We start from the raw sequence: 57,671 nt of genomic DNA on the forward strand, positions 1-57,671 counted from the left end.
ACCCCCGGGCTGAGGCGTTCGGACGTTCGCACCGCCATGGCGGATGCGTATTTGATCGCGTGTTTGACGGAAAGGGGGGGCGACGAGGGAACGTCCAGGCCCTCGGAGATGCGAACAAGAAGACGAAACCTCAACGAGGCGTTCGGTAGTTTAGAATTGAAAAGACAGGTCCGCGCCTCTTGCAGGCTCGTCGCGGTCTCCTCTCGACCAAGACCGATGCGGTCGCGAACGGCATCGACGGCGCCGACCGCCAGGGACAACCCGTCGACGGATTCGATCATCGCGATCATTCCGCAGAGTTGCTCTCGGGTTAGGGTACCGATCCCCGAGAGGATGTCTGTGGCGCGTATGTCGGGAGCGGCAGGTTGAATTGCTGCGAACACGTCTTCGTTCAGTCCGGGGGCGGAAGCCGGATGGTTCACGATCATGGAAACTACTTCTACCCTCTTAGCTGTCACACCACATAGTCGTGACACGTCACTCAGTGAACAATGTCCACCGGACGATCTCAATTATCAAAATTCACTAAATGAATGCCTATACTCGGCTGTAGACTGAAACTGATCGTACTCCATCTCAGATCCATGTATCACCCTCCGTGTATAATGCACAGACTTCTACAACCTTAGAACCTTTGGTAACTCGGTTCAGTCGGATTACATGTCATCTGATCGCTTGCCGGGGCGTCTCGATTCCTAAGGTGGCTGACTGGTCCTGGAGCAACCCGCCAGGCAGCTTCGCGTTCCCATTTTAGTCATTCGGGCTACCGAATGCCCTTCCTGGAAGCGGACACCAATGATTGGGAAGGCTTCACCTGTTCCAATTAGGTGTACCCAAATGGAAGTGCCGGCGGAGAAAGCATTTTAACCAATAGGTAAGGCAAAAAGGCGGTTGACTGCTACTTTCGGGTTAAGTCTAGACAACAAATTTACGGTCGAATGATGATGGTCGGAATTGCCGATTTTATATCAAACAGACTAGCGGGAAGCCTCTGGCACACCACGTCTGTGGCCCGCTTTGGATCCATTCTAGCGACCGGCTTCATCATGGTGGAGCCTGGGTTGCCTGAAAAGGAGCGGTACGGAGGTGACCCCTTTGTGCGCTCTTTGGGTGGAGTCAGTCTTTTCGATTTTCCGGCTGGGTTTGACTTCGAAAAGTACAACGCAGAAATCCCCACCAACTCCCTCGGGGAGTTTGTCCCCTTCAAACGGTCGTGGGGGCATTCTGTGTGGCTGCGGCTTGATACGGATGCCTTGGCACTAGGTATTCGGTCGGGAAAGGCCATAAGGGCGCTTTGGAAAGACCTGGGGTCAGTAAAAAGATTTATTGCAGAGGTTGAAGGGGCTCACCTGGGCGACATACCGATAGGCGAAATTGCAGATGCCTATCAAATTGGTGAAGGTGATGAAGATTGGACATGCCTAAATCACACACTCCGGCTCGCGTGACGATAGAATACTCAACGGTCGCAACGCATCCCCATCTAGAACATCCCGCCAAACGTTTTCCTCACCTGAAAGCTGACTTCCAAGAACCTGGCTTCGTTTGACCTTTTTTGTTGGTGCCACGGGATTGCTGCCAATCATAAATATGTGTGATTGGCAGACTGTTGCCGTGATTATGAGGTCGACCATACAATCGAAGCTGATCGGCATTTAATCTTCGATCGTGGGTGATCCTGTCGTTTCGCCGACGATGCGTTCGGGCTAGAAAGACGACATGTTTACGGTCCATCCAGACGAGATCAAAGACTTCACTGGCGACGAACTTGTCGAGTTGTTGCGCCGTCTCCTCTACGCTGAAGCCCACAAGGCCGGTGTTCCGCTGCGAGGAGTCCATGTTCCGCTCCAGATCACCGTCGCTGATGGCGGTCAGGACGCCAGCATCATTTGGACTGGTGGCGAGGCCTCGACCGATTATTTCCCCGGACGCGACATCGTCTTTCAATGCAAGGCGAAGGACAAGGGCAACGGTCACTGGGAACGGGAGGTCTGGACCAAACCGACCCAAAAGAAGTCCGTCCGGGTCAAAGTTCTCAACGGTGCTGTGCGTGATGTCCTTGCGCGCGGTGGTAGCTATATTGGCATCACGACTACAGCGCTCGTCGGAAACAAGCCGGCCGACCGCATCAAGGCGATCAAGAAGGGCATCACGACAGCCAGCGGTAATCCCGCAAATCTCGCCGCGGTTGATGTCTATGAGGGAAATAAGCTCGCCGCTTGGGCCAGCGCGCACCCCGGCGTCGCAGTCTGGATCAAGCAACGGCACGCTTCGATCGACCTCGCCGGCTTCTCAACCCTCGATCAATGGGGAAAGCGCGCCGACATCGCTGCGCCCCCGTTCATCGACAGCCCCGACCGCAAATTTTCGCTCGGCCCCTATGAAGCCGACGCGATCGAGTTTTCCCAGCTCGCTGCGCGCCTCGTCTCCGAATTGGACGAGCCTGGGGCTTCCGCTCGTATTTGGGGGGCCTCGGGAATCGGCAAGACCCGCATACTCTATCATGCGCTTAGCACCAGCACTGGCCTACTCAGGGGCCTTGCTGCCGCCAACTTCATCTTCTGTGATTTCGGCCAGGTTAGAGATCGACTCTGGGATGTCGCGAACCAGATCGTGAAGGAAGGCTCGGCCGCAGTTCTTGTCGTGGACGGATGCCCCCTTGATAAAGCTCGCGAACTGAACGCACTTGCCGCTACCGAGGATAGCCAACTTCGCGTCATCACAGTAGGCACCGAAGGGCTCGACCATGACAATCATTGCGTCATGGTCCGGCCCTCCAAGGCTGATCGTTCGACGATCAGGGGCATCCTCAAGTCCAAATTGACCAAGGCTAAGGGCGACGAACTCGACTATATCGCCGATCTTTGCGATGGCTTTCCTCGCATCGCTGTGCTCGCCACTGAGAGTTACGAGAAGAACGCGATCCTGAAGTCGGTGGACGATGTAGCGCAGCAGATTCTGGATGCGGCCGGTGCTAAACACGAGACAATACGCGCTCTCGAATGTCTCGCGCTCTTCACCAGCCTTTCGCCAGATGATAATCCAGCAGCCTTCGATGGACTCGCCGAGATTCTCGTCCATATGAAGGGTGAATTGATGTACGAGAATCTCGTCATCGCCTCCCGGCAGCATCTGGTCGAACTCGATCACGGATCGATGACCGTGCAGCCACGTCCGATCGCCGACTTCCTCGCGCTGCGCCGCCTCGATTATCTCCGCCCTTCGACGCTGATCGGATTCCTCAACAACGCACTGCCGCAGCACCGCAACGCCATGCTCGCGCGCTGGCGCTTCCTCGCGCGGTCCCGTACGCTCAGCGAAGTGATCCATATATTGCTGCGTAGCTCGTTTGCCGATACGAACATCGTTCATCCTGACGTCGCACCCTATCTTCCGGCCTTCGTCCATGTCGAACCCGACCGCACGGGAACAGCCCTCTATTGGGCGATTGTCCGTGTACCTCTTGCCGATGTCGAGGACATCACCGTCACCAATGAACTTGTCGACGCGCTTCGTCTCCTCGCCTCGCGCAAGAAAAGCTTTAGCCCCGCCGCACAGATCGTGTTGCGCCTCGCTGCTGTTGCCCCCTCAGAGAGCTCTCACCCGATCATGCTGCTATTGCGCCAGCTCTTCCAGGTTGCGCTCGCCGGTACACAGGCCGACGATTACCGCCGGCGTGATACCTTGGAACAGGCGCTCGAGGAAGACGATCCGCGTATACGTCGCGTTGGTGTCGAAGCGCTCGGAGCGATGATCCAGACCCATATCTCACGTTCAGAAGAGTTCGTGCAGATCGGCGCTGAAGCCTATCTTCCGGAATGGGCACCCGACGATCACGGCACGATCAACGCCTATTTCGACTGGGCACTTCAGCGCCTGCTAGACCTTTGGCGCAAGGACATCGAACTACGCCAGGTGATCGAAGAGCATGTCGCGGGCGACATCCGTAATCTCCTTTCGCCCGAGCTTCTTCCTACTCTCGAAATCTTCGTCAAAGAGGTAGTAGCATCCTCGGGGCATTGGTTTGTCGCCACCCGCGGGATCGGCGACTGGCTCTATTTCGATAGGCCCGAAGAACCGACAGACTTCTCGCTCGCTGTGCGAACGCTGTTCGACGCAACCCTCCCGACCGACCCGGTCGATATGATCCGGCTCCATAGCCGCTTCTGGATGTCAGACCTGCACGATCCGGAGAAACGCTATGCCCAAGATCAGGAGAACCCCGACTTCGAGTATTCGGCGCGCCGCGTGCAGGCGCTTGTGCCCGAGATCGCAAAAAATCCGGATCAACTCGCTCGCGTTATCCGTGTCATGGCGAGCGAAAAGATGAATGCGCCGCAGGTCTGTGCGCAAGCTTTAGCGCCTGAACTGTCCGACCCGCTAGGCACTTTCGGGGAGGCCGTTGCCGCGTTGGATGCGGGTGGCACGCGCGACGGAGTGACTTTTGTCGCTTCCCTCCTGTCGGCTCTCGATCGCCTGCTCCAGGATCGGCCCGACGATATTGGCACGCTCGAATCGCTCGCCAAGACATCCGACATGCTCTCCGCCGATCCGATGCGTGTCGTGACCTCGCTCCGCGTCACTGACGAGCGTCTCGATGCCTTCACAAACGACGTCCGCGAGGGCCGCGTTACCCCGACACAAAGCGTCTCGATCTCCTATGGACGTGGACTCGAGGAAGTCGGCCACACCGCGCTTGAGCGGTTTATCTCAGCGCTCCTCGATCGAGGTGATGACGGCGGGGCATGGGCTGCACTTGAGGTCCTTTCTATGGTCACCCACGGCCAGAACGCGATCGTGCCTGAGATGGTCGATCTGGTGAAGCTCGTGATCCTTTCGCCATCGATCGCCGGTGATACCGTAGGCAACGCTTCCAGGGCCGATTATACGTACGATCGAATGCTCCGCCTACTCGACGCCGCTAAAGGAATTGACGCCGATTTCGCACGCCGTTTCGCCCACCAACTCGTATATGCCTGCCGCACGACCGGCCCGGGACGCGGCAGTCCATCGGACATCCTGCGCGGTACGCTCGTCATCGTCATGCAGCGCGCGCCTGCTGAAGTCTGGCCCGTCCTCGCCGCCTTCTACGAAATCGCGACACGGGTCGAACGTGAGCGGCTGAACGCCATCACCTCCGCGATCAAGCCCTTCGCGTATGATGTCTCCCGTATCGGCGCGGGACCTCTATTCGGAACGCCGCTCAAACTCATGCTTGACTGGGTCGCAGAGGATCCGGACGGCCGCATCTCGTTCCTCCTCACCTTCTTCCCGATCCTCAAACAGGAGAACGGCGAGTGGACATGGCACCCAGCGCTCCAGAAGCTCGCCAAGCTATATGGTAACAGAAAGCGGTTCCGTGATGCGCTGCGCCTGCGCATCTATCCCAACTCCTGGGGCGGCTCGCTGAATGCACATCTTATAAGCTTCAAAGCACCGCTCGCCTCCTGGAGCAATGATACCGTCCTCAGCGATTGGGCAAGTATGATGCTCGAGAATGTGAACCGCTCGTTGGAGAGCGATTTCTAAGGGCGCTGACCACGTCCCGTGCCATCATAGCCGGCGATCCTTGGGTGACCCATGCTAAACGGTAAGCGAAGTGCCCCTCGCTGGGAGCTCGGCGACGAGTGGGACATGCTGGAAACTTAAGCGTCGCGGAAGGGGCGCTGTCAGCGGCCCCCTTCGGTGGGCACTTGGAAAGGCAGCTCTCTCACCATCGGCAACCGAAACCCGCCAGTCCCCTCCCGGCCCCAGTCCAGTCATTCTCAGTTTGAGCACAGATTGAATATCCGCAACGAAGTCCGAGTTCAAAATTCCGCAACGCACGTTATGCGAATCCTGGGGAGGGGACCCCTTATTCCGTCCTGTTTTAGATTACGACTTTTCGATACCAGATAAGAGGAGTTCGGAGATGTCATATCACGACAACTACACTCCCGCAAAAGACAGAACCGCGCCCCAACTTGTTTCGTTCCGCCGGCCGTCCTTTAATTAATAAAAAGGAGGTCGTAACCAATGCATGCCGTATTACCACCCAAGATTTCAACTCCCCTTACGCCGATAACAGAAATCCCGTATTTGGAAGCAATGCAGTTTTCTGCAAGCATTGGATCCCTGAGTTCTCTTCGGGAAATGATCCAGGAACTTGAAGATCAAGGTGCAATGTCAGACGAGTTCTCCAAATTCGCATCCTATTGTAAGCGGGCTTCAGAATTCGAAGAGCACTTCGGTCATGATAGCCTGCTTGACCTCTCCCACCCTAGCGTGTCGATACTTATCGAGAATGTTATCAGCCCAAAAGAGTTGCAGGCAATTCGCAATCGACAGGAAACAATAGCGAATGATCCTTCTGCCTCCGAACGAGCTCATGCGTTACGGTCGGAAGGGCGTCTCCTCGTCTGAGTCATTTTCTGGTTGATGGTCCTGTTGTTTTTTCCGAGTCCGGCGGATCAGCTCACCTGCCTCATGCAAGCTATGACACAGGCCGCTTTCTGAAATGCCAGGTCCGCGCACTCGAAAGCAGAAGCCACCAGAACATGGTTTCTGCTCTTCGATGACATATGCCCCGTCGGATTTCACGGTTTCCCACTTGCCCGCCATACTGTTATTCCTTCTGTTGTTTTCATCGTAAGGCGATTTACAAAGTGCTGCTTAAAGAATCCCTTCCGATCCGGTGGAAAGAACTCAATGAGTTTCCTATAGTCGATAACCTTGAGTTGTGGTCGAGCAATAGCATAAGATTATTGTGACCGGGCTACAGAATCGCCAGGGAAGCGGTCCTGATCTGGGGGGGCTATGATCACTATTGGCATTCGCGCCGCGCCGAAGGTCGTCACCTTCGCGATATACGATACCGACGCAGGCTCCATACTAAACGTCGAGAAGATAAAGATTCCGGCAGCGTTCGAAACTCCTGCCGCCTTGAAATATGTCCGCTCGAATCTTCTGGACGTCCTTCGCGAATACAAAGTTGAGCGAGCAGGGGTGAGGGTGACCGAGTCTGTGGCCAACTACCCCAATATCGAACGGATCCAGATCGAAGGCATCATTCAGGAAGCATTCGCAAGCAGCGAGCTGCAATCCTATTACGTGGGCCAGATCGCATCGATCTCCAAGCGTCTCGGCGTAGATCGGAAAAATTTCAAGCCACTTGTCGATGGCGATGATGATCCAGGAGTTGAGAATTGGAAGAAGATGGGAAAGGAAGAGCGGGAAGCGATCCTTTGCGCCATGGGAGCCAAGGATGCTTAAGCCATACCAGAAGGCTGAACTTGCCTTCGACATCATCAAGGAAATCGGACAAGACGGCCGCAATTCGCGAACCTACGTTGCGCGCGACCATCAACTCAATGCCGAGATCGTCATCAAGCAGATCCGGAAGAGCACCCTGAACTCGCCTGACGAATTTTTCGCCGAGTCCCAAGCCCTGTATGCGAGCGCACATCCGAACGTGGTCCAGGTCCATTACGCTTGCTATGACGCTGACCATGTCTACGTGGCGATGCCGTATTATCGCAACGGCTCGGCAAAAGACTTGATCACAGGATGCCATATGACCGTCCGGGAGATCATCACTCTCGGCTCGCAGATCCTTGCGGGTCTGCACAACATCCATTCCAAGGGACTTGTGCATTTCGACGTGAAACCAGACAACATCCTTTTGTCATCGCGGCAGGAAGCACTCGTATCCGACTTCGGGCAAGCGAAGCAGATGAACTACTCAGGGATTGCTGCGCAGGACAGGCATTATACGCCGATGATCGCTCCGGAGGCGTTAGATACAGATCACTTCGAGCGGACATTTGACATCTATCAAGTTGGGTTGACGCTGTATCGTATGTGCAACGGCAACGAGCATTTCTACGCACAGATGGTTAAGTACGGTCCGCCCGCTGCGTTTGACCGTGCGGCGTTCCGCTTCGATGTCCGCAACGGGAAGTTTCCCGATCGGAAGTCCTTTGCCCCACATGTGCCATCAACGTTGCGTAATGTGATCAAGAAATGCTTGGAAACTAATCCGGTGAATCGCTATCAGTCGGCGCTAGACGTGGCAAACGCCATAGCTGGGATAGACGGCGCCTGCCTCGACTGGCGGCTCGTAGAACATGCGGACCGAAAGGTCTGGACAAAAGCGAGCGATGAAACCCAGTATGAGCTGACCGTTAACGCGGATGGAACTACTACCTGCTACAAAAGCGTTAACGGAGGAAAGGCACGCCGTGTGGGCGATGCTTGCAAGGACAAGATTACCGACAAGGATCTCAGGAAGATCTTCACGGACTACTGATGCGCAAGGTGAAGAACAGTCCCAGAAACTACATGAAACGCTCGCAGATGAGACCTGCATGCGTAGTGGTTGAACGCGTGGCAGAAGAACCAAGGAAGCGCACGGCGGAAAACTTCACCAGCGCACTGATCGACAACAACTTCTATGTGAGCTTCCGACTCGAACCGAAGGTAGATAAGCGCAAGTAGCTCCTCTGGACCGCTTGGTGGCGGCCTCGGCCTCAAGCCTCTGCATTCATGTGCTTCACAAATCTGCGAAGGCGCGCGCGTTCCTGAAGATCGGCTGTCATGGCCCGGATACCAAGAGGTTGACCGAGGGGGCGGCTCTTGCGCCCGTCAGCAATCATCTCGCCAACGATAGCCAGTGCCGGATTGATCCGGCGCACCCTCCATCCGTGTTTGTCGGCGAGAGCGGAACATGAGACCATACTGTCAGTGTCCAGAACTGCCAGAGCAACGGTTGCTGCATCCCGGCGAGGGCTGACGTCTTCGAAGACGATCGGATCGAATGTTTCATAAAGCTTGGAGGCGGTAACGACGTTGCCAAACGGTCTGCCGATAACCTTGTTGATCCGCAGCATTTCCTCAAGTTCCAACTCACCTAAAGCCTCGAGAATTTCCATTTTCGATGCTTCGGGAAACTGGGAAATGATCTGATCGTAGTCGAAGATGTCAGCCCATCCTCGCTCGGCGTGTTCACTCATCCAGCGCCCAAGGTAGGCAGCGTCCTCTGACAGCGTCACGCGTTTTAAGATGAAGTTCACAGCTGCCTCGGTATCGACGGCAAGCCTGGTGATCTCCTGTCGCCACTTCTCCTCGTCGATCTCGGACTGCGGCGGATGAGTGAGGCTGTAGATGGCAGCCAGATGACCACCCGCTATTGGTACCATGGATATGCTGGCATCAACGAGCTTCCGGAACAGAGCTCGTTTAGGAGAAGCGGTTGGTAGTGTAATGGGCATGCAATGCTCTTGAATGCGGGCGCCATCCGGCCCCCGAGATTTCGGAGTTGAAGCAAGACGACCTTGAAAGCATGAACAACTATACCATTCGTTCAGAGGGAGCAGATCACTACGCTCGAGCGATCGAAGGTGTCGTCTCGCCGCGAACGGGCATTCGAACTCCCCAAGGATACTTCTTTTCGTTGCTCGCTTCGTATTGGTAGACGATGAGACTTGGGAGATTTCGTTTGTCGTAGCGACGACCCAGGTTGAATACGACGCTGTTTTGAGCGGCCAGAAGGAGATGGATGGTCGTCACTCCCTTCGCCTCAAGGAACTTCGCGGCTTCGAGGAACTGCCCGGCCAAAGCGTTTTGCTTGCCCTGTGACCAATGCGATGAATTTAAGTCAGGCAGAGAAAGCCCAACAACAGGGAGATCGAAGGTCGTCGCGATGTTCTCTGGCCTGACCTGATAGGACGCTGAGACCGCTAACACGACCTCCGCGGCGCTACTGAAGTCTTGGAACCCTTCCATCTTGAAGCGTTGACCGTCGTCCCCGCTGTCCAGGCTGCGCCAGGCCTCACGATTCCTGTCCCAATCCATGACGACGATCTTGCCCTCGTCGTCGAAGATTACCCCGGTAAGGAAGGTCATTGGTACGGGTGTCAGCCCACCGTATACGAGGGTCACGTCCTGAGCGTCCCCGTGCTTCGAATGCTGCTGGATCGTCCGTCGCCCAGCATCTACCTCGTTCAGGAGATCGCCCGGATCAACGATCACGCCGTCTTTCCGCTGCCGTAAGTCCAGCATAATCCCGATCCGGTGACCTATGATCTCTGACGGCACGGCTGCGGTTAGGGGAGAGCCATCGTCGTCCCGCAACCCGCGGCCTTCTATGACAATGACCTTCTTTCTGTCCCGCAGCTCGTTCTCGCGGGAGAACCGCTTCCAACCGATCCAGACACAGAAGACGAAGATCGCGACGAACAGCGCCACGAGGGGCCATTGCACCCACTCCGGGAGAACGTTAGTTGAACCGACCTCGACGGAGTACTCATCTCGGATGGTGGCTTTGACGACCCAGTTCCAACCCAGCAGGGTGACAAGAACAGGAACGCAAGCGACAGCAATCTTTCCTTCGAATCCTCGCGGTCTGAAAAGGAATTTGACGAATTCGCGGATGCTCCAGTCGATCGTATCTCGATACATGGCTGTCTCTACGGCTCGTATTTAATGCGCACGGGTTGCGGGGACATCCCGCACTGATGGAACGTTGCGACCGCGAGGAATTCGCGGAAAGAGTCTGACCTGACGACGAGCAGGACTGCGAATGGAATCTGGCGCTCTCCATTCACGAGATCCTCCATGGATTCCAGATCGGTGAGACTTGGAAAGATTGGAAGCCGGGGATGAGAATGCCATTCGCCAATGTAGTTGTATTTCTCGTAGTCGTAACCGGTCCTTTCGAAGAACGCGTCTAGGAACGTGTTGTGAAAGACGTGATCCCTGACGAAATGTGCCCGTTCGCCCGTCAGCTCATCGACGGAGAAGTCAACGATCTCGAATTGTCCGGGGGTGATTTGCCGTGCCATCAGGATGCCCCCAATCTCCCTGTCGGCGGCACGAGCCAGCATTCTCTTCATCCTATCCACGATCGTCCGAGGAAGGACCAATTGCACTGTCAAGAAGATTCCTCGTCGATGAGATCTGACATCAGTGTTCTGATATCTTCTTCGCTTTGCGCCGCAACCGGCTCCTCCCAAGGCCCAGTTGGTTGCAGGTCGATTGGCCAAGTGTCGAAGGGAGCTGTGAAGATCCAAGCTTTCTTTAAGCCGATGGCATAGGCGGAATGGGGAAATGAGGTTTCTCCGCCTTCAAGGATGTCGAGGGAAAGCCGCGTTGCATGGGCGGCAATAACAGAGATATCGGCGTCGTCAGCGATGAATGGCGGCTCGTCGTCTCCGTTGGTCTCGTAGGGGTTTGCGGTCTCCGTCTGCCAAGGAATTCCATGGTCGTCGCACCACCTCGTGATCTGGTTCCTTGCCGCCAACGGATGGGGATCCGTGTTAGGACGCGCTCTTGCGATGATCCCGCCGATCCCACCGCCGAAAACCTCTGCCCAGATCATCGGCTTGCTGTGCCGTTTTGCAGCGCCGGCGCACAAATTGAACGATGTCGGGTTCGCGGTGGCGTCGACGATGAGGTCGCATTCGCCAATCGATTCAAGCGTAGATTCCATTGCAAGGGCAGAGGTCTGGCTACCAAGAGCGACGCGCCGCGTTTCGATTTCAGTGTCGGTGGCGATCTGGCCGACTCTGTCGGCTAAAGCGTCCACTTTGTGCCAACCGATCGCCCAAGCGTCGAGCTCGTTCCGCACCAAGTTGCCAGCCAGGAAGATATCTTCATCGACGAGGAGGAATTTCCTGACACCAGCACGGGCGAGTGAGGCGGCGACCTTCGAGCCGACCGAGCCGCAGCCTACGATCGCGACGCGGTTCATGGACACTGATTCACGATTCGAAGCGGATCGTTGGGCCAGAACCTCCTCCTCAACGATCCGGTAAGGAACTAGAAATGGATAGCCGTTCTTGCTGCGTACTATGTCAAAAGCGGTCTTACGTCCGCTTTTTTCGAGAACGATAAGGAACGGCCAATCCGACATTGCAAGAAGGGAGGAGAGTTCTGGAACGCATTCGGCGAGGTCTTTGAATTCACCGCCTCCATGAAGCGCTAGCACGCTCATGTCTTGTGCCGTCCGCAATATGTAGCCGGTCCGTATTCCCGGTGCATTCGGTGCGGGTTGCGGGGATATCCAAACCTCGTTGCCGTGTGCGCCTATTGATCTCAGGTGGGCTACTCGGTGGGTCCTGCGTGCAGTAATCGTCAGGGATATCTCCAACACCGCCTCGGGGAGCTGCCTTTCGAGCGGCTCCCATGTACCCTCTGGGACCATCAAGCGCCAGCTCTCGAAGCGCAGTTCCGCTCCAAGCGATGAACGATGCTCCGAGTGAACTGCGGCGGCCTCGCCATCGGAACTGCGCTCAGCAGCAATCAGGCTGTAAGCGCTTTCCACCATCATTGCCCCGGTGACAGCCGGGTCCCAATTGTCCGGACGCCACTGAAGACAAAGCTCCCCACCCGGACCATACTGATGGTCGGAAAGATGAATTTCGCCATGGGGCATAACGATCGGCGGGGTATCAGGGAATGTGGTGGGGTAGATCACCGCCAACGTTAAGTTTTCCCCGCCATGCAAGATCTCCACATCCATGCAGAGCTGAAAGTTGGCGAGGTGCCTGACGCGCACGCTCGTCAACCAATCATTTTCCTCATGAAGGGCGGTAAATGCGGCCCGCTCGGCTCTTGCCCTGTTCTGATCTTCCCACCACCAGATCATGCATAGCCCTGAGGCTTCGTCGGTCGTCTATCGGCATTGGCGAAGCTAGGTGCACCAACAGTGCCTGCGCCTGCCGCTGATACACCAGTCGCAGCACGCAGTAGGCGTGACCCTCCGGTGAGCCGGTCAACCGCGTTGGTTGCAGCTCGGTATCCCATCCTTTGATAGACGGCATCGGCCATGCCCTTATAGTTCGTTGCCTGCGCCGCCGCTCCGAAGTCTGCGCGAGCCTGACGCAGCCATTGGAAAAACGCGTCGGCCTTCTGCGGTTCACGTTCCCACTTGTCAGCGAAATTTTCGAAGGGGTCGGTGGGGTTTGCGATGATGTACTTCTCGCCATCATGAACGATGAACTGATCCATTCGGTCAAGGATAGTAAACAGCGCGCCAGAGATTGTGTCCTGATTCTCATACGAATGAGCCGAGAGCGTGGTAATGATGATGGAGATCGGCCGTAGATCCAGATTACGGGCAAACATGTTGTCTCGGTGTCGTTTGAGAATCATGATCGCCGATTGAAGCGGTGTCTTCACCTTGAAGTCCGGCAAATCCTCCACACTTGCGCGGAAGCCCTGCTTCTGCATTTCCTCCAATATCGCTCGCTTGCGGCGCTCGAATACCACCGCTTGTCTGGATGCGAACCAATTAGAGTAGCCTTTCGGATTGGACCTAGGCCAGGCCTCCGAGAGCACCTGATAGTTGGGCTCCCGCCTGTCCGTGATGGAGATAGCAGTCGAAACCCAACGTGTGTCGAGCATCTTGGCTTCGAGAAGGGTTCTCTGTTGTTCGGTGTTTGGAACGGCTGGAACCACATCCATGTGGAACTGAGCACCGTCGGCATAGTCCAGAACCCAGCAGCGATTACCTTCCCGAACAGGTTTCACCATGCCCTTGGCGTCGTGATAGGCCCTGATCTCGACGCCGATCATTGCCTTCAGTTCTTGCTGGGTCTTGTCGCGTTTGGTCAGAGAGCGAAGCTCTACGACAGAGTCGACGTCATACTCGTCCTCGTCCGTATGTGGACGGATCGCAGTACCCAACCGGAACGAACCTTGGCAGTAGACTTGAGGATCGTACTTCCGGACCGTGCTTTCAGGACGATGAAGCCATTCCCCTAGAGAAGTGTAACTCGTCTGGGCCTGCTCATATCTGTTGTCAGGAACCTCAAGCTCTTTCACCAGAGCTTTAAGGAAGTCCTCGATGGAATTCACATGCACGTTCATGGTTGGGGTACCTCATTGATATTTACATCTTAGGCGCTTGTTTCATGATTTGTTCTCCTCGGCGTCGTCCGGGCATCTTTCGGCGCCCGAAGTTGGTGGAGTGAGGCTTTTGCCTGCACTTGCTTTGTTCAATCCGGACGCCCGAAGACGCCCGGATTCTTTAGTTCTGAGCAGCTTATTGGCCTAAATTGCCCATCCTATGCGACTCGGGACAGTTGCCCTCCCCTATTCAGCTACACCCGCTGGTGCCGCCACACGTGTCGCACTTCAGGCAGGTGCCATTGCGGACCATGGTGAAGTTGCCGCATTCGGAGCAGCTTTCGCCCTCGTAGCCCTTCATGCGGGCCTGGGCGATCTGCTGGGCGGCCGAGTTGGGCTGGGGGGCCGGGGAGGTAGTGATTTCCACCGCGGCGGCGGCTTCCGAGCCGCGGGAAAACGCCGTGGCGACGGCGGAAACCTGAGCCGCCGGGGTGCTGGTGGTCTGGACCGCGATTGCCTCGGTGGCCTCGCCAGCCGGCTCGCCGCTGGCGACCAGGCGGAAGCGCTCGGTCTGGCCGCGCACCAGGCCGTGGGAGACCACGTGACCGCCGGTCCTGCCGTCGTCGCCGCGGCCCTCGTTCGGGCCGGTGCTCATGGCCGTGTTGCCGATGGCTTCCGGCGGCACATGGGCGAGATCATGGCGGCCGAGATAGGAGACGGCCAGCTCGCGGAAGATGTAGTCGAGGATCGAGGTGGCGTTCTTGATCGCCTCGTTGCCCTGCACCATGCCGGCCGGTTCGAACCTTGTGAAGGTGAAGGCGTCGACATATTCCTCCAGCGGCACGCCGTATTGCAGGCCGAGCGAGATGGCGATGGCGAAATTGTTCATCAGCGAGCGGAAAGCGGCGCCTTCCTTGTGCATGTCGATGAAGATCTCGCCGAGACGGCCGTCCTGGTATTCGCCGGTGGTCAGATAGACCTTGTGGCCGCCGACGCGGGCCTTCTGGGTGTAGCCCTTGCGGCGGTCCGGCATCTTCTCGCGTTCGCGGATGGCCCGCTCCACGATCCGTTCCACGATGCGTTCGGCGACGACCTCGGCGCGCGCGGCCTGCGGCTTTGCGGCGATGTCCTCGACCGTGTCGTCCTCGTCCTCGTCGTCATCGGCCAGAAGCTGGGCGTTGAGCGGCTGGGACAGCTTGGAGCCGTCGCGGTAGAGCGCGTTGGCCTTCAGGGCCAGCTTCCAGGACAGCAGATAGGCTTCCTTGCAGTCCTCTACCGTGGCGTCGTTGGGCATGTTGATGGTCTTGGAGATCGCCCCGGAGATGAACGGCTGGGCCGCGGCCATCATACGGATGTGGCTTTCCACCGACAGGTAGCGCTTGCCGATGCGGCCGCACGGGTTGGCGCAGTCGAACACCGGGTAATGCTCTTCTTTCAGGAAGGGGGCGCCTTCCAGTGTCATCGCGCCGCACACATGGGTGTTGGCGGCCTCGATCTCGGCCTTGGTGAAGCCCATGTGGGTCAGGAGGTCGAAGGCCGGGTCGCTCAGCTTTTCTTCCGGAACCATCAGGGCTGCCATCTGCTCGTCGCCGACCGTCCAGCGGTTGAAGACGAACTTGATGTCGAAGGCGGAACCGAGGGACGCCTTGATCTTTTCAAGGCTCTCGTCGGAGAAGCCCTTTGCCTTGAGGGCCGCCGAGTTGATCGCCGGCGCCTGGTCGATGGAGGCGTGGCCGACCGCGTAGGCCTCGATCTCGGCGATCTGGCTTTCCGAATAGCCGAGCCTGGACAGGGCCTCGGGAACGGCGCGGTTGATGATCTTGAAATAGCCGCCGCCGGCCAGCTTCTTGAACTTCACCAGGGCGAAGTCCGGTTCGATGCCGGTGGTGTCGCAGTCCATGACCAGGCCGATGGTGCCGGTCGGGGCGATGACGGTGGATTGCGCGTTGCGGTAGCCGTTGCGCTCGCCAAGTTCCAGGGCGCGGTCCCAGGCCTTTTTGGCCCGCTCCACGATCACCTTGTCCGGGCAGTTGGCATGGTCGAGGGCGACCGGGGCGGTGTTCAGGTCCTCATAGCCGCCGGTCTCGCCATAGGCGGCGCGGCGATGGTTGCGCATCACCCGCAGCATGTGCTTGGCGTTCTTCTTGTAGCCCGGGAAGGCGCCGAGTTCGCCGGCCATTTCGGCGGAGGTCGCATAGGCAACGCCGGTCATGACAGCGGTCAGGGCGCCGCAGAGCGCGCGGCCCTCGTCCGAATCGTAGGGGATGCCGGAAGTCATCAGCAGGCCGCCGATATTGGCGTAGCCGAGGCCCAGGGTGCGGAACTTGTAGGACAGTTCGGCGATTTCCTTTGACGGAAACTGGGCCATCAGCACGGAGACTTCCAGAACCATGGTCCACAGGCGCACGGCGTGTTCGAAGCTGTCGATGTCGACGGAAGCGTCGTCCTTGCGGAACTGCATCAGGTTCAGGGACGCCAGGTTGCAGGCGGTGTCGTCCAGGAACATGTATTCCGAGCACGGGTTTGACGCGCGGATCTCGCCGTCGGCCAGGCACGTGTGCCAGTCGTTGATGGTGGTGTGATACTGCAGGCCCGGATCGGCGGAGGCCCAGGCGGCGTAGCCGATCTGCTCCCACAGGTCCTTGGCCTTGACCGTTTTCAGGGTCTCGCCGGTGCGGCGTGCGGTCAGGTCCCAGGTGCCGTCGTCGGTCACGGCGTTGAGAAAGCCGTCGGTGACACGCACGGAGTTGTTGGAATTCTGGCCGGCGACGGTCAGGTAGGCTTCCGAGTCCCAGTCGGTGTCATAGACCGGGAATTCGATCTTGGTGAAGCCCTGGCGGGCGAACTGCATGACGCGCTGGATGTAGTTGTCCGGCACCATCATCTTCTTGGCGGCGCGGATTTCGCGCTTCAGGGCCGGGTTCTTGGCCGGGTCGAAACAGTCGCCGTTGTCCGCCTCGCAGTTGATGCAGGCGCGCATGATGGCGGACAGGTGCTTCTGGCAGACCTTGGAACCGGTGACGAGGGCCGCGACCTTCTGCTCTTCCTTGACCTTCCAGTTGATGTATTCCTCGATGTCGGGATGGTCGACATCGACCACGACCATCTTGGCCGCGCGGCGGGTGGTGCCGCCGGATTTGATGGCGCCGGCCGCCCGGTCGCCGATCTTGAGGAAGCTCATCAGGCCGGAGGACTTGCCGCCGCCGGAGAGCCGTTCGCCCTCGGAGCGCACATGGGAGAAGTTGGAGCCGGTGCCGGAGCCGTATTTGAACAGGCGCGCCTCACGCACCCACAGGTCCATGATGCCGCCTTCGTTGACCAGGTCGTCGCCGACGGACTGGATGAAGCAGGCATGGGGCTGGGGGTGCTCGTAGGAGCTCTTCGACTTGGTCAGCTTGCCGCTCTGGAAGTCGACATAGAAATGGCCCTGGCCCGGGCCGTCGATGCCGTAGGCCCAGTGCAGGCCGGTGTTGAACCACTGCGGGGAGTTCGGCGCCACCTTCTGGGTCGCCAGCATGAAGCGCAGTTCGTCGTAGAATGCCTGGGCATCGGCTTCCTGGTCGAAGTAGCCGCCCTTCCAGGCCCAGTAGGTCCAGGTGCCGGCAAGTCGGTCGAACACCTGACGGCCGTCGATCTCGGAGCCGTAGCGCTCGTCTTCAGGCAGTTTTTCAAGAGCGGCCAGGTCGGCCTCGTGGCGCCACAGCCAGGACGGGACGGTGTTCTCCTCGACGGCCTTCAGCTTCGCCGGCACGCCGGCCTTGCGGAAATATTTCTGGGCGAGGATGTCCGAGGCGACCTGGGAAAACTGGGTCGGCACCTGAATGTCCGCCAGGCGGAAGACAATGGACCCGTCCGGATTCCGGATCTCGCTGGTCGCGTTCCGGAATTCGATGCTTGCGTAAGGCGATTGACCTTCTTTGGTATAGCGCCGCTCGATCCGCATTCTCACTGTCCCCTTATCAAATTCCGGCCGGTTCGCTTGGAACCGGACTTTCGTCCGCATCTCACCCGGCGTGGCGCTGAAAGCCTGCCTCGTCACCGGATGTCGTCCTGTCTGCTACAGGTCTTGAGTCTGTATGTAGCGTTTCACGTGATTCGGTCCACTATATATAGTGGTCATCAACAGGTTTGTCACGCCATACGCCGGAAAGCCGGCACACAAAAATCCGTCTCCCGGATTCTGGAAAAATCCTGGAGCGGTACGCATGAACTGGTGGTTTCTGGATGACCGGAGAGCCCGGGACGGGATCCGCCTACGCCCATCTCAATGACTAGGAAACTAAGGTAAATGAATTCTTAAGGTCAAGGCGTGAGTGACAACAGCTAGTGCTCACATTGTGGGCAAACGCAAAATATTGTGTGCTGGTGTGGATAGCGGGGAGCCCGGCGGGGTCCGCCGAACCTTGGGGAAATTAGCGCTTGCTTTCCCGGCGAAGGGATGCCGCAGCCGGTTCCGCCAAAGCCTGTGGATGAGAATAGACCGCATTTTATGAAAATTTGAAGAAAATGGCGCGGACCGGTTTCAAGCGGGTTTAAGCCGGGTCTGGTTTAGTGCGGACGGGGCAGGGAAATGTCCGGGGAAAGGGGCCGCATTTCATGAAACATCACGCCGCGTTCGGTCTTGCGATAGAAGACATCGATGTTGTCGTCGTGGAAGACAGCAAGCCGATGCAGACGATTCTGCGTTCGATTCTGTCGAGCTTCAAGGTCTCCCGGGTGCGGGTCTTCGACGGGGTCGACGAAGCCCTGGAGGCGAGTCTCGCCGAACCGCCCAATGTGATTCTCACCGACTGGCGCATGGCGCCGACCTCGGGCTACCAGTTCCTGCGCCTGGTCCGGCACCGGCACATGGAGCCCTTGTGCTACGTGCCGATGCTGTTTGTCACGGCGCATGGCACGCGCCCCCTGGTGGACAAGGCCTTGCGGGCGGGGGCCCATCATGTGCTGGTGAAACCGGTCTCGCCGTCGACGCTCTACAAGCGGCTCAAGTGGATCCTGAACGACGACCGTCCGATGATCCTGGAGCAATCCGGCTTCTACAACATCTATGGAATTCAGAAGACCCTGGACCACCAGGCGGAAAAGATGCAGTCGCTGGCGGGCGCGCGCCTGCATCACCGAATCGCCACCCAGAAGCGCGCTGAACTGGACGGGGCCGTCGAGGCGGCGTTCGAGTCGAAGTCCGGCGGTCCGGACATTCCGGCCGGGGCCGGCACGACTGAGTCCCGACAGGTGCACTCGGCGGCGGCCAGACACATACGTGAGGCCGGCTTTGCCGCCGTCAAGGGCGCGAAACCGCACTGAGGTCCTGCCGGGTGGCCGTACGCGGCGCTTTTCTGGGGAGCAAACTCTGGACAGATGCGGCCGTTGGCGCCATAGTCCGCGAAATTCCGCCCGGCAAATCCGGCGCGGAGCCTTGCGACCTGAAATCAAGGGACCTCTAAGGGGCCATGAAAACACTGCTGCTTGAATTGTTCACCTGGTGGAACGGCCAGACCATGGGCACGCGCTTCTTCACCTGGCGCAAGGGCGACTTTGTCGGTGAGGATGAATTCGGCAACAAGTATTACAGGGAACGCGGCGGCAAGAAGCGCTGGGTGACCTACAACGGTCTCGCTGACGCATCGACCATTCCCGCGGGCTGGCACGGCTGGATGCATCACCGCGTCGACACGCCGCCCGTCGATGAGACCTATCACGCCAAGCACTGGCAGAAGCCGCATGAGCCGAACCACACCGGCACGCCGGAAGCCTACCGTCCGCACGGGTCGATCCTGACACCGGAAGAACGCCCGGAAGTCAGCGGTGACTACGAGGCCTGGACGCCGGGCAACTGATCCGGACGCCGGCGACACATGAATTGAAAAAGCCCCGCCAAGTGACGGGGCTTTTGTTTTCACGCACTGTTTGCAGCTCAGATGGAGCTGTTCACCGAACCTTACGGTTGTCGAGGACCGCCAGCACCTCTTCGCCACCGGCGTGCGGCGACAGGGCGTAATAGTCGGTCTCCAGCTTGAGGGCGTCCGTCAGCAGGGTGTTGTATTCGGCCTGGGTGACCTCGATCGTGCCGAAGGTGCCGAGGTGATCCGTGACGAACTGGGTATCCAGGAGCGCATAGCCACCGGCCACCAGCCGGGCAACCAGATGGGCCAGGCAGACTTTCGAGGCGTCGGTCTTGAAGGCGAACATGCTTTCGCCGAAAAAGGCGCCGTTCAGGCTGACGCCGTAGAGACCGCCGACAAGCGCGCCGTCCTGCCAGGCCTCGACCGTGTGGCAGTACCCCATCTCGAACAACTCGCCGTACAGATGCCGGATTTCCCGGTTGATCCAGGTTTTCTGGCGGCCGGGCCTGGGGGCCGCGCAGCCGTCGATGATCCCTTGAAAATCCGTGCTGATGCGGATTTCGAAAACGTCGTTGCGGATGGTGCGCCGGAGCCGCCTGGGCACGTGGAAATCGGCGAGGGGCAGGACACCGCGCCGTTCCGGCTCCAGCCAGAAAAGGCCGGATTCTTCTGCTGATTCGGCCATGGGAAACAGGCCGCAGGCATAGGCTTTGAGCAGCACCTGCGGCGTGATTTCCATCACGATGTCATCTTTGTATCCAGCCATGATGCCCACCGTCCGGGCGGGAAGGGGCGGGCCCCTTCGCCGGTTTCGGTCAGTTCGACGACTTGTCAGCCAGGTATTTTTCCAGCCAGTGAATGTCGTACTGACCGTTCGCTATGTCCTGATTGTCCACTAGATCGCGGAAAAGCGGAATAGTCGACTTGATCTCGTCAACCACAAATTCGTCCAGGCACCGACGCAGGCGCATCATGCATTCCACGCGATTGCGGCCGTGAACGATCAGCTTGCCGATCAGACTGTCGTAATAGGGCGGGATCTTGTAGCCCTGATAGACGCCTGAATCGACCCGCACGCCCAGTCCGCCAGGAGTGTGGTAATAGGTGATGGTGCCCGGAGACGGCATGAAGGTGACCGGATCCTCGGCGTTTATCCGGCACTCGATCGCATGGCCTTCGAAGCGGATGTCTTCCTGGGTCATGTCGAGCGAGCCGCCGGCGGCGATGCGGATCTGTTCGTTGACCAGATCGATGCCGGTGATCATTTCGGTGACCGGATGTTCGACCTGCAGCCGTGTGTTCATCTCGATAAAGAAGAACTCGCCGTTCTCGTAGAGAAACTCCACGGTGCCGACGCCCCGGTACTTCAGCTTGCGCATGGCATTGGCGACAATTTCGCCAATCTGCCGGCGCTGGTCGGCGTTGAGGCTCGGCGAGGGAGCCTCTTCCAGAACCTTCTGGTGGCGGCGCTGCAGCGAGCAGTCGCGTTCGCCCAGATGCACCGCATTGCCCTTGCCGTCGCCCAGGACCTGGATCTCGATGTGACGCGGCTGGCCGAGATACTTTTCCATGTAGAGCGCGTCGTCGCCGAAGGCGGCCTTGGCTTCCGTGCGTGCGGTGGACAGCGCGGTGTCGAGATCAGCCTCGGTGCGGGCCACCTTCATGCCGCGTCCGCCGCCGCCCGAAGCGGCCTTGACCAGAACGGGATAGCCGATCTCGCGGGCGATCGCATGGGCGTCGTCCTGCGGGGTGACGGCGCCGTCGGAGCCCGGAACAACCGGAATGCCGAGGTCCCTGGCGGTCTTCTTGGCCTCGATCTTGTCGCCCATGATGCGGATATGCTCCGCGGTCGGGCCGATGAACTCGATATTGTGCGCTTCCAGAATTTCCGCGAAGCGGGCGTTCTCGGAAAGAAACCCGTATCCCGGATGGACAGCATCGGCGCCGGTGATTTCGCAGGCCGCCAGAAGCTGAGGGATGTTCAGGTAGCTGTCGCGGGCAGCGGGCGGTCCGATGCAGACGCTTTCGTCGGCCAGGCGCACATGCATGGCGTCGGCGTCGGCGGTCGAGTGCACGGCTACCGTCGAGATGCCGAGCTCCTTGCAGGCGCGCAGGATGCGCAGCGCGATTTCGCCGCGATTGGCGATGAGGATCTTGGAAAACATGGCCACAGCGGCTCCTTACTCGACAATGATGAGCGGTTCGCCGAATTCCACCGGCTGGGCATCGTCGACCAGGATCTGCTTGACGGTTCCGGCCTTTGTCGAAGGAATGTGGTTCATGGTCTTCATGGCCTCGATGATCAGGATGGTCTGACCTTCGGTGACCTTGTCACCGACCTGAACGAAAACGGCCGCGCCAGGTTCGGGAGACAGATAGGCGGTGCCAACCATCGGCGAGGCGACGGTTGCGCCAGCCTGGACCGGTTCGGGGGCGGCTGCGACAGGCGCGGCGGCGGCGGGCGCGGCTGCCGGTGCGGCAACCGGTGCCGCCATGCTGACCGGTGCACTGATCGATATCTGCCGGGCCACGCGGATGCGGGTGTCACCCTGTTCCAGCTCGATCTCGCTGAGATTCGTCTCATCCAGAAGGACGGCGAGATCCCGGATCAGGGCCGTGTCGAATTTCTTGTTATCATTGCGCATAATATCGTTTGGCTCTCATACTACGGTCCGCAGGCAACCCGGTCGGTCCGCATCCGCGAGGCCCGCTGCCTCGCATGGCGGGGTGTCCCGTCCGCTCCGGATGGGACTGTCGGACAGGCCAATCCGGAGCGGAGCACGCCGGTAATACCGCGTTCCTCGCTCCGCCTCTTTTCGGACGGACAAAGATCTTTGCCCGTCTTCCGGGGAAGACGGGCCTCGCTCCTTATAGGGATTCAATGGGAACAGGAAAACCCCCGATTTCCCGTTGACATCGAGGTTCCGGCGTTTCCAACAGGTCAACGCCGCATGACACCGGATTCCCGGGCGGGCCCCAGCCGGAATTTGTCTTGCGCACCGGAGACCGTTCCACGCCGGCCGCGCCCGGCCGGCCGGATTTTCCTCCGCCATCGGCCGGGAGCTCAGGCAGGCAAGGCCCCTGGTCAGCAGGTCGTCTGACCGCAATTCTTCAGGGCGTCGAGTTTCTGGTTCAACTGGTCATAGCCCACGGCGCCCATGACGACATCATTGCCGATGACGTAGGAAGGCGTTCCGGTCAGGCCGAGCTGGTTGGCCAGCGCGTAGACTTCCTCGATGGTCTCGCCTGCCACGTCCGTCTTCAGGGCCACGAGCAGGTCATCCTCCGCGATGCCGGTGGCGGTCGCCGCCGCCAGGGCGCTGGCGCGGTTTGCCTGGCCGCGGCTCAACAGCAGGGCTTCATGGAATTCGCCGTATTTGTCCGGGGCAACGGAATTCACGGCGATGGCCACCTGTGCCGCCTCGACGGACCCCTGGCCCAGCACCGGGAACTCCTTGAGCACGACCTTCAGCTCGGGGTGCTGCTCGATCAGTCTGGCCATATCCCCGTAGGCGCGTTTGCAATAGCCGCAGTTGTAGTCGAAGAATTCGACGAGGGTGACCGATCCTTGCGGATTGCCGAGCACGACCTGGCGCGTGGAATTGAACAGGATGTCCGCGCTGTCGGACAGGGTTGCCACACGCGCGGCCTCGGCCGCCTCGCGTTCGCGCCGCTCAAGCTCCGTCAGGGCTTCGGTAATCACCTCCGGATTGGCCAGCAGATATTCGCGCACGATCTTTTCGATTGCGCCCTTGTCAACGTCCTGCGCGGCAGCGGGTGCGGCCAGAACGGACAGGAAGAGGGCGCAAACCGTGATCATGCGCATCAGGACCGGCGCGGTCACGGACCGCAGGAAATTGGTGGAATAGGTCATCAAGGGCTCCTGGAGCAGCGTTTTCATGTTTCGACTACGCCACACCGTGCGTGTCACAGAATCTATCGTCGGTTCGGCAGTTTAGGTGCGTTGTACGCCACAATATCATCCGCTTGAAGCCATGCGGGCGATCCGCGCTTCAAACTTTTTTGAGCACGTGCCGCGTAACGCTTGGCCGCAAGGAAATCTCCGGTGACCATCAGCCCCTTCGCGGTGGCCAGATCGGCTTCCGCGCGCTCTCCCTGACGGCCGTGCGCGATCGCCAGCTGGGAGTAGGCTACCCCCGAATTCGGATCGCGCTGGATCGCCTTCTTCAGCAACCGTTCGGCCTCGGGCAAATAGGATTTCACGTTGGCTGCCACCAGGGCGTAGCCGAGCCAGACCAGGAATTGAGGCTCGTTCGGCTTGTAGGAGAGGGCCTTTCGGAACGGGGCGATCGCCCGTTTGGGATCGCCGCCTTCCAGAAGTGCCTGGCCCTTGAGCTCATAATAGTAGGGATTGTTCGGCTGGACCCTGATCAGGGCATCGATCTCTTTCACGGCGCCCTTACCCCGACTCTTCATTGCAGCGATGGCACGCGCGTATTGGGCGGCGGGGCTCTTGTCGCTGCGCGGATAGGCACGCAATGTCGCGGAGGGATGGCTTGTGAATGCGAACAGTTTCGCGCGGACCTGTTCGTGGCGGTATTGCAGCACATAGTCATCGGGCTGATTGAAATATTTGGACTTCTGCGCCTCGTTCAACAGACCGTTGTAGCGGTTCTGGGCCATGGGATGGCTTTGTGCGTATGGATCGGCGTATTTGCGCGTGAACATCTGCTGTTCGGACATGCGCTGGAAGGTTCTCAGCATGCCGCGGGCGCTCTGGCCTGTGGCGTTGAGATACTTGAGCGCGGCCCTGTCGGCCGCCGCTTCCTCGCCGCGCTGATAGGAAAGCAGGGACCGCTTTCCGACGGACCCTGACCCCATGATGAGGGCGCCGCCACCGCCGGCGACATCGCTCGAGCCGGCCGCCGCGCCCGCTGCCGCGGCACCGGCGCCCACGATCATGCCGATCACCGACATGATCTGGGCGTTCGCGGCCGCGGCGCGCAGGCGTACCAGATGCCGGCCGGCAATGTGGCCGGTTTCATGCGCGAGCACGCCGATGACCTCGCCCGGCGCCTCTGCTTCCATCAGGACGCCGATATTGATGAACATGCGCCTGCTGTCGGGAACGAAAGCGTTGAAGCTCTTGTCGTTGACCAGGATGATCTGCGGTTCGGAATTGGAAATGCCCGCGACCTTGAAGATCGGTTTGGCGTAATCTTTCAGCAGTGCTTCTGTTTCCGCATCCCGCACCAGGGGCAGCTTGCTGCGCTGCGCGCTCGCCGGAGACACGGCCAAAGGCAGGACCAGCGCCAGCGTGCAGGCGAGGGCAAGGCTTTTGCGGACAAGGCGGAAGCTGCGACCCGGTCCGGGCTGATGGGCCGCTGGCACAAGATTTGGCACTTTTGCAACTCTCCTATCGGGCTCCGGGACCCGTCCGCCAAGACCGGAGGACGCGGCGAGCGGACCGGTCTCAAGGCCAGCGGTGCCTTCGCCATTCGCTCCGCCAGAACAACCATATTGTTGAGGCCGGACGCCCTGAAAGCCTATCCAAACACACAACTGTGTGGCGAAGGTATGGACACACGCGGCCGGGGTCAAGAATTCCGGCCAGGCAACACGAAGACTTGCTGCAGCGGGCAGGGGGCACTTTGCCGAACTTGCTGGCAGCGGGGCCAAGCGCATTGCATCGGTCTTGAAAATTCGCGATAGGGGGACGTCAATCACAGCCGCTTGCGCAGGATCCCATGACCAGAACCGACTTTCAGCCTTCCCGGCGCAGCGATGTCGCGCCCTTTATCGCGATGGATGTCCTTGCCGAGGCGGCGAAACTGGAGGCGGCGGGACGCAGGATCATCCACATGGAGGTCGGTCAGCCTTCGGCGCCCGCCCCCTCGGCCGCGCTGGCCGCTGCGCGCGCGGCGCTGGACAACGGGCGTCTCGGTTACACCGAAGCGCTCGGCATCGCCCCCCTGCGCCAGGCGCTTGCCGGTCATTACAAGCGCACATATGGCGTTGATGTTCCCGTCGGCCGGATCATGGCGACGACCGGATCGTCAGCCGGCTTCAATCTTGCCTTCCTCTCCGCCTTCGATCCCGGAGACCGGGTGGTTCTGACGGCGCCCGGCTATCCCGCCTACCGCAACATCCTGAAGGCGCTCGGCCTCGTTCCGGTCGAAATCGAGGTGGGTGCGGAAACGCGCTGGAGCCTGACGCCGGACCTTCTCGACAAGGCGCAGGCGGACGGACCGGTCAAGGGGGTGCTGGTGGCAAGCCCGGCCAATCCGACGGGGACGATGATGACGGCCGAAGCGCTGGAGGATCTGGTCTGCTATTGCGATGACGCCGGCATCTGGTTCATCTCGGACGAGATCTATCATGGCCTGGACTACGCGGATGGGCAGAAGACAGCCCTGGAAACCTCGCAAAATGTCATCATCATCAACAGCTTCTCGAAATATTACTGCATGACCGGTTGGCGCATCGGCTGGATGGTGCTGCCGGAACAACTGGTCCGGCCGACGGAACGGATCGCCCAGTCACTTTATATCTCGCCGCCGGAACTGTCCCAGATCGCGGCAACCGCGGCTCTGGGTTCCGTTCAGGAGCTGGAAGCGGTGAAAGCGGTCTATGCGGCCAACCGGGATCTGCTGCTGGGCGGTCTGCCCGGCATCGGCCTGGACAGGCTGCTGCCGGTCGATGGCGCCTTTTACATTTATGCGGATATCAGCCGGTTCAGCACCGACAGTCTGGCCTTCGCGCGGCAGATGCTTCACGACGCAGGCGTTGCCGCCACGCCCGGTGTCGATTTCGATCCGGTGCACGGACATGATTATCTGAGGTTTTCATTCGCGGGGGCGCATGACGACATGAAGGAAGCCTTGGGCCGGCTCGCGGAATTTCTCTCGTAGAGCATGCTCAGCCCGTCAGAGTGACGCATCAAAAAAAAAGGCGGCCCGCAAGCCGCCTTTTTCATTTATTGGTGTCGAGCGATCAGAAGAAGGATCGTCCGCGCTGCCACCAGCCGCCCCTTTTGGGCTTGTCTTCCTCGTCCGTGGCGGACGATTCGCTGGTCACAACCGGTTCCGCCGGTGCTGCGGGAGGTGCCTCGGATTCCGCGCTGGCGGGCTCGGCTGCAACCGTCTTTTCTGATGCCGGCGTGTCCTCAGCGGTGCTTGCAGCCTCAGCGTCGCTTTCGGCTGCATTGTCCTCAACCGCGGTCTCCACGGGTGTGGCGTCCGCTTGCGCTTCATCGGCACTGGCAGGGGCCTCCTCGGCGGGTCCGGTGTCGTCCGTGGAAGCGGCTTCGCTCACGCTGTCATCCGCGGTTGCGGCTGTCTCCAGGACTTCCGTAGGTGCACCGGTTTCGTCCGCCGCAGCCTGGCTTTCACTTGCCTGCTCAGCCGCGCCGTCTCCGTTTTCGGCGGCGGCCGGCTCGGAAGGTTCCTGACCTGCGTCGGCGGACGCGTCGCCACCTTCGCCTGCCGTGTCTTCGTTGCCGTTGTCGGCATCGGCAGCCAGACCGTCACCGTTCTCGCCGTTGCGGCGGCCACGGCGACCTCCACGGCGGCCGCGGCGGCGCTTGCGGCGCGGTTCGTCGTCCGACCCGTCCTCTTCCGAAGCGGAGGCTTCCTGCGGCTGGGCGTCGGCGGTATCGCCGGTGTCGCCGTCTTCGCCGTCAGCGCCGTTCTGCTGATCGTCACCGGCATCCTGGGAACTGTCGGAGCCGCTTTTCCGGCGCTTCCTGCGGCGGCGGCGGCGGCGGCCGTCGCCATCCGTTTCCTCATCCTGCGGGGTTTCGGAAATCTCGGGCTGCTCGGGTTCGACGTCGTCGATCTCGATGGTGTCGGGCTGCACAATCGGCGAGGGGGCCGGAACCCGATCCCGGTCGACGGGAGCACCGCGTTCCAGAACGTACAGCTGGCCGTTGACCATCTCGTCGGCATGGACTTCCATCTCGATCGCGAAACGGGTCTCGAGATCGACAAGGTTCGTGCGTTTCTGGTTCAAGATATACAGCGCAACCTGGGTGGTCGTGCGGATGATCAGGTTGTGCGATGCACCTTTCAGAAGGTTGTCCTCGATCGAACGCAGCACATGAAGCGCAACCGATTCCACGGACCGGATCATGCCGGTGCCCTGACAATGCGGACAGGGGGTGGTGGAACTCTCAAGAACACCTGTGCGGATTCGCTGGCGCGACATTTCCAAGAGGCCGAAATGAGAGATCCTGCCGACCTGGATGCGGGCACGGTCGTTTTTCAGGAAATCCTTGAGCCTGCGCTCCACCGACCGGTTGTTCTTCGACTCTTCCATGTCGATGAAGTCGATGACCACGAGGCCGGCGAGGTCGCGCAGGCGCAGTTGCCGGGTGACCTCTTCGGCAGCTTCCAGATTGGTCTGAAGCGCGGTGTCCTCGATGTTGTGCTCGCGGGTCGACTTGCCGGAGTTGACGTCGATCGAGACCAGAGCCTCTGTCTGGTTGATAACGATGTAACCGCCGGATTTCAGTGTCACCTGCGGAGAGAACATCGCATCGAGCTGCGGCTCGACGCCGTAGCGGATGAACAGCGGCGACGGATCCCGGTAGGGCTGCACGTTCTTGGCATGGCTCGGCATGAGCATGCGCATGAAGTCCTTGGCCTCGCGATAGGCTTCATCCCCGGCGACAAGAACCTCCGTTATGTCCTTGTTGTAGAGATCGCGGATGGATCGCTTGACCAGGCTGCCTTCCTCGTAGACGAGGCTCGGGGCGCTTGATTTCAACGTCAGCTCGCGAACATTTTCCCAAAGGCGCATCAGGTATTCGAAATCACGCTTGATTTCAGCCTTGGTCCTGCTGGCGCCCGCGGTGCGCAAAATGACGCCCATTCCTTCCGGAACCTCGAGTTCGGAAGCGATCGTCTTGAGGCGCTTGCGGTCCGTCGGCTGGGTGATCTTGCGGGAAATACCGCCGCCCCGCGCCGTGTTCGGCATCAGCACGGAATAGCGGCCGGCCAGGGACAGGTAGGTCGTCAGAGCGGCACCCTTGTTGCCGCGCTCTTCCTTGACCACCTGGACCAGGATGATCTGGCGACGCTTGATGACTTCCTGGATCTTGTAATGCTTGCGCATGGGCACGACACGCTCGGGAACCTCTTCCATCGCGTCTTCGGCACCAACCGATTCAACCGCATCGTCGTCCGAGTCCGGCTCGTCGTCCTCGTCGTTGCGGCGACGGCGCCGCCGGCTGCGGGACCTGACCGGAGCGTCGTCTTCGTCTTCCGGGGAGGCCGCGTCACTGGTGTTGTCTTTGTCTTCACCCGCCGCATCGTTGCCGTCTTCGGCACTGTCGGCTGCCTCGGTGTCCGAGCCGTCCGTTTCGTCGGTCGCTTCGGAGGTGTCGTCCTCGACCTTTTCGCTGGCAACCGATTCGGTGGCCTCGTTCTTCGCGGCACGGGACCGGCGCCGGCGCTTCGGCTTTTCGTCCGCGTCGGAATCATCCTTCTGGCGGTCGGCGGCCTCGGCGGCGAGCAGCGCTTCCCGGTCTGCAACAGGGATCTGGTAATAGTCGGGATGAATTTCGCTGAAGGCCAGGAACCCGTGACGGTTGCCGCCATATTCGACGAAAGCTGCCTGGAGCGACGGCTCGACGCGCGTGACCTTGGCTAGATAGATATTCCCGCGCAGCTGTTTTCTGTTCGCTGCCTCGAAGTCGAATTCTTCAACCCGATTGCCACGCACGACGACTACCCGGGTCTCTTCCGGGTGGCCCGCGTCTATCAGCATTTTGTTTGACATTATTGAACGTCTCCACGGCAGCACGCATGGGCGCGTATGCAAAACGCGCCTCGCCCGAAAGGAGGATGGCTGCCGTACTTGATTTGCTAAGAAATGAAAGGGCGTCTGCGCCCGGCGCGGTCGTATGATCAACACAAGCGGCCGCCTCGGCGGTTCCTTGCTTTATGTCGATCACCATGTGCATCGCGCGGGTCCTTCGGGGCAACGCAGGCCCTTTAGTTAAGTCGTTGTACCAATTATGTCGGCATGCAGATGGGCTTGTCCGCCTGATCTGCATCCGGTTCCGGAATGGTTCGTTCTTGATGTCCGCCGCGAGCCTCGCCGGAAAAACTGCCATATGGTCAGGGCATCACGTTGCGAGGCGGGGCGGTCTCGAAGAGGCGCCGATATCCTTTTCCCTTGCGTTCCAGATCCGTCATGAAGCAACAGAACGGCCTCTGTTCTGTTGTTTGGAAGTCCGGGAACGTGATGACGTTGTGGATAGACACCCATGTTCGCCATCGGAGAAGGTATCGGTTTCGAACCTAAATCCGTAAGGTACTATTACGATCCGACGCTCCGCATTGCAAGCATGTGAATTCGACAGGGCATTTTACAGCGGTGGCGGATAGCATAAGACGAGGCTGGCGGCGGGTTCAGCCGCAGGGATTGCAAGCGCATTGGCCGGAATAACTGAATTGTTTAACTTTCTGAAACCGCAGGTAACCCTTGTCCGGACAGGCGTGTTGCACCGGATTCGGTGCTCCTGCGCCCTTCTGGTTGTGCTTGCTGCGGGGTTCGCGATGCTGCCGGTCGCTGCCGGCGCGCAGTCGCAGAAGCCCGTCATCACGGGCGCAAGGGTAGCTGGGGACGACACGCGGACCCGATTCGTGCTGGACATGGACCGTCAGGTCACGCCCGCCATATCGGCGCTGGCCAGTCCTTATCGTCTCATCATCGACCTGCCGGAAGTGGCCTTCTCCATTGCCACCGATTCGGGCAAGACAGGGCGCGGTCTGATCGCGGACTGGCGTTTCGGCCTGTTCGCGGTCGGAAAGTCCCGGGTGGTGATGGACCTGACCGGGCCGGTCAAGGTCGACAAGACCTTTTTCCTTCCCGCGGTCGACGACCAGCCGGCGCGCCTGGTGGTGGATCTGGTGCGCGCCTCGGCTGAGGATTTCGATGAATTCGTGGAAACCTCGCGCGCCCGAAAGGCAAAGAGCAGCAAGACGTCCGCTCCCAAGAGCGACAAGCTGACTGCCGAAAAAGACAGCGACAAACCGTTGATCGTGCTCGATCCGGGCCATGGCGGCATCGACAGCGGCGCGACCGGCGTGGACGGTGCGCTGGAAAAGGCGATCGTGCTGGATTTCGCGAAGCTGCTGAAAGAGAAACTGGACGAAAGCGGCCTATACAACGTCCAGCTGACCCGTGACGACGACACATTCATACCGCTGTTGCGCCGGGTGGAAATCGGCCATGAGCTGGAGGCCGACCTGTTCATCTCGATCCATGCGGATTCGGTGCGCCGGGGCCAGAAATTCGCGCGCGGGGCGACCGTCTACACCATATCGGACAAGGCGTCCGACCAGCTCGCCGAAGATCTCGCCGCGTCCGAAAACATGTCGGACGTGATCGCGGGGGTGGAACTGGCGGAGGAGCCGACGGAGGTCACGGACATCCTTCTGGACCTCGCGCGCCGGGAGACGCGGTCGTTTTCGGTCTATTTCGCGCGCACGCTGGTCAGCGAACTGGAAAGCGCCGTCCGGCTGATCAACAATCCGCACCGCTCGGCCGGGTTCCGCGTGCTGCGGGCGCATGACGTTCCTTCGGTGCTGGTGGAACTGGGCTATCTGTCCAACGAGCACGACGAGAAACTCCTGATTTCGGATGAATGGCGCGCGCGTATGGCCAACGCCATGGCGGAGGCGGTGCATGGATTTTTCAGGCCGCGCCTTGCCCGCCGGCAGGCAGCGCCCTCGCAGTAAAAACCTTGAATTGCCTTGCAAGGTCGGGGTTCGTTCCGGTATTTGCCTCAGCATCGCCATATTGGTGCAAGAGGAAGGCGATCAAGTTTGAGAGACAGTCGGCATCGAAGCGTGCCGTGTGACAGTTTCCGTGCTAGAAAAACAGCAGCACCAGAGACGGGGAAAGACGAGCCCGCAGTATGAAATTCTTGATTAAATTTTTTGGCTACCTGTTCGGAATCGGCGCGGTGTTCGCGCTTCTGATCGCGGCCGGCGTGTGGATGTATCTGCAGACCCTTTCGGAGGATCTGCCGGATTACACCGCCTTGAAGAATTACGAGCCTCCGGTGATGACGCGCGTGCATGCGGCGGATGGCCAGCTGATGGCCGAATACGCGACGGAGCGGCGCATGTTCCTGCCGATCCAGGCCATTCCGGACCAGGTGAAGGAGGCCTTCATCGCGGCGGAAGACAAGAATTTCTACAGCCATATCGGCGTTGACCCGGAAGGCATCGCCCGTGCGGCGGTGCGGTTCGTGCAGAATTACGGTTCCGGCCGCCGGCCCGAGGGCGCGTCGACGATCACCCAGCAGGTTGCGAAGAATTTTCTGCTGTCCGATCTGGTCAGCGAAGAACGGCGCCGACGCTCGGCGGCCTATGAACGCAAGGTCAAGGAAGCCATTCTGTCCCTGCGGATCGAACAGGCCTACACCAAGGACGAAATTCTCGAACTTTATCTCAACGAGATCTATTTCGGCTTCGGTGCCTATGGCGTCGCGGCGGCTTCGCTGATCTATTTCGACAAGTCGGTCCATGAGCTCACTCTGGACGAGGTCGCCTATCTGGCGGCCTTGCCGAAGGGGCCGAGCAACTATCATCCCTACAGAAAGACGGAAGCCGCGATCGCGCGCCGAAACTACGTGCTCGACCGCATGATCGCCGACGGCTACATCAAGACCGCAGAGGGCGAGGAAGCCAAGCGCAAACCGATCGTCGTGACACCCAGGGAAACCGGGTCCCGCCTGTTTTCGGCCGAATATTTCACCGAGGAAGTCCGGCGCGAGGTTGCCGGCATATTCGGTGACAAGCGTCTTTACGAAGGCGGACTGTCGGTCCGTTCGACGCTGGACCCCGAGCTTCAGAAAATGGCGCGCAAGTCGCTGATGGACGGGCTGATCGATTTCGACCACAAACGCGGCAGCTGGGGCGGTCCGGTCGACCGGATCACGCTCGGCGCGGACTGGGGAGTCGATCTGGCCAAGGTCGAGGCGCTCAGCGATATCCCCGAATGGCAGCTTGCCGTGGTGCTGGAAAGCGGCAGCGATCAGGCAACCGTCGGCATCCAGCCGGTCAAGCTGGTCAGCGGCCAGCTCTCCGAAGAGCGCAAGACCGGTCCGCTTTTCCTCGACACCATGAAATGGGCCCGTGTCAACGGCCGCGCACCCGGGAGCGTGTCCGACGTACTCGCACCCGGGGACATTGTCTATGTTCAGGAAAGCAATGTGACGCCCGGCATCTTCGAATTGCGCCAGATCCCGAAAGTGTCCGGTGCGCTGGTCGCCATGGACCCCTATACGGGCCGCGTGCTGGCCATGGTCGGCGGCTTCAGCTTCGCCCAGAGTGAATTCAATCGTGCGACCCAGGCCTACCGTCAGCCCGGTTCGTCCTTCAAGCCGTTCCTGTATGCGGCCGCGCTCGACAATGGCTATACGCCGTCTTCGGTGATCATGGACGCACCGCTTGAAATCAGCCAGGGCCCGGGTCTCGGCACCTGGCGGCCGCAGAACTACGGCGGCAAGTTCTACGGTCCCTCGACGCTGCGCACCGGGGTCGAACTGTCGCGGAACGTCATGACCGTCCGGCTTGCCCAGGACATGGGCATGCCGCTGGTCGCCGAATATGCCAAGCGCTTCGGGATCTACGACAACATGCTGCCGGTGCTGTCGATGTCGCTGGGGGCCGGGGAAACCACCGTGCTGCGCCTGACCACCGCCTATGCCACGATCGCAAACGGCGGCAGGAAAGTGCGGCCGACCCTGATCGACCGGATCCAGGACCGCTACGGGCGCACCATCTACAAGCACGACAGCCGCATCTGCGACGGCTGCACCCAGGACATCTGGGAGGGGCAGGACGAACCGACCCTGATCGATGACCGCGAGCAGGTGCTTGATCCGATGACCGCCTACCAGATCACGTCCATGATGGAAGGGGTCGTCCAGCGCGGCACTGCCACCAGGGTGCGTGCCGTCGGACGTCCCGTTGCCGGCAAGACCGGAACGACGAACGACGAAAAGGACGCCTGGTTCATGGGTTACACCCCGGATCTCGCGGTTGGCGTGTTTGTCGGCTTCGACACTCCCAAGCCCATGGGACGCGGGGCGACAGGTGGTCAGGTCGCGTCGCCGATCTTCACGGATTTCGTCAAGAAGGCGCTCGCGGACAAGCCGCCGGTTGAATTCCGGGTGCCCAAGGGACTGCAGCTGATCCCGATCAACCGGCGTACGGGGCTGAGAACAGCCGCCGGATCGCCCGGAGCGATCCTGGAAGCCTTCAAGCCGGGCATGGCGCCGCCGGACAGCTATTCCGTGATCGGGTTCCAGGACACGATGGGGGTTCCCACCGCCGTGTCGCCGGAAGCCGCGGGCGCCGTGTTCAACGGAACCAGCGGTCTGTACTGATCTTCCTTCGGGCCGGACCTGAGCCTGTGTTGGGCCGTGAGGCCGGTTTACAGTGCAGGCCCGCGCGGGTAATGTCCCGCTCCAATTCACGGCCCGGCGTCTTTGAAAAGAGGCCGGGCCGATTCCCGTAAAAACCAAGCGAGGTATCCGATGCGCGCCGAAATGGAAGCCATCGTCGATGAAATCAAGCAGGCCATAAGCCTGCTGAGGAGGCATCTTTGACTGGGATCAGGCTCTCGTCCGTCTCGAAGAACTGAACGCCCTCTCCGAGGATCCGGATCTGTGGAACGAGCCGAGCAAGGCGCAGAAGCTGATGCGCGAACGCCAGCAGCTCGATGACGGCATCTCAGGCGTCAAACAGCTCGAACAGGATCTGTCGGACAACATCGAACTGATCGAACTCGGCGAGATGGAAGACGACGCTTCCGTCGTGACTGACGCGGAAGACGCGCTGCGGGGACTGAAGGAAAAGGTCAACGCCCTGCAACTGCAGTCGCTGCTGTCCGGCGAGGCCGACGCCAATGACGCTTACCTGGAAATCAATTCCGGGGCAGGTGGCACGGAAAGCCAGGACTGGGCGTCCATGCTGATGCGCATGTATCGCCGCTGGGCCGAAAAACGCGGCTTCAAGGTGGAAGTGCTCGAATATCACGATGGTGAGGAAGCCGGCATCAAGTCCGCGACGCTGCTGATCAAGGGCGAGAACGCCTATGGCTGGCTGAAGACGGAATCCGGGGTCCATCGTCTGGTGCGGATTTCACCCTACGACAGCAACGCGCGCCGTCACACGAGCTTTTCCAGCGCCTGGGTCTATCCGGTGATCGACGACTCCATCGATATCGACATCAACGAGAGCGACTGCCGCATCGACACGTACCGGGCCTCGGGCGCCGGTGGCCAGCACGTCAACACGACCGATTCGGCGGTGCGTATCACCCACCAGCCGACCGGCATCGTGGTGCAATGTCAGTCCGAGCGGTCCCAGCACAAGAACCGCGCCACTGCCTGGTCCATGCTGAAGGCCCGTCTCTACGAGGCGGAACTGAAAAAGCGGGAAGAGGCGGCGAGCGCCGAAGCCGCGTCCAAGACAGATATCGGCTGGGGCCACCAGATCCGGTCCTATGTGCTGCAGCCCTATCAGCTCGTGAAGGATCTTCGCACCGGGGTCGACAGCACGTCTCCCGGCGACGTTCTGGACGGTGATCTCGACAAGTTCATGGAAGCGGCCCTGGCCCAGCGGGTCTTCGGCGGCGACCCGGTCGAGGTCGAAGATATCGACTGAGGCTTTCCCGGGAACCTGACAAGACATGACAACGGGGCCAAAAGGCCCCGTTGTCATGTTGAAGCGGTTTCTGCCCGGCGCACCCGCCCCTAGAGGGACAATTCAGCCAGGCGGTCGCCGGCGGACAGGAATGCGGCCGGATTGTTCGGCTTGTCGTGCCGTCTGATCTCATAGTGAAGATGCGGACCGGTCGAGCGGCCCGTCGATCCGACATTGCCGATCGGGTCACCGGCGAGTACGTGGTCGCCCTCGGAAACCTGCAGGCGGCTCAGATGGGCGTAGCGGGTGACGAAACCGTTGGCGTGGCGGATCTCGACCATCTTGCCGTATCCGCCGTGGCGCCCGGCGCTCAGGATCGTACCAGGGGCCGTGGCAAACACGCGCGCCCCATAGGGGGCCTTGAAGTCGATGCCTGTGTGCATCGCCAGGCGCCCCAGAAACGGATCTACCCGCGGGCCGTAGCTGCTGGAGACGGATCCGTTCCGGACCGGCCGTTTGACGGGCAGGCGAAGGGCTGTGAACCTGACCCGGCGCAAAGCGGTCAATGCGGCGTTCGCGCGCTGCAGCCGGTCTGGAAAATTCTCTTCGGTGATCGGCTGAAACGGGCCGCCGATGAACGTGTGCTTGCGCAACGCAGCGTTTACTCCGGGGGTGATTTTCCGGGTGATGCCGAGAATGTCTTCTATGCGGCTTTCCGTGGACACGGTGATCGCGTCGACCGCGGCAGTGCTTTCGACATCCATTTCGGAAATATCGGCCTTCACGGCATCAAGCGCGGCCTGCTTTTCAAGGTTTTTTTTTAAGTCCTGCGGCATGCCGGCCTCACCGGAAATCGGCTGCCGGAGGATCGTCAACGGGTCGAAAGTCCTGTTGCTGCTGTCGCGCAGGCCGAGGGCCTTGACCGGTTCGTCGATCAGTTCGCTTTCGCCACCGATCGCCGTGGTGTCGTCGCCGTCCAGAGAGGTGAGGCCGCGTGCATCGATGGATGGCTTTTGCGGCGGCAGCGGCTTGCCGTCGCTCAGGTAAATGCCGGCGTTCTCGGCGCGGGCAACGAGTTCGGCGACTATGGCGTGGCGCTGATTGAGGCCCTGCTGGCGGCGCAGCACGTCCATCACCTGGATCTCGACGGTTTCCCGATCGACCATCTGCCGGCTTGTCAGGATCTCGATTTCCGTCCGCAGGCGGTCGATATGGTCCTGATATTCCAGCACGAGTTCGGTGCGCTCGGCGCTGGCCTCGGCAATGATGTCGCTGCGAAGGAGATAGTATCCGATGGTCCCGGCCAGGGTCAGTGTCGCGGTCACGCAGGCAAGCGCGCCGCAGACAAGGTGCAACGGCCGCACGTTGTACGTGGTCGTCTTGGCGCCTTTGCCCAATGCCGCATGGTGCGGTGGGGCTCCGGACGTCCGATTGGGTCGGGTGGTTTCTGGCCGCTTTAGCATTGTCACTCAGTCACTGCCTGCATCCTGCAATACAACTGAGTCTGATTAGAGTTTGGTAAGGTTAACAATTCGTCTTCTCGGCGCACAATTCTAGCCGATTATTGGCGCAAGAGGCTTGTAAAAACCGGGAGTTAGTCCGGCTTCGGACCGGGCCCGATCGTTGAAAGGCGGCTTGAGAGCTCCGCGAAAGTGTCGGCGGACATAGCCGTGGAACGCCGGTTCGGGTCTGATTCCCTGCCGGTCGCACAGATAGCGAAACCATTTTGCACCGAAAGCGACGTGATTCTTCTCGTCCCGGTAGATGATGTCGAGGCATTTCGCGGTGTCCTCGTCACCGATCTCGCGCGCCTTCGCGATCATCGACGGCGTGATGTCGAGGCCGCGGGCTTCCAGCACCAGGGGGATGATCGCCAGGCGGGCGGCGAGATCCTGTCCGGTGTCCTGGGCGGCCTGCCACAGTCCGTCGTGGGCCGGCAGGTCGCCATAGGCGGCGCCGAGTTTTGCCAGCCTGTCCTGCAGCATGGAAAAATGCTTGGCTTCCTCGAGGCCGACCCGGACCCAGTCGTCGTAGTAGGACCTGGGCAGGCGCACGGAGGCGAATCTCCCGATCAGGTCCCAGGTCAGGTCGACGGCATTCAGCTCGATATGGGCGAGAGAATGTATCAGGGCAACGCGGCCTGCCTTGCCCTTCATGTTGCGCCTGGGCATGTCGCGGGGGGCGCGCAGGTCCGGTTTCTGAGGACGTCCGGGCCGGTCCGGCATGGGGTTGCCCAGGGCTGTCGATCCGAGTGCCAGATCCCGTTGGAACCAGGCTTTCGAAACGGTGTAGGCCAGCCGGACCTTTTCCGCGGTGTCCCCGGACACGACTATTGCGCGGGCGCCGGCGACCAGGCTCCGGGGCAGGCCTGTTTCAGCGGTGTCCGACATGAGCTCCCCGGGCATTTTTCTCTCGGCGGTCAAAGTGCCCGGGCGGCTTCCAGAACAGCCTCGGCGTGGCCGGGTACCTTCACCTTCCTCCAGACCTGCGCGATTTTGCCGTCCGCGTCCACGAGGAATGTCGCGCGTTCGACGCCCATGTACTTCTTGCCGTACATCGATTTTTCAACCCAGACGCCATAGGCCTCGGCGGTTCCGGTCTGGGTATCGGCGGCCAGACGCACGGCAAGTTCGTGTTTGGCAATGAACTTGTCGTGTTTCGCCGCGGTGTCGGGGGATACGCCGATGATCGTGACGTCGATTTTCCGGAAATCCGCGATCAGGTCCGTGAAGGCGATGGCCTCCTTGGTGCACCCGGGGGTGTCGTCCTTTGGGTAGAAATAGACCACCACGGGGTGGCCCTTGAGAGCACTCAGGGCGATCCGTTCGCCACCGCTGCCTTCAAGATCAAATTCCGGTGCGGTTTCCCCTACGGCCAATTCGCCCATGATGCCTTCCTTCCGTCAAAGTTTGTGCGTTAATGCCGGTTTGCGGCTGGTTCCTGATGTGATGCAGTCGCTTTTCAGGGTGCTTTCGCAGTATCATAGGCCGGCCGGCGACTCGTGCAATGCTGCCCCGAGTTAGCCCGGAGCCATGGTCCGTGGCAAACCAAAACGACTGTAATACGCACACGGACAGAACATTGGATTGACGTCTTTGCCAGAAAACGGCGGATCAGCAGAACCGGTTCGGGACCTGCCGCAAAAGCGCAAGAAGCGACGCTGGCGCCTCGTTGCGGCGGCGGTCGTGATTTGTCTGTTTGGCGGAGTGATCGCGCTGTTCGCCTCCGGACCTGTGCGCGTTCCGTTGCTGGGGAGCGTGCTCGCCTATCAGGGAACACGCGGTCCCGTGGACCTGTCGGTGGGATATGCAAGTCTGGACGTCACCGCGCCGGACGGGATCAATATCGTTCTGCGGGATGTTGAGGCCAGGATTGACGGTGCCTCGCCGGTGCGCATCAGCCTGCCGAGATTGACCGCGCCCATCAACCGCGATTCGCTGCTTGAAGGCGATGTCCATTTTACCTGGCTGGATCTCGAACAGCCGCATGTCGAAGTTGAGCTGAAAGCGGGGCCTGCAAAGGTGCCGGAAATGGAACCGCTCATGGAAGCGGTTGACCAGGTCAGTGACGTTATCGACGATCAGTTCGCCCGCCGCGGCTTGCGGTTCGTCCGGATCAGGGACGCTTCCGTCGAACTGGCCGGGGACAGCCCGCGGCACTTCGGCAAGATTGAAGCGGATATCTTCCGGGCGCGCAACCGGACCATTCGCGCCTATGCCAAGGTTGCGGGGGACGTTTCGACCTGGCGGATGGAACTGGCCCGCAGCGCGCCGGAAGGCGCGCGGCAGAAAAATATCGGCGTGGTGGTCAACGGCATCACCCTGGCCGAGCTTCTGGGATCAGACGCGAATGCTGTGCAGGGCAAGGGCCTGGGGCTGCCGGCCTCCGCAAAAATCGAAAGCCGGTTGACCGGGGAGGGTCAGTTCCTGTCCGCAAACGCGGTGGCACGTGTCCGCGACGGCTGGTTTCAGCTTGGCAAGACCATCGTCGCGTTTGACGACGCCGCGCTGTCTCTCCTGTTTCAGCAGGGACAGCGTGAGATCGAGATCACCCCATCGCATGTCATTCGCGGCAATACGCAAGTTTCGTTCACGGGGACGGTGACACCCGGTGCCGGCGATACTCCGGAGTGGACCATAAACCTGAATTCCAAAAACCCGCAATTCGGATCCAGTGACGTCCCCGAACTGCCGCACATGATGGACGATATCGAGGTGCGAGCGCGCTTCGATCCGCGCATCGGATTGCTGTCCGTCGACCGTTTTTTCGCCAAGTCGGGAAAAGCTGTCGCCCAAGGTGTGGCGACCGTACAGATCACGCCCGACGGGCCTTACCTGGCGATCGCCGCCGATGGTGCGCAAATACCGGTTGCCGTTGCCAAGCAGCTCTGGCCGATCACGCTTGTTCCGCCGGCGCGACGCTGGGTCAACGAGCGGATCAAGAGCGGCCTTATCGAGACGATATCCTACACGGGTGCGCTCCGTCCGCCGGCATTCGATCCCCGCGATCCGGAGGCCGGCTGGTCGGGTGACGACATGCGGCTGGACATGACCTTTTCCGGCAGTGCCGTGACCCCGGTCGGAGACGTCCCGCAAATCAGCGGCCTGTCCGGAACGCTGACCGTCGAGAACGAAGTCCTGACCGTTCGCGCCGGGGGCGGGACGGCGGAGGCCGTCTCGGGCGGTGCGGTGGCGGTTCCGGAAGGTGAATTCAGGATCCTCAATCTGCCTCAACGAGACGGCAAGATCGCGGAGGTTACCGCTCATCTGGAAGGCGCCGCGCTGGATCTGGGCTCGATGATGAACAGTGCACCCTTCAAGGTGCTGGAGCGGGCCGGCCTGAAGGCCGCGAAGGTCGAAGGTTCCGGCAATATCGTCATCGACGCGACGTTCCCGCTGGAAAATCAGATCGATCTGGAGTCGGTCGCCTGGCGGGCAACGGGCGAACTGAACGATTTCACCGATGGTGATCCGATCATGGGGCACACGGTGCGCGACGCGAATGTCTTGCTGGAAGCGGACCGGGATCAGGTGGCCATCACGGGCAAGGGAATCCTGGACGGCTTCCAGGCCGATATCGATCTGGTCGTGCCGCTTGGCGAATCCGGTGTCGCGGCCAGGCAGGATGTCGTGGTGAGCGTGACCGCGGCGCAATTGAAGGACAAGGGCGTCGACCTGACTGCCTTCCTCGACGGCGATATGACCCTCAGCGTTGCCAAGGCCGGCGACGAACAGGAGTTCGTTGTCGATCTGGAACGGACGGATGTGCACCTGCAGGCACTGGGCTGGCAGAAGGCCAAGGGGGTTCCGGCAACGGCGACCTTCAGGCTGCTGGAGACGGATGGCAAGCGCAAGATCCGGGAGTTCAAGCTCATCTCTGAAGGGGTTCATGTAGCCGGTCACATGAATCTGTCCGAGGCAGGCGATCTGGTCGACGCCACTTTCGGCACGTTCAAGCTGCGCCCGGGGGATGACATCGAGGTCGATATCGTGCGCGCCACCGACGGCCGTTTCGACATCATTTTTGTGGGCGCGGCGTTCGATGGGCGCGGCCTGATTCGCAGCATGCGCAGCCCCGGCGGAAGCCAGGGCGCGGGCGATTTTTCCGGTGGAACCCGGATCTCGGCGACCATCGACCGGGTCACCGGTTTCAACAGCCAGCATATAGAAAAGTTCTCCGGCAAGGTCGAAACCGGCGCCAAAGGGTTGAAGTCGGCGGATCTGAAAGGGCTTGTGAATGGCCGTTCGGATTTCGAGTTTGTTGTCGCCGAGCAGAACGCGGCCCAGTCAGCCAAGGGCAGATTTGCCAATACCGGCGCGACACTGCGCTTTCTCGACCTTTACGAGCGCATGCGCGGGGGCCGCGGCGAACTTGATGTCGCCATGGCAGACGAAGACAGCTGGGTGGGTGAGTTCAACGTGCGTTCGCTGCAGATTACCGAGGATCCCGCCATTCAGAGGATCCGGCAACAGAACCGCTCCAAGCTCGATCAGAACGGATCCGCGGCCCTCACCAACCAGGCTTCCGGCAGTGCCAGTTTCGATACGCTCGACATCAATTTCACCCGGGAAGGCGATTCATTGACGATCAGCCGGGGGGCCCTGCAGGGCAACGCACTCGGCGGGACCGTGAGTGGCACGGTAGACCTCGCAACGCAGACGTTGAGCCTGACTGGTACCTTTGTGCCGATCTATGCCCTCAACAATTTCTTCGCCAAGATTCCCCTGCTCGGGTTTGCGCTTGGTGGCGGATCCGGGGAGGGCTTGATCGGGGTGACCTACCGGCTGTCCGGTTCGGTCTCGGACCCGGTGCTGTCCGTCAATCCGATCTCGGCGATCGCACCGGGTATCTTCCGAAAGATGTTCGAGTTTCAGGCGAACTGAGTGAGCCGCCCCGGCTCAGGGCGAGGCTTGAAAAAAAACACCGTGCCAGGACAGAGCGGCATTTCCGGACCGTCAAACCGGTTTCAGCAAGACGTGTTTCTTCTTGCCGAGCGAGAGCTTGATGATCCCGTCTGCGGTCATGTCGTCTGCTGTCAGCTGCCGCTTGTCGTTCTGTTCGCTCTTGTCATTGATCCTGACGGCGCCGCCCTTGATGTTGCGGCGGACATCTCCGTTGGAAGCACACAGGCCGGCGGTGACGAATGCCGACAGCACACCGATGCCGGCCTCTAGTTCCTGTCCGGGGATTTCGACGGTGGGCAGGCCGGCAGCGGAGGCGCCTTCCTCGAAGGCCTTGCGGGCCGTTTCCGCCGCAGCTTCGGCCTTTTCGCGGCCATGGATCAGAGCGGTCGCTTCCGTGGCGAGAACCTTCTTCGCCTCGTTGACCTCGGACCCTTCCAGAGCCGCCAGACGGGCAATTTCGTCCAGGGGCAGGATCGTGAAGAGCTTCAGGAAGCGCTCGACGTCGGCGTCTTCCGTGTTGCGCCAGTACTGCCAGTAGTCATAGGCGGACAGCTGCTCCTCGTTGAGCCAGACGGCGCCCGAGGCGGTCTTGCCCATTTTCGCGCCGGAAGAGGTTGTCAGCAGCGGCGAGGTGAGGGCGAAGGCTTCGGTATCCTCGATGCGGCGCACGAGATCCGTGCCGGACAGGATGTTGCCCCACTGGTCGGAGCCGCCCATCTGAAGACGGCAGCCGGTGCGCCTGTATATCTCCAGAAAGTCGTAGCCCTGGAGCAGCATGTAGTTGAATTCCAGGAACGACAGATGCTGCTCGCGCTCGAGCCGCAGGCGGACGGAATCCCGTTGGATCATCTGGTTGACGGAGAAGTGCCGGCCGATCTCGCGCAGGAAATCGACGTAGTTCAGCTTCAGCAGCCAGTCCGCATTGTCCAGCATGATGGCTTCGGTCGGGCCGTCTCCGAAGGTAAGAAGCTTCTCGAAAACCTTGCGGATACCGGCCTTGTTGTCCTCGATCGCCGCGTCGGTCAGCATCTTGCGCGATTCGTCCTTGCCGGACGGGTCGCCGACCCGGGTCGTGCCGCCGCCCATGAGCGTGATCGGCCGGTGCCCGGTCTGCTGGAACCAGTGCAGCATCATGATCGGAACAAGAGAGCCTGCATGCAGGCTCGGCGCCGTGCAATCAAAACCGATATAGGCGGTGACCGTTTCCTTCGCGCAAAGCGCGTCCAGACCTTTGGGGTCGGATATCTGATGAATGAAACCGCGTTCCGAAAGAACGTTTAGAAAGTCCGACTTGAACGCGCTCATGCCTGCCTGTCCGTGAAATTGGCCGTGTGCACCATCCGGTGCCCGTTCCGACGTGCTCTAGCGCGTGCGGCATAACTTGTAAATTGCAGGGCCCGGAAAAACGGGACGGACAGGCTGTATCCGCTCAGTTTGCGCCTGATCCGGCATCGCGCACCTTGACGCAGATGAATTTCAGCTCGCTTTGTTCCCAGGCCAGCCGCATTCCGTCCGAAAGCGTGCGCGGGACCGCTTCGGCGAGGGCCGCCTCGCAATCGACTTCACCTTGAAACGTCCCCTGGTCCGTCACGGCCCAGACATTGGGCCCAGACAGAAGCTGAATGGAAACGGCCATGATCACCCACATGAAAACTCTCCGATTGTGCGAAATATGCGATCCTGTCGGATCTTCCTAACATGTTTTCGCAAATGTGCGCTGACGTGATTGCAGTCACATCCGCACGCGCGGTTCCGGTCTAAGGTCTCTTCATCAGCGGCGAGGAGCCCGCTGCAAGCCACAGGAAAGGACAAGACATGTTTCGCAAGTTTGCCATCGCCGCCGTCACCGTCGCCACCGTTGCAACAGCTGCCGTCAGCATGACGCCGAATGAAGCCCATGCCGGGAACCGCCGTGCCGGCGCAGTTGCCGCGGGTGCCATTTTCGGCCTCGCAGCCGGAGCCATCATCGCCGGCCAAGCCCGCCCGCGTTACGTCGCGCCGGTCCGTTGCACGATGCGTCCGGTGACCCGCTGGGATCCGTATTACGGCCGCCATGTCGTCGTCGCGCATCGGCGGGTCTGCTACTGAGCCAACCACAAATCGGAACGGGAATGGCCTCCTTCGGGAGGCTTTTTCGTTTGTGCCGCGGTCATTCCAGCCTATCAAGTCTGGTCACAGATTTTCAAACCCGGTGCCTCATGTCTGAACTGAAACTTTCTCCTTCCAGGTCGTTTGGCCTCGTCTGCGGGTCCCTTGAGACCGGCAGGACCAATTCCATTACGGATATCGAAGGACTTTCGATCGGTCATCTGACGGTGAATGCGGGCGATCTCAGAACCGGTTTTACCGCCATCGTGCCCCATCAGGGCAACCTCTTCCGCGAGAAACTTGTGGCGGCTGTCGAGGTGATCAACGGGTTCGGCAAGAGTGCAGGTCTCGTCCAGGTCGAGGAACTCGGTACCCTGGAAACGCCTGTTCTGTTGACCAACACGTTCGCAGTCGGCAACGGGGTCAATGCACTGATCCGCCGTGCGATTTCCGAAAATCCCGAAATCGGCCGCTCGACCGGCACGGTCAATCCGGTGGTGCTGGAATGCAATGACGGCTACCTGAGCGACATCCAGGCAATGGCGCTCGGCGAGGCGGAAGCCGACGCCGCGCTCAGCGCCGCGTCGAGCGATTGCGCACAGGGCAGCGTCGGCGCCGGCACCGGCATGAGCGCCTTCGGTTTCAAGGGCGGCATCGGTACGGCATCCCGTGTCCTTGAACTGGACGGTGGCCCGTTCACGCTCGGAGCGCTGGTGCTGGCCAATTTCGGCAAGCCCGGCGATCTTGTTCTGCCAGATGGACGCAGGCCACATCCGAAGGACAAGTATCCGGAGGAAGAACGCGGTTCGGTGATCGTCGTGCTGGCGACGGACGTTCCGCTGGAAAGCCGGCAACTGAAGCGGGTCGCGAAGCGGGCAGGGGCCGGTCTTGCCCGGCTCGGCGCCCATTACGGCAATGGCAGCGGCGATATTGCTCTGGCATTTTCGACAGCGCAGCGAATTTCACATTTTGAAGAGCGCGATTTCATCGTGCGCGATTGTCTGCGGGAGGGCCGGATCGATCTTCTGTTCCAGGCAGCGGCCGAAACGACACAGGAGGCGGTTCTGAACGCGATGATCTCGTCGCCGGCCATGCGGGGCCGGGGACGGAGCAAACGGCCGTCGCTGGCGGACTGGCTGCGGGCGAGATAGACCGCCCGCAGACAAGCCAATAAAAAAGCCCCGGCCGTCAGGCCGGGGCTTTCTTTTCCGAAAAGCGCGAGGCTTAGACGGAGTAGTACATGTCGAATTCGACCGGATGCGGGGTCATGTCGTAACGGTCGACTTCTTCCATCTTCAGTTCGATGTAGGCGTCGATCTGGTCGTCGTCGAAGACGCCACCGGCTTTCAGGAATTCACGATCCGCATCGACGGCTTCCAGGGCTTCACGAAGCGAGCCGCAGACGGTCGGAATCTCGGAGAGCTCTTCCGGCGGAAGGTCGTAGAGGTTCTTGTCCATGGCGTCGCCCGGATGGATCTTGTTCTTGATTCCGTCAAGGCCGGCCATCAGCAGTGCGGAGAAGCACAGATACGGGTTCGCGGTCGGATCCGGGAAGCGGACTTCAACACGCTTGGCTTTCGGCGACGCCGTGAAGGGAATACGGCAGGACGCGGAGCGGTTGCGCGAGGAGTAGGCCAGAAGAACCGGCGCCTCGTAGCCCGGGACCAGACGCTTGTAGGAGTTGGTCGACGGGTTGGTGAAGGCGTTCAGGGCCTTGGCATGCTTCAGAATTCCGCCGATGAAGTACAGGCAGGATTCGGACAGGTCGGCATACTGGTTGCCGGCGAAACTCGGCTCGCCGTTGTTCCAGATGGACAGGTGGCAGTGCATGCCGGTGCCGTTGTCGCCGAAGACCGGCTTGGGCATGAAGGTCGAGGTCTTGCCGTAGGCATGAGCGACCTGATGCACGACGTACTTGTAGACCTGCATGTTGTCGGCACACCGGGTCAGGTGGTCGAATTTCATGCCGAGTTCGTGCTGGGCAGCCGCCACTTCGTGGTGGTGCTTTTCGGTCGGAACGCCCATTTCGCCCATGACGGACAGCATTTCGGAACGGATGTCCTGCGCGCTGTCGACCGGCGGGACCGGGAAGTAACCGCCCTTTGTGCGCGGACGGTGGCCGAGGTTGCCGGTCTCGTATTCGGAGCCCATGTTGGACGGCAGTTCGGAGCTGTCCAGGATGAAGCCGGTGTTGTACGGGTCCGCGTTGAAACGGACATCGTCGAACATGAAGAACTCGGCTTCCGGGCCGACGAAGATCGTGTCGCCGAAACCGCCGGACTTGACGTAGGCTTCTGCCTTTTTCGCGGTCATGCGCGGATCGCGGTTGTAGCCTTCACCGGTGACCGGATCGACGATGTCGCAGAAGATCGCCATGGTGGACTGGGCGAAGAACGGGTCCATGTGAGCGGATTCCGGATCCAGGATCAGCATCATGTCGGACTCGTTGATGGCCTTCCAGCCGGCGATTGACGAGCCGTCGAAGGCCACGCCTTCAGCAAACATGTCTTCGTCGACAAGAGCGACGTCCATGGTGACGTGCTGCATCTTGCCCTTCGGGTCGGTAAAGCGCAGATCGACGAATTTCACGTCTTTTTCCTGGATCTCCTTCAGGACCTCAGCGGCAGTGGTCATAGTATCCATCCCTTTGATTTTTCGTGTGAACGGTTGGGTTTGGTTCCGGTCAGGCAGACTGTCCCAAGATTTGGCTCTCGGACGCCGGACCGGAATCTGGAATACCGGCGGGTGCCGGAATGGTGGGTCAGATAGCGTCGATGCCGGACTCGCCCGTCCGGATTCGAACCGCTTCCTCAATGTTGGAAACGAAAATCTTGCCGTCGCCGATGCGGCCGGTCTGGGCGGCGGAGCGGATGGCTTCCACGGCCTTTTCGACCATGTCGTCGCCCAGGACGATCTCGACCTTCACCTTCGGTAGAAAGTCGACGACGTATTCGGCGCCCCGGTAAAGCTCCGTATGTCCCTTCTGTCGGCCGAAGCCCTTGGCTTCCGTCACCGTGATGCCCTGGAGGCCAACCTCTTGCAGGGCTTCCTTGACCTCATCCAGTTTGAAGGGTTTGATGATCGCTTCGATCTTTTTCATCACCTTGTGTCTCTCTCCACTAAACAGGCCAGGTAGTCGGCAGGACCTTTTCCGGACATGCGGGACAAATCAATCCGCCGGGCCCGGACGGGACCGTTGCACCCAATAAAGCACGATGTGTGCCAATCGGAGGGCACCTCCTTGAAAAATCTGCGGATCCGGGATTTCCGCCACTAAAAGCGGCAAACTCGCCCCATGACGTCAGCAGAGGCTCGGGTGAAGGCGTATCAGAAGACCAATAAATATGCAAAGCGCCTAATTAATGTGCTGAATTGAAAATGATCCGGTCGTCCGGCTGAGGGGGAAGTGCGCGCCAGACACAAGGCCCGTGCCGGAAAAAGGTCGCTCCGGACATCTGGCGGGTCGCTTCGTCAGGGGGAGCCGGCCCGGAACCTTTCCGGAACCTTTTCGGGGACTGTCCGTTGACAGCCCGGTCTCCTGCGCATTTGCCGGCGGACAGAAAAAATATCTCGCATCGGACGCATGGAAGGCCTATCGATTTTCCCATATCCGGATGTATCGATTGTGTGGGGATCAAAGTGCGCAGGCTAACTTGGCACAACGCCAGCCAGTCTGATCATCAGCTTCGCGAATATCTCATTCTCGCCCTGCTGCGATCGCGCGCCTGCGTGATGTTGCAAGATGATCAGCTGAACTACCTCTATATCGCAAATCTTCCTTCGATCTGGAGGGTCGCCAACGGCGAGACACCGGCGGACGAGACCGTGTTCGGCACATCGCTCGGTGCGCGGCTGACCGATGCCAAGAAAACATCCCTGGCGAGTGGAAAGCCGGTCAAGCTCGAGGCGACCGCAGGGAAGAACCGGGTATTCGAGATGCATGTCGAAACCGTACCGGCGCTGGACAAGAGCCTGCAGGTACTGACGACCATCGTCGACATCACGGAGACGCGCCGGCGGGAGCAGATCCTCAAGGACCTCCTGCTGGAAGTCAGTCACCGGTCCAAGAACCTTCTGGCTGTGATACAGGGGCTCGCGACGCAATCCGCCAGGTATTCCACGTCGACCGAAGACTTTCTGTCGGAATTCCGGGGGCGTATATTCTCTCTGTCAAATGCGCAGGATCTCGTCACGGAGGCCGACTGGTTCGGTGTCCGGGTCCGTGAACTGGCACAGGCGCAGAGCGCGCTTCCTCACGCCGGCGGCAAGACCGAAGTCGCGTTTTCGGGAGGCAACGAGATGCTGACGCCGAATGCGGCCCTTTACATGGGGCTCGGATTTCATGAGCTGCTGTTGCGGTCAAGGCGCCGAAATCCCTTGTCCGGAGCCCAGAAGATCCACTTGTCCTGCCGGACCCGCCGTGGCGACGATGGCGACGAACTGGTGGTCACCTGGCTCGCGGATGGTGAGCATTCCGCTTTTGCCGGGCAGGTGAACCATGAGGAAAAGCGCGCCGAGTTTTCCAGCCTGCTGCTCGAGCAGATTGTGCCCCAGTCCCTGAACGGTCATGCGGAATTCGCCGCGACGGCATCCGGAGAGGAATACAGACTGGTGTTTCCGAGCGCCGACTATAACGTCAGGCAGCGCTCCTTCGAGACCCTGGACTGACGTGTGCGGTTCAAGCCTGTCCTTCCGGCGAGCCGGCACCTGGCCAATCTTGACCCGGACTGTTCAAGGTGCCTTCGGGGAATGTGTCACCGGATCGCCATGAAAAGTCTTCAGGAGTTTATAAACGCCTGTTCTGCTTGCTGGAAACGTGATTTCTGTTGTCAGCAAACGGGGAACTCTCTACCCCTGCGATGTTCGCCATTCTGATAGGACCTGCGGGTATGAAGAAGCACATCCCACTTCTCGTGTTTGTGGCAAGCGCTGCGATTGGACTGGCCCTTACCTACGTCATTCTGGAGTCCGAGCGGACCTCGCAGCGGCAGGCATTCGAAATCCTTGCCGACGATGCGGTGGACCGTATCCGGGACCGGACCGAGCAGAATTTTTCGCTCATTGTCGCGACGCATTCGTTTCTCGGTGCCGACGGCGCGGAAATCACCCGGAGCAAGTTTCAGAGCTTTGCCCTCGGCCTGTTCCTGAAGGGGAAACTGTCGGGCATGCAGGGGATCGGGTTCGCCCGGCTGATAAAGTCCGGCAACGAAGACGTGGCGGTTCGCGAACTGCGCCGGAACTACGATCTCGAGCGTCCGGTCTGGCCCCGGGAGGGGCAGGACCACCGGACGCCGATCGTTCTGCTGGAACCCCTCGACGTTCGCAACAAGGCCGCTCTGGGCTATGACATGTTCAGCGACGCGGTTCGCCGCACGGCCATGCTCACTTCCGCCGACACTCTCAACGTGAGTGCGTCCGCACCGGTCATGCTGGTCCAGGAGATCACCGAGGAAAAGCAAACCGGTTTTCTGGCTTATTTGCCGCTGAGCGCGGCCGGCGGTCGATCGGGCGAAACCTTCAACGGAGAGGATTTCATCGACGGTTTCGTCTACGCGCCGTTCCGGGCCGGAGATTTGCACTCGGCCGCACTGACATTGCCGACGCCGGTTCCGGTCCTGGTGCGCACCGTGGATGTCACGGACACCGCGCCGGAGCTGCTGTTTGAATCGGAGGCGTTTTCCGACAAGGCCGGGGAAGCGGCCTACCTGGTGACCAGGCAGATCGATGTCGGCGGCCGGGCGTGGGAAATCTCCGTTATCGACGCCGTGCCGCGGCAGAACGGTTTCGCCTACTGGCGCACTTTCATGCTCGGCGCCGTCTCGCTGCTCTTTTCCGCGGCACTGGCTGTCTCCGTCCGCTCAAGGCTGAAGGCCAGGGAAGCGAACCGGCGGTTGAAGGAGATGTCGGAGAAAACGATCCAGGAGAAGGATCTGATGCTTCAGGAAATGAAGCACCGGATCAAGAATTCGATTGCGCGCATCCTGGCCATTGCCCGCCAGACCGCCGGGGCATCACAGGATCTGGAGGCGTTCAGCGAATCCTTCGGGGCCCGTCTGCAGGCAATGGCCAACGCACAGGACCTGCTGACACGCTCACATTGGGCGAAAGCCGATCTCAGGGCGTTGCTGCTGCAGGAACTCCAGCAGGTGTTCGGCGACGGCGCCGGCAACGTCAGGCTGGAGGGTCCGGCCGTGCAGCTCGATGAAACCGGGACGCATGCGCTGGGGCTCGTGTTTCATGAATTGGCGACCAATGCGATGAAATATTCGGAAGTCTTCAATGATGGCGGCTGCTTCGAGGTCACCTGGAGAACCGAGGTCGGTCCGGATGGTGCGCGGCTGGAACTGGACTGGCGGGAAGAAACGGGCAGGGAAGTCGCCGCGCCGCAGACTTTCGGCTTCGGAAGCCGTCTCATCGAGGCTCTGATCGGTGGTGAAATGAGTGGCAGGTTCGACAGGCAGTTCAACGCCAGTGGCGTGGCCGTCAGCATTTCGGTTCCGCTGAAACGGGCCTGACGACAGATCCGGCCAATTGGAAGATCCGGCCACACGGACTGGGCCTCGTTCCGGGCGAGGCGTGCCAAAATGGTGAAGCCCATGATTGCAAAGGGAAATTTGCGCAGATGACCCCAAACTTTCGTCGCCACGCCGCAGCTCTCCTGTCCCCGGTGGAAATGGCGTCGGCGGACCGGTGGACCATCGAGGGAGGCGTCTCCGGGATTGACCTGATGGAAAACGCAGGCCAGGCGGTCGCGCGGGCCGCTGCCGGGCTGGTGTCTCCCGGCGCCCGCATTCTGGTGCTGTGCGGCCCGGGCAACAACGGCGGCGACGGCTTCATCGCCGCGCGATGCCTGAAGGCATCCGGTCACGACATCGACCTGCGACTGCTCGCGTCACCGGACAGCCTGAAGGGCGATGCGCGGGAGGCCTTCCGGCGCATGGGCCTGCCGCACGATAGCCTGTTGGTGAACGGCCGGATTGCGGAGGATCTTGCCGCGGCGGTGAATCGGGCGGACCTGATCGTCGACGCCCTGTTCGGTGCCGGTCTCGACAGGCCGCTGGAGGGGTCACTCGCGGACATCGTTATCGCCGTCAAAGCGTCCGGCAGGCCTGTTGTTGCCGTCGACCTGCCGTCGGGAGTGAACGGGGCGGACGGCTCGGCTGCGGGGCAGGCGATCAAGGCGACGACGAGCGTCACCTTCTTCCGCGAAAAGCCCGGTCACCTGCTTTATCCGGGCAGGGCGCTTGGCGGCGCGATCGCCGTGGCCGATATCGGAATCAAGGCCGAGGTCCTTGATAAGATAGCCCCGGCAACCTTCGTCAACGTGCCGGCGCTGTGGCTGGATGCGTGGCCGCAAGCCGACCCGTGCGGGCACAAGTATTCCAGGGGACATGCGCTTGTGTTCGGCGGGCCTGTTTCGGCCACCGGTGCCGCGCGCCTGTCCGCCGGCGCCGCGCTGAGGGCAGGCGCCGGGCTGGTGACGCTGGCCTCGCCGCCGGGCGCGCTGATGGTCAATGCCAGCCACCTGACCGCGGTGATGCTGAAAAAGGTCGCCGACGTGGACGCCATTTCGGGGATGCTGGATGACCGGCGGTTCAACGCGGTGCTGATCGGGCCGGGCTACGGCGTCGGAGAGGCGGCCCGCGCCGCCGTCGCGGCTCTCCTGAAGGCCGGTCGGGCGGCGGTGCTGGACGCGGACGCGTTGACCAGCTTTTCCGAGGACCCAGCGGCGCTGTTCGCCCTGGTGGCGAACGGTTCGGGATCGACGGTTCTGACGCCGCATGAAGGCGAATTCGCCCGTCTGTTTCCCGATCTTACCGGCGGCAAGCTCGCGCGTGCCCGCGCGGCCGCCGAAAGGTCCGGGGCAATCGTTGTTCTCAAGGGCGCCGATACGGTCATTGCGGCTCCGGACGGGCGCGCCGCGATCAACCGCAATGCCCCGCCCTGGCTGGCGACCGCAGGATCGGGCGACGTGCTTGCCGGCATCGTGGCCGGCCTTCTGGCCCAGAGCGTTCCTGCATTCGAGGCCGCCTGCCAGTCGGTCTGGCTGCATGGCGAGGCTGGCCGGCACGCCGGGCCGGGCCTGACGGCGGAGGATCTTGCCCCCGCATTGAAACCCGCGATCCGGGCGCTTGTGGAGAGATCCGGACCAGCCTGAGGGAGGGCTGGTTTTTCCTTTGACGGAAAAAACAGCAGTGCTATTAAGGCCCCGCTTCAATCACGGGCGCGTGCCTGATGATGCGGATGTGGTGAAATTGGTAGACACGCCAGATTTAGGTTCTGGTGCCGCAAGGCGTGGGGGTTCAAGTCCCTCCATCCGCACCATTTTATTGGCGCTACCGCCCTTCGGGCAGCTTGAGCGCGGTTCTGGATCGCTCCTCTCACCTGCGCCATGCATTCTGCGCTATCGGCACGAAAGGCCCAGGTGTCCTCTGCCGTGCCGATGAGATCCGGATTTCTGAAGAAACCCTGCCAACGCTAGCCGCGCTCGGATTCAAAGCCGTGTGTCCACGGTGCCCACCAGGGCAGCAAGGTGAGTTCCAATACCGTGGCGACGGCGGGTTTGTCTGGTTGCGAATCCGGCAGTGTGACGGTGATGTCGGAACTGTAGCCGCCATTGTCATCATAAGCGAAGGCGTAGCCCTTGCCGTCGACTGTTGGAGGCGGGTACGCGCTGGCGGGGTTGCCGATGTGGAAGAAGGCGGCATAGGCGTTCCACCCGCCGACAGGCGCGTTGGCGGTATCGACCGGATAGAAGGTCGAGAATGTCAGGATACTCGTGTTGATGCCCTGCGGAAGCGCTTGCGGAGAGTAGATGACAATTGAATCCGGCTGACTGGCATCGGCCTGATAGACGTAGGTTGGATTGCTCAGGCCGATTGAGCTTATGGTCATGCCGGTGGTCGGCTTCTTGGCAGAAACCGCACCGGTCAATCCGCTGGAAAATTTGCTGCCTGGTCCCAGGTCGCCGGTCGCAAACGTGTATGTTTTTGTCTGGTCATACGGGGTGAACAGGCGCAGCGTCGCGTAATGCGCTTCCTCTGTCTTCTGCCCGCTGTCGAAAGTGAACCTGACTTGCGGAGGGTTTGAACCGTTCAGATCAACCGCACTTTCCCAGACGAACTGGATCGCATTGACCTGGCCATCCCCGCCGAAGCCGAAGTTTGCGCTGTCGACCTTGTTTGCCGCAGAGGCAACGGCCGTCAGCGTGAAGGACGTGGTGACGTTGCTCCGGTCGGCCTTGAAGGTCTGAATTTCAACGTATTCGGCCTTGGTCTTGTCGTAGAAGTGGATTGTTCCGGAGAGGCTGGTCCAGACAGGGGCCTGCCCGGGCCCAGGCTGCAAGCTTGCCGGATGGTAGGAAATCTGTGCGCCGGCCAAAGTTCCCTGCAGCGGATCGGTCGTCTTTGTCTGTGTCTTCGCCAGGTCGACGAAAATAAGGTCGTAGTTGGTGTTTGAGCCGGTGCGCGGATGCAGGTTCACCGGGTGACATGTGTTGCCGGTGTCCGGGGCGACGCCACGGTTGAGCATTGTCGCAAGCTGGTTCTCGAGATTTCCAAGCATGACCGGGTCGAAATTTGCCGGCATCTCTGCCTTGGTTTGATAGTAGGCGTTCTGAGAACTGTTGTCGGCGAAACAGCCACTTGCGCCGAAAACCATGCGGCCGGCCGAAGTGATCGGCAGGTTGTATTCGGTGGATGCCTTCGGAAAACCGCCGAACCAGAAGGGCGCCTTGGAAGCAGAGGTCAGGGCCGTATTGAAGGTGTTGCTGTCGTTGTCACTGAAATACGGATAGTAAATCTGATAGACCGCCTTGCCGCCGGAGCCGACCGGGCTCAAGGTGGAATCACTGCCCAGGTATTCGTAACCCGTACCGGTGAACTGGAAGACCGTGTAGGTCGTCCTGGTGCCCGTGTTGTCTTCCATTTCGAAGTCTGTGATCACTGTTCCGGCGAAAATCTCGAAGCCATTGTTTCCGTTGCCGGTCAGGTAGAGCGTTTGTCCACCCCCGCCGGTGCTGGAACAATAGCGATTGAACAGTCTGTAGAGCGCCTCGTCGAATGCGGCACGCAGGCCGGCGGCCGACTGGTCCCCGGAAGCGGCGTCGATGACATGCTGCGGTGCGAGCAGACGCTGCACGGCCGGCGCAGCGGCGGGCGCGACGCCTTGATAGGCCGTGAACGGTGAAGTCGAGCCTGAGCAATAATTCTTGAAAGCGCCGATGATGCCGCCATCGACCGCGCTTGTCGAACCTTCGTAGCCTTCGCGAGTCAGATTCTGCACGATACCGGTGCCGTTTGCGAAATCAGGCACCGCCGGGTCGACCTGCAGGTAGATCGGCATGCCGAACTGGTCGACCTGCGTCGTGTCAAGATTGAGTTGGTTGGTCGTGCTGTCGACGGTGAACTCGATGAAATCGAAGTCAAACCCGGCGTCCGGACTGATGCCGCCGGGCGCGCCGGATGAATATGGCACCGCGTCGGCCTCGGCCGCGAAGTAGAGCCGGCCGCCGGTGAATTCAATCGGGGAGCCGTCGAAGACCTGCACGTAAAATCCAAGGCTGTCTTCAATCTGGTTGATCAGGTCCGACAGCGGGATGGAAGCCACGGTGCCGCCGGTCGGGGTATCGGTTGTCGCCAGATAGACCTTTTTGTTATTGGAGTTCTTGTGCTTGATGAACTTATAGGCCCGGGCCTGGCTCACCAGGGAAAGAAAGAGCTTTGAGTTTTCCAGGCCCCCGCCAGACTTTGCCGTATTGTTGGTGATCGAAACTGCGAAATAGTTGGCCGTCGGAAGGGAGGGGGTGGAGTCATTGCTCATGTTGCTGGCGCTCCTTGAGGGCATCACTGGCTGGTGTGGACACCGGCCTGTGCTGCCGATGCTGTTTCGCAACTTGATCCTGTAATTTCTATCAAGGGTTCTCTTTTTGGTCGCAAGACAATAAATTTCTCTTAATAAGGGTAATTCCGATTCCAGCCGGCCGATTCCGGGGTTGGATCTGTCCGCGAGCGCGCCACAATCGGGGGCTCTCCCCTTGACACTTTCCACCCCAGCCTTTATCGCGCTCCCATCGTGCGTCCCGGACTCCGTTCGGGGCGAGGCATCGCCGTTTGGACGCTTCCGGAAAAAGGGAGGCGCGGGCAATGCGGCACACGGAATCAAATAACGAAACCTCCGGGGCGGACTGCCGCTCGGGATCGAGGACGACAAAACCCATGCAGGTAACCGAAACCCTCTCCGAAGGCCTCAAGCGCGAGCTGAAAATCGACATTCCGGCTGGCGATCTCGCCACCAAGCTCGACGACTACATGGCCGACATGAAATCCAAGGCCAACATCAAGGGCTTCCGTCCGGGCAAGGTTCCGCTCGGCCATCTGAAAAAGATGTATGGCCGTCAGGCCATGGCCGAAATCCTGTCGAATACCATCCAGGAAACCACCCAGAAGGCCGTCGAGGAGCGCTCCGAGCGCCCGGCTCTGACCCCGGAGATCGATCTGCCGGAAGATGATGCCGAGAAGATCCTGGCCGGCGACGCCGACCTGTCCTTCAAGATGACCTACGATGTTCTGCCCGAGTTCGAGATCGTCGATTTCTCCGGAATCGAAATCGAGCGTCCGGTCGTCGAGATCGCCGAAGAGGAAGTCACCGACCAGGTTGCCGAGATCGCCAAGAACAACACACCGTTCGACGCCAAGAAGGGTGCCGCCAAAGATGGTGACCGCGTGACCATGTCCTATCTGGGCAAGATCGACGGCGAGCCGTTCGAAGGCGGGGCAGACGAGAACGGCCAGCTCGTTCTGGGATCCGGCCAGTTCATTCCGGGCTTCGAAGAGCAGCTCATCGGCGTCAAGGCCGGCGACGAGAAAGTTGTCGAGGTGTCCTTCCCCGAGGACTATCCGGCAGAACATCTTGCCGGCAAGTCCGCCGCCTTCGACGTGACCGTCAAGGAAGTTGCCGCGCCGGGCGAAGCCAAGATCGACGACGAGTTTGCCAAGGGCCTCGGCCTTGAGTCGCTCGACAAGCTGAAGGAAATCGTTCGTGGCCAGATCGAGGGCCAGTTCGGTCAGATGACCCGCCAGCGGGTCAAGCGCCAGCTTCTGGACAAGCTCGACGAGCATTATTCCTTCGAACTGCCGTCCAAGCTGCTCGAGTCCGAATTCGACATCGTCTGGAAACAGGTCGAAGAAGACATGAAGCGCAACGAAAAGACCTTCGAGGACGAAGACACCACGGAAGAAGAGGCGAAGGCGGAATACCGCAAGATCGCCGAGCGCCGTGTCCGTCTCGGTCTCGTGCTTTCCGAAATCGGCGAGAAGAACAACATCCAGGTGACCGACGAGGAAATTCAGCGGGCGCTGTATGACCGCGTCCGCCAGTTCCCGGGCCAGGAACAGCAGGTGTTCGAATTCTACAAGAACAACCAGCAGGCCCTGGCGAGCCTGCGCGCGCCGATCTACGAGGAAAAAGTCATCGACTTCATGCTGGAACTCGCCAAGGTGACCGACAAGACGGTGACCAAGGAAGAGCTGGAGAAGCTCGTGGCCGAGGACGAGGACGACGCGTAAGCGACTTTGTCCCTGTAATCCCCAGATGCGGCGCCGGATTTAACCTTGCTTTCACGCCGCACCTGTCATGACTTTGCGTTGAGGGCGACATCCCATATATACGGGGTGTCGCTTTTTTCGAGTCAGGCCCTGAAACGATGCGCTTCTCGGTCTGTGTCCTGCCCGCGATTCATCCGGGCATTCTCTCAAGCATATGGATGAGGCATGAAGGATCCTGTCGATATCTACATGAACACGCTCGTACCGATGGTTGTCGAACAGACAAACCGTGGCGAGCGGGCGTTCGATATCTTCTCGCGCCTGCTGAAGGAGCGCATCATCTTCCTGACCGGTCCGGTCGAAGATCACATGGCCACCCTTGTCAGCGCCCAGCTTCTTTACCTGGAAGCGGAGAACCCGAGCAAGGAAATCGCCATCTACATCAATTCCCCGGGTGGACTCGTGACTTCCGGGCTTGCGATCTATGATACGATGCAGTTCATCCGTCCCGCCGTGTCGACGCTGTGCATCGGCCAGGCGGCGTCCATGGGCTCGCTGCTGCTGGCAGCGGGCGAAAAGGACATGCGTTTCATTCTGCCGAATGCACGCGTGATGGTGCACCAGCCGTCCGGCGGTTTCCGTGGCCAGGCAGCCGACATCATGCTGCATGCACAGGAAATCCTGGCCATGAAGCGCCGGCTGAATGACATCTACGTGAAGCATACCGGCCAGAGCCTGGACCAGGTGGAAACCGCGCTGGAACGCGACAATTTCATGACTGCCGAAAGGGCGAAGGAATTCGGCATTGTCGACAAGGTAATCACCGACCGGCTGACGCTTGGCGGTGACAGCGAGAGCTGACCGGAATTACCCGGTCTTAAGCATGGATGTGAAAATTCACGATTAAGACCGGAAATTCCCCAGGAGATGCCGGGTTTTCATCTTTGCCTTAAACCTATATTGATTTTTAATGGCGAAGCATGATGACATCATATTGTGAAGCGATATCTGGAGTCGCTTCAGAACCGGTTCCGCCATCGTTTGGCCGCAACCGGACAGATAAGGGGAAACACTCCCCATAACGCGAGGTTGAATACATGACCAAGGCCAGCGGCAGCGATTCAAAGAATACGCTCTACTGTTCCTTCTGCGGCAAGAGCCAGCATGAAGTGCGCAAGCTGATCGCCGGCCCGACTGTTTTCATCTGCGATGAATGTGTCGAGCTGTGCATGGATATCATCCGTGAGGAGAACAAGTCCTCGCTGGTGAAGTCGCGGGACGGAATTCCGACCCCTCAGGAAATTCGCGACGTTCTGGACGATTACGTGATCGGGC

The 57,671-nt window shown here is 60.3% G+C and carries 41 protein-coding genes and 1 tRNA gene (1 of these 42 running past the window's edge); 21 read left to right on the forward strand and 21 right to left on the reverse strand.

The window, feature by feature from the left end; genetic code table 11:
- The coding region (locus WNZ15_RS25210; RefSeq protein WP_342895812.1) for a hypothetical protein at positions 1–428 on the reverse strand (428 nt) is incomplete at its 3' end.
- Between the two features lie 510 nt (positions 429–938).
- On the opposite strand from WNZ15_RS25210, the gene WNZ15_RS25215 reads away from it, so the two are divergent.
- From WNZ15_RS25215 to WNZ15_RS25235, 5 genes are all read left to right on the forward strand, one after another.
- Positions 939–1,448, forward strand: a complete 510-nt coding sequence (locus WNZ15_RS25215) for a hypothetical protein (RefSeq protein ID WP_342895813.1) — start codon at positions 939–941, stop codon at positions 1,446–1,448.
- A 271-nt stretch (positions 1,449–1,719) separates the two neighbouring features.
- Positions 1,720–5,529, forward strand: coding sequence for a hypothetical protein (locus WNZ15_RS25220; protein WP_342895814.1), 3,810 nt, complete (start codon positions 1,720–1,722; stop codon positions 5,527–5,529).
- 486 nt (positions 5,530–6,015) lie between these two features.
- On the forward strand, positions 6,016–6,402 hold the full coding sequence (locus tag WNZ15_RS25225; protein ID WP_342895815.1) for a hypothetical protein: 387 nt from the start codon (positions 6,016–6,018) through the stop codon (positions 6,400–6,402).
- A gap of 393 nt (positions 6,403–6,795) precedes the next feature.
- Entirely contained in the window at positions 6,796–7,251 is a 456-nt protein-coding gene (locus WNZ15_RS25230) for a hypothetical protein (protein ID WP_342895816.1), read from the forward strand.
- Positions 7,244–8,287 (forward strand): serine/threonine-protein kinase, encoded by a 1,044-nt coding sequence (locus WNZ15_RS25235; RefSeq protein WP_342895817.1) that lies wholly within the window; start codon positions 7,244–7,246, stop codon positions 8,285–8,287. Before WNZ15_RS25230 ends, WNZ15_RS25235 begins: the two co-directional genes overlap by 8 nt.
- Positions 8,288–8,507: 220 nt before the next feature.
- On the opposite strand, the gene WNZ15_RS25240 is transcribed toward WNZ15_RS25235, so the two are convergent.
- The 6 genes from WNZ15_RS25240 to WNZ15_RS25265 all read right to left on the reverse strand — a co-directional run bounded on the left by WNZ15_RS25240 (position 8,508) and on the right by WNZ15_RS25265 (position 17,770).
- On the reverse strand, positions 8,508–9,248 hold the full coding sequence (locus tag WNZ15_RS25240; RefSeq protein WP_342895818.1) for a hypothetical protein: 741 nt from the start codon (positions 9,246–9,248) through the stop codon (positions 8,508–8,510).
- A 109-nt stretch (positions 9,249–9,357) separates the two neighbouring features.
- Positions 9,358–10,437 (reverse strand): SAVED domain-containing protein, encoded by a 1,080-nt coding sequence (locus tag WNZ15_RS25245; RefSeq protein WP_342895819.1) that lies wholly within the window; start codon positions 10,435–10,437, stop codon positions 9,358–9,360.
- An 8-nt stretch (positions 10,438–10,445) separates the two neighbouring features.
- A complete protein-coding gene (locus tag WNZ15_RS25250) occupies positions 10,446–10,907 on the reverse strand; it encodes a Mov34/MPN/PAD-1 family protein (RefSeq protein WP_342895858.1) in 462 nt (153 codons plus the stop codon).
- Positions 10,908–10,909: 2 nt separating this feature from the next.
- Entirely contained in the window at positions 10,910–12,625 is a 1,716-nt protein-coding gene (locus WNZ15_RS25255) for a ThiF family adenylyltransferase (protein ID WP_342895820.1), read from the reverse strand.
- Positions 12,622–13,848, reverse strand: coding sequence for a nucleotidyltransferase (locus tag WNZ15_RS25260; protein WP_342895821.1), 1,227 nt, complete (start codon positions 13,846–13,848; stop codon positions 12,622–12,624). Before WNZ15_RS25260 ends, WNZ15_RS25255 begins: the two co-directional genes overlap by 4 nt.
- A 229-nt stretch (positions 13,849–14,077) precedes the next feature.
- Positions 14,078–17,770 (reverse strand): vitamin B12-dependent ribonucleotide reductase, encoded by a 3,693-nt coding sequence (locus WNZ15_RS25265; protein WP_342895822.1) that lies wholly within the window; start codon positions 17,768–17,770, stop codon positions 14,078–14,080.
- Between the two features lie 653 nt (positions 17,771–18,423).
- On the opposite strand from WNZ15_RS25265, the gene WNZ15_RS25270 reads away from it, so the two are divergent.
- Together WNZ15_RS25270 and WNZ15_RS25275 are read left to right on the forward strand one after the other, a co-directional pair.
- Positions 18,424–19,131, forward strand: coding sequence for a response regulator (locus WNZ15_RS25270; protein ID WP_342895823.1), 708 nt, complete (start codon positions 18,424–18,426; stop codon positions 19,129–19,131).
- A gap of 146 nt (positions 19,132–19,277) precedes the next feature.
- A complete protein-coding gene (locus WNZ15_RS25275; protein WP_342895824.1) occupies positions 19,278–19,664 on the forward strand; it encodes an NADH:ubiquinone oxidoreductase subunit NDUFA12 in 387 nt (128 codons plus the stop codon).
- Between the two features lie 91 nt (positions 19,665–19,755).
- Here WNZ15_RS25275 and aat read toward each other — a convergent pair whose 3' ends face one another.
- The 5 genes from aat to WNZ15_RS25300 all read right to left on the reverse strand — a co-directional run bounded on the left by aat (position 19,756) and on the right by WNZ15_RS25300 (position 25,034).
- Positions 19,756–20,436, reverse strand: coding sequence for a leucyl/phenylalanyl-tRNA--protein transferase (gene aat, locus WNZ15_RS25280; RefSeq protein ID WP_342895825.1), 681 nt, complete (start codon positions 20,434–20,436; stop codon positions 19,756–19,758).
- Between the two features lie 49 nt (positions 20,437–20,485).
- Entirely contained in the window at positions 20,486–21,835 is a 1,350-nt protein-coding gene (gene accC, locus WNZ15_RS25285) for an acetyl-CoA carboxylase biotin carboxylase subunit (protein WP_342895826.1), read from the reverse strand.
- Between the two features lie 15 nt (positions 21,836–21,850).
- Positions 21,851–22,315 carry an acetyl-CoA carboxylase biotin carboxyl carrier protein gene (gene accB, locus WNZ15_RS25290; protein ID WP_342895827.1) on the reverse strand — a complete coding sequence of 155 codons (465 nt, stop codon included), beginning with the start codon at positions 22,313–22,315 and terminating at the stop codon, positions 21,851–21,853.
- 440 nt (positions 22,316–22,755) lie between these two features.
- The gene (locus tag WNZ15_RS25295; RefSeq protein WP_342895828.1) at positions 22,756–23,544 is read right to left on the reverse strand and encodes a DsbA family protein; all 789 of its coding nucleotides are present in this window, start codon (positions 23,542–23,544) and stop codon (positions 22,756–22,758) included.
- A gap of 62 nt (positions 23,545–23,606) precedes the next feature.
- On the reverse strand, positions 23,607–25,034 hold the full coding sequence (locus tag WNZ15_RS25300; RefSeq protein WP_342895829.1) for a M48 family metalloprotease: 1,428 nt from the start codon (positions 25,032–25,034) through the stop codon (positions 23,607–23,609).
- A gap of 344 nt (positions 25,035–25,378) precedes the next feature.
- On the opposite strand from WNZ15_RS25300, the gene WNZ15_RS25305 reads away from it, so the two are divergent.
- Positions 25,379–26,542: an aminotransferase class I/II-fold pyridoxal phosphate-dependent enzyme gene (locus WNZ15_RS25305; RefSeq protein ID WP_342895830.1), complete on the forward strand. Its 1,164-nt coding sequence runs from the start codon at positions 25,379–25,381 to the stop codon at positions 26,540–26,542.
- 82 nt (positions 26,543–26,624) lie between these two features.
- On the opposite strand, the gene WNZ15_RS25310 is transcribed toward WNZ15_RS25305, so the two are convergent.
- Positions 26,625–29,411, reverse strand: a complete 2,787-nt coding sequence (locus WNZ15_RS25310; RefSeq protein ID WP_342895831.1) for an Rne/Rng family ribonuclease — start codon at positions 29,409–29,411, stop codon at positions 26,625–26,627.
- Positions 29,412–30,193: 782 nt separating this feature from the next.
- On the opposite strand from WNZ15_RS25310, the gene WNZ15_RS25315 reads away from it, so the two are divergent.
- The 3 genes from WNZ15_RS25315 to prfB all read left to right on the forward strand — a co-directional run bounded on the left by WNZ15_RS25315 (position 30,194) and on the right by prfB (position 35,320).
- On the forward strand, positions 30,194–31,378 hold the full coding sequence (locus WNZ15_RS25315; RefSeq protein ID WP_342895832.1) for an N-acetylmuramoyl-L-alanine amidase: 1,185 nt from the start codon (positions 30,194–30,196) through the stop codon (positions 31,376–31,378).
- 179 nt (positions 31,379–31,557) lie between these two features.
- A complete protein-coding gene (locus WNZ15_RS25320; RefSeq protein WP_342895833.1) occupies positions 31,558–34,038 on the forward strand; it encodes a penicillin-binding protein 1A in 2,481 nt (826 codons plus the stop codon).
- A 150-nt stretch (positions 34,039–34,188) separates the two neighbouring features.
- A protein-coding gene (gene prfB, locus WNZ15_RS25325) for a peptide chain release factor 2 (protein WP_342895834.1) occupies positions 34,189–35,320 on the forward strand; the annotation gives its coding sequence in 2 pieces (ribosomal slippage) (positions 34,189–34,257 and positions 34,259–35,320; 1,131 coding nt in all).
- A gap of 89 nt (positions 35,321–35,409) precedes the next feature.
- On the opposite strand, the gene WNZ15_RS25330 is transcribed toward prfB, so the two are convergent.
- The 3 genes from WNZ15_RS25330 to bcp form a co-directional block, all read right to left on the reverse strand.
- Positions 35,410–36,663: a M23 family metallopeptidase gene (locus WNZ15_RS25330; protein ID WP_342895835.1), complete on the reverse strand. Its 1,254-nt coding sequence runs from the start codon at positions 36,661–36,663 to the stop codon at positions 35,410–35,412.
- Positions 36,664–36,852: 189 nt separating this feature from the next.
- Entirely contained in the window at positions 36,853–37,689 is an 837-nt protein-coding gene (locus WNZ15_RS25335) for a ferritin-like domain-containing protein (protein ID WP_342895836.1), read from the reverse strand.
- A 29-nt stretch (positions 37,690–37,718) separates the two neighbouring features.
- Entirely contained in the window at positions 37,719–38,186 is a 468-nt protein-coding gene (bcp, locus tag WNZ15_RS25340) for a thioredoxin-dependent thiol peroxidase (RefSeq protein WP_342895837.1), read from the reverse strand.
- A 199-nt stretch (positions 38,187–38,385) separates the two neighbouring features.
- Here bcp and WNZ15_RS25345 point away from each other — a divergent pair, with 199 nt between their 5' ends.
- A complete protein-coding gene (locus WNZ15_RS25345) occupies positions 38,386–41,682 on the forward strand; it encodes an AsmA-like C-terminal domain-containing protein (protein ID WP_342895838.1) in 3,297 nt (1,098 codons plus the stop codon).
- A 72-nt stretch (positions 41,683–41,754) separates the two neighbouring features.
- Here the strand turns inward: WNZ15_RS25345 and tyrS are convergent, their stop codons facing one another.
- Positions 41,755–43,008: a tyrosine--tRNA ligase gene (tyrS, locus tag WNZ15_RS25350; RefSeq protein ID WP_342895839.1), complete on the reverse strand. Its 1,254-nt coding sequence runs from the start codon at positions 43,006–43,008 to the stop codon at positions 41,755–41,757.
- 124 nt (positions 43,009–43,132) lie between these two features.
- Positions 43,133–43,351, reverse strand: a complete 219-nt coding sequence (locus WNZ15_RS25355; RefSeq protein ID WP_342895840.1) for a hypothetical protein — start codon at positions 43,349–43,351, stop codon at positions 43,133–43,135.
- 167 nt (positions 43,352–43,518) lie between these two features.
- On the opposite strand from WNZ15_RS25355, the gene WNZ15_RS25360 reads away from it, so the two are divergent.
- Entirely contained in the window at positions 43,519–43,791 is a 273-nt protein-coding gene (locus tag WNZ15_RS25360) for a tyrosyl-tRNA synthetase (protein ID WP_342895841.1), read from the forward strand.
- 110 nt (positions 43,792–43,901) lie between these two features.
- Positions 43,902–44,942, forward strand: a complete 1,041-nt coding sequence (locus WNZ15_RS25365) for a P1 family peptidase (protein WP_342895842.1) — start codon at positions 43,902–43,904, stop codon at positions 44,940–44,942.
- Between the two features lie 73 nt (positions 44,943–45,015).
- On the opposite strand, the gene glnA is transcribed toward WNZ15_RS25365, so the two are convergent.
- Positions 45,016–46,425 (reverse strand): type I glutamate--ammonia ligase, encoded by a 1,410-nt coding sequence (gene glnA / locus WNZ15_RS25370; protein ID WP_342895843.1) that lies wholly within the window; start codon positions 46,423–46,425, stop codon positions 45,016–45,018.
- Positions 46,426–46,552: 127 nt separating this feature from the next.
- The gene (locus WNZ15_RS25375; RefSeq protein ID WP_094074571.1) at positions 46,553–46,891 is read right to left on the reverse strand and encodes a P-II family nitrogen regulator; all 339 of its coding nucleotides are present in this window, start codon (positions 46,889–46,891) and stop codon (positions 46,553–46,555) included.
- Between the two features lie 539 nt (positions 46,892–47,430).
- On the opposite strand from WNZ15_RS25375, the gene WNZ15_RS25380 reads away from it, so the two are divergent.
- From WNZ15_RS25380 to WNZ15_RS25395, 4 genes are all read left to right on the forward strand, one after another.
- On the forward strand, positions 47,431–48,459 hold the full coding sequence (locus WNZ15_RS25380; RefSeq protein WP_342895844.1) for a sensor histidine kinase: 1,029 nt from the start codon (positions 47,431–47,433) through the stop codon (positions 48,457–48,459).
- A gap of 221 nt (positions 48,460–48,680) precedes the next feature.
- A complete protein-coding gene (locus WNZ15_RS25385; RefSeq protein WP_342895845.1) occupies positions 48,681–50,306 on the forward strand; it encodes a CHASE domain-containing protein in 1,626 nt (541 codons plus the stop codon).
- Positions 50,307–50,413: 107 nt separating this feature from the next.
- Positions 50,414–51,949: an NAD(P)H-hydrate dehydratase gene (locus tag WNZ15_RS25390; RefSeq protein ID WP_342895846.1), complete on the forward strand. Its 1,536-nt coding sequence runs from the start codon at positions 50,414–50,416 to the stop codon at positions 51,947–51,949.
- Between the two features lie 82 nt (positions 51,950–52,031).
- A tRNA-Leu gene (locus WNZ15_RS25395) sits at positions 52,032–52,116 on the forward strand.
- A 153-nt stretch (positions 52,117–52,269) separates the two neighbouring features.
- Here the strand turns inward: WNZ15_RS25395 and WNZ15_RS25400 are convergent.
- On the reverse strand, positions 52,270–55,002 hold the full coding sequence (locus tag WNZ15_RS25400) for a hypothetical protein (RefSeq protein WP_342895847.1): 2,733 nt from the start codon (positions 55,000–55,002) through the stop codon (positions 52,270–52,272).
- Between the two features lie 5 nt (positions 55,003–55,007).
- Between WNZ15_RS25400 and tig the strand changes: the two genes are divergently transcribed.
- From tig to clpX, 3 genes are all read left to right on the forward strand, one after another.
- Entirely contained in the window at positions 55,008–56,357 is a 1,350-nt protein-coding gene (gene tig, locus WNZ15_RS25405; RefSeq protein WP_342895848.1) for a trigger factor, read from the forward strand.
- Positions 56,358–56,561: 204 nt separating this feature from the next.
- Positions 56,562–57,197 carry an ATP-dependent Clp protease proteolytic subunit gene (locus WNZ15_RS25410; RefSeq protein WP_342895849.1) on the forward strand — a complete coding sequence of 212 codons (636 nt, stop codon included), beginning with the start codon at positions 56,562–56,564 and terminating at the stop codon, positions 57,195–57,197.
- Positions 57,198–57,433: 236 nt separating this feature from the next.
- Positions 57,434–57,671: the 5' portion of an ATP-dependent Clp protease ATP-binding subunit ClpX gene (gene clpX / locus WNZ15_RS25415; protein WP_342895850.1), read on the forward strand. It continues 1,028 nt past the right edge of the window; 238 of the gene's 1,266 nt are visible here — the first part of the coding sequence; its start codon is at positions 57,434–57,436; its stop codon lies beyond the right edge, outside the window.

The sequence above is a fragment of the Roseibium sp. AS2 genome (assembly GCF_038900065.1).
Classification (GTDB): domain Bacteria; phylum Pseudomonadota; class Alphaproteobacteria; order Rhizobiales; family Stappiaceae; genus Roseibium.

Coding starts and splice junctions, on each gene's coding strand:
- WNZ15_RS25375 (WP_094074571.1), bottom strand. CDS start 46,891: ATGAAAAAGATCGAAGCGATCATCAAACCCTTCAAACTGGATGAGGTC.
- WNZ15_RS25410 (WP_342895849.1), top strand. CDS start 56,562: ATGAAGGATCCTGTCGATATCTACATGAACACGCTCGTACCGATGGTT.
- tig (WP_342895848.1), top strand. CDS start 55,008: ATGCAGGTAACCGAAACCCTCTCCGAAGGCCTCAAGCGCGAGCTGAAA.
- WNZ15_RS25235 (WP_342895817.1), top strand. CDS start 7,244: ATGCTTAAGCCATACCAGAAGGCTGAACTTGCCTTCGACATCATCAAG.
- WNZ15_RS25335 (WP_342895836.1), bottom strand. CDS start 37,689: ATGTCGGACACCGCTGAAACAGGCCTGCCCCGGAGCCTGGTCGCCGGC.
- WNZ15_RS25230 (WP_342895816.1), top strand. CDS start 6,796: ATGATCACTATTGGCATTCGCGCCGCGCCGAAGGTCGTCACCTTCGCG.
- WNZ15_RS25315 (WP_342895832.1), top strand. CDS start 30,194: ATGCTGCCGGTCGCTGCCGGCGCGCAGTCGCAGAAGCCCGTCATCACG.
- WNZ15_RS25355 (WP_342895840.1), bottom strand. CDS start 43,351: ATGTGGGTGATCATGGCCGTTTCCATTCAGCTTCTGTCTGGGCCCAAT.
- WNZ15_RS25220 (WP_342895814.1), top strand. CDS start 1,720: ATGTTTACGGTCCATCCAGACGAGATCAAAGACTTCACTGGCGACGAA.
- WNZ15_RS25245 (WP_342895819.1), bottom strand. CDS start 10,437: ATGTATCGAGATACGATCGACTGGAGCATCCGCGAATTCGTCAAATTC.
- WNZ15_RS25260 (WP_342895821.1), bottom strand. CDS start 13,848: ATGAACGTGCATGTGAATTCCATCGAGGACTTCCTTAAAGCTCTGGTG.
- WNZ15_RS25390 (WP_342895846.1), top strand. CDS start 50,414: ATGACCCCAAACTTTCGTCGCCACGCCGCAGCTCTCCTGTCCCCGGTG.
- WNZ15_RS25215 (WP_342895813.1), top strand. CDS start 939: ATGATGATGGTCGGAATTGCCGATTTTATATCAAACAGACTAGCGGGA.
- WNZ15_RS25310 (WP_342895831.1), bottom strand. CDS start 29,411: ATGTCAAACAAAATGCTGATAGACGCGGGCCACCCGGAAGAGACCCGG.
- bcp (WP_342895837.1), bottom strand. CDS start 38,186: ATGGGCGAATTGGCCGTAGGGGAAACCGCACCGGAATTTGATCTTGAA.
- WNZ15_RS25225 (WP_342895815.1), top strand. CDS start 6,016: ATGCATGCCGTATTACCACCCAAGATTTCAACTCCCCTTACGCCGATA.
- glnA (WP_342895843.1), bottom strand. CDS start 46,425: ATGACCACTGCCGCTGAGGTCCTGAAGGAGATCCAGGAAAAAGACGTG.
- WNZ15_RS25365 (WP_342895842.1), top strand. CDS start 43,902: ATGTCTGAACTGAAACTTTCTCCTTCCAGGTCGTTTGGCCTCGTCTGC.
- WNZ15_RS25270 (WP_342895823.1), top strand. CDS start 18,424: ATGAAACATCACGCCGCGTTCGGTCTTGCGATAGAAGACATCGATGTT.
- WNZ15_RS25295 (WP_342895828.1), bottom strand. CDS start 23,544: ATGACCTATTCCACCAATTTCCTGCGGTCCGTGACCGCGCCGGTCCTG.
- WNZ15_RS25240 (WP_342895818.1), bottom strand. CDS start 9,248: ATGCCCATTACACTACCAACCGCTTCTCCTAAACGAGCTCTGTTCCGG.
- WNZ15_RS25385 (WP_342895845.1), top strand. CDS start 48,681: ATGAAGAAGCACATCCCACTTCTCGTGTTTGTGGCAAGCGCTGCGATT.
- aat (WP_342895825.1), bottom strand. CDS start 20,436: ATGGCTGGATACAAAGATGACATCGTGATGGAAATCACGCCGCAGGTG.
- WNZ15_RS25275 (WP_342895824.1), top strand. CDS start 19,278: ATGAAAACACTGCTGCTTGAATTGTTCACCTGGTGGAACGGCCAGACC.
- WNZ15_RS25255 (WP_342895820.1), bottom strand. CDS start 12,625: ATGATCTGGTGGTGGGAAGATCAGAACAGGGCAAGAGCCGAGCGGGCC.
- accB (WP_342895827.1), bottom strand. CDS start 22,315: ATGCGCAATGATAACAAGAAATTCGACACGGCCCTGATCCGGGATCTC.
- WNZ15_RS25320 (WP_342895833.1), top strand. CDS start 31,558: ATGAAATTCTTGATTAAATTTTTTGGCTACCTGTTCGGAATCGGCGCG.
- tyrS (WP_342895839.1), bottom strand. CDS start 43,008: ATGAGCGCGTTCAAGTCGGACTTTCTAAACGTTCTTTCGGAACGCGGT.
- WNZ15_RS25265 (WP_342895822.1), bottom strand. CDS start 17,770: ATGCGGATCGAGCGGCGCTATACCAAAGAAGGTCAATCGCCTTACGCA.
- accC (WP_342895826.1), bottom strand. CDS start 21,835: ATGTTTTCCAAGATCCTCATCGCCAATCGCGGCGAAATCGCGCTGCGC.
- WNZ15_RS25305 (WP_342895830.1), top strand. CDS start 25,379: ATGACCAGAACCGACTTTCAGCCTTCCCGGCGCAGCGATGTCGCGCCC.
- WNZ15_RS25360 (WP_342895841.1), top strand. CDS start 43,519: ATGTTTCGCAAGTTTGCCATCGCCGCCGTCACCGTCGCCACCGTTGCA.